This window comes from Flagellimonas olearia (assembly GCF_004150225.1).
GTDB lineage: Bacteria > Bacteroidota > Bacteroidia > Flavobacteriales > Flavobacteriaceae > Flagellimonas > Flagellimonas olearia.
This window is the reverse complement of sequence record NZ_ML142911.1, coordinates 115,344-173,014: the sequence shown is the minus strand read 5'-3', so window position 1 is coordinate 173,014 and position 57,671 is coordinate 115,344. Positions and strand designations below refer to the sequence as shown.

General features: G+C 43.8%; 58 protein-coding genes and 1 tRNA gene (2 of these 59 cut by a window edge). 40 read left to right on the top strand and 19 right to left on the bottom strand.

All coding sequences use genetic code 11. The annotated features are described in order from the left end of the window. The 9 genes from dtd to DN53_RS12755 form a co-directional block, all read left to right on the top strand. Positions 1-430 carry the 3' portion of a D-aminoacyl-tRNA deacylase gene (gene dtd, locus DN53_RS12795; protein ID WP_129654684.1) on the top strand. It extends 23 nt beyond the left edge of the window, so the window shows 430 of its 453 coding nt (coding positions 24-453); the start codon falls outside the window, past its left edge; the stop codon is at positions 428-430. 81 nt (positions 431-511) lie between these two features. Further along, entirely contained in the window at positions 512-2,419 is a 1,908-nt protein-coding gene (locus tag DN53_RS12790) for a DUF3857 domain-containing transglutaminase family protein (RefSeq protein ID WP_129654681.1), read from the top strand. After that, entirely contained in the window at positions 2,416-4,356 is a 1,941-nt protein-coding gene (locus DN53_RS12785; RefSeq protein ID WP_129654678.1) for a transglutaminase family protein, read from the top strand. The genes DN53_RS12790 and DN53_RS12785 overlap by 4 nt, the downstream gene beginning before the upstream one ends. A gap of 8 nt (positions 4,357-4,364) precedes the next feature. Continuing rightward, positions 4,365-6,329, top strand: a complete 1,965-nt coding sequence (locus tag DN53_RS12780) for a DUF3857 domain-containing protein (RefSeq protein ID WP_129654677.1) — start codon at positions 4,365-4,367, stop codon at positions 6,327-6,329. 60 nt (positions 6,330-6,389) lie between these two features. Beyond that, positions 6,390-6,716, top strand: coding sequence for a nucleotide pyrophosphohydrolase (locus DN53_RS12775; RefSeq protein ID WP_129654675.1), 327 nt, complete (start codon positions 6,390-6,392; stop codon positions 6,714-6,716). Between the two features lie 70 nt (positions 6,717-6,786). Continuing rightward, a complete protein-coding gene (locus DN53_RS12770) occupies positions 6,787-8,016 on the top strand; it encodes a 3-phosphoshikimate 1-carboxyvinyltransferase (RefSeq protein WP_129654673.1) in 1,230 nt (409 codons plus the stop codon). A gap of 86 nt (positions 8,017-8,102) precedes the next feature. Next, complete coding sequence (gene queA / locus DN53_RS12765) at positions 8,103-9,152, top strand: tRNA preQ1(34) S-adenosylmethionine ribosyltransferase-isomerase QueA (RefSeq protein ID WP_116217355.1); 1,050 nt, start codon at positions 8,103-8,105, stop codon at positions 9,150-9,152. A 76-nt stretch (positions 9,153-9,228) separates the two neighbouring features. Continuing rightward, on the top strand, positions 9,229-10,269 hold the full coding sequence (rlmN, locus tag DN53_RS12760) for a dual-specificity RNA methyltransferase RlmN (RefSeq protein WP_129654671.1): 1,041 nt from the start codon (positions 9,229-9,231) through the stop codon (positions 10,267-10,269). A gap of 199 nt (positions 10,270-10,468) precedes the next feature. Then, positions 10,469-11,443, top strand: a complete 975-nt coding sequence (locus DN53_RS12755) for a polyprenyl synthetase family protein (RefSeq protein WP_129654669.1) — start codon at positions 10,469-10,471, stop codon at positions 11,441-11,443. A gap of 109 nt (positions 11,444-11,552) precedes the next feature. Here the strand turns inward: DN53_RS12755 and DN53_RS12750 are convergent, their stop codons facing one another. Both DN53_RS12750 and DN53_RS12745 read right to left on the bottom strand, forming a co-directional pair. Next, positions 11,553-11,801 (bottom strand): zinc-ribbon domain-containing protein, encoded by a 249-nt coding sequence (locus DN53_RS12750; protein ID WP_129654668.1) that lies wholly within the window; start codon positions 11,799-11,801, stop codon positions 11,553-11,555. A 37-nt stretch (positions 11,802-11,838) separates the two neighbouring features. After that, complete coding sequence (locus DN53_RS12745) at positions 11,839-12,189, bottom strand: 7(1) septoil knot domain-containing protein (RefSeq protein WP_207211122.1); 351 nt, start codon at positions 12,187-12,189, stop codon at positions 11,839-11,841. 105 nt (positions 12,190-12,294) lie between these two features. Between DN53_RS12745 and DN53_RS12740 the strand changes: the two genes are divergently transcribed. Continuing rightward, the gene (locus DN53_RS12740; protein WP_242502137.1) at positions 12,295-12,924 is read left to right on the top strand and encodes a 2OG-Fe(II) oxygenase; all 630 of its coding nucleotides are present in this window, start codon (positions 12,295-12,297) and stop codon (positions 12,922-12,924) included. A gap of 5 nt (positions 12,925-12,929) precedes the next feature. Here DN53_RS12740 and DN53_RS12735 read toward each other — a convergent pair whose 3' ends face one another. Both DN53_RS12735 and DN53_RS12730 read right to left on the bottom strand, forming a co-directional pair. Then, the gene (locus DN53_RS12735; protein WP_129654666.1) at positions 12,930-13,238 is read right to left on the bottom strand and encodes a phosphoribosylpyrophosphate synthetase; all 309 of its coding nucleotides are present in this window, start codon (positions 13,236-13,238) and stop codon (positions 12,930-12,932) included. A 9-nt stretch (positions 13,239-13,247) separates the two neighbouring features. Further along, on the bottom strand, positions 13,248-13,778 hold the full coding sequence (locus DN53_RS12730; RefSeq protein WP_129654664.1) for a flavodoxin domain-containing protein: 531 nt from the start codon (positions 13,776-13,778) through the stop codon (positions 13,248-13,250). 168 nt (positions 13,779-13,946) lie between these two features. Between DN53_RS12730 and dnaG the strand changes: the two genes are divergently transcribed. Then, positions 13,947-15,920, top strand: a complete 1,974-nt coding sequence (gene dnaG / locus DN53_RS12725; RefSeq protein WP_129654662.1) for a DNA primase — start codon at positions 13,947-13,949, stop codon at positions 15,918-15,920. 61 nt (positions 15,921-15,981) lie between these two features. On the opposite strand, the gene DN53_RS12720 is transcribed toward dnaG, so the two are convergent. Further along, the gene (locus DN53_RS12720) at positions 15,982-16,611 is read right to left on the bottom strand and encodes a response regulator (RefSeq protein ID WP_129654660.1); all 630 of its coding nucleotides are present in this window, start codon (positions 16,609-16,611) and stop codon (positions 15,982-15,984) included. Between the two features lie 166 nt (positions 16,612-16,777). After that, positions 16,778-17,566 carry an NAD(+) synthase gene (gene nadE, locus DN53_RS12715; RefSeq protein ID WP_129654658.1) on the bottom strand — a complete coding sequence of 263 codons (789 nt, stop codon included), beginning with the start codon at positions 17,564-17,566 and terminating at the stop codon, positions 16,778-16,780. A gap of 65 nt (positions 17,567-17,631) precedes the next feature. Between nadE and gldB the strand changes: the two genes are divergently transcribed. Beyond that, a complete protein-coding gene (gldB, locus tag DN53_RS12710) occupies positions 17,632-18,609 on the top strand; it encodes a gliding motility lipoprotein GldB (protein WP_129654657.1) in 978 nt (325 codons plus the stop codon). Next, on the top strand, positions 18,610-18,942 hold the full coding sequence (gldC, locus tag DN53_RS12705; RefSeq protein ID WP_129654656.1) for a gliding motility protein GldC: 333 nt from the start codon (positions 18,610-18,612) through the stop codon (positions 18,940-18,942). Positions 18,943-18,945: 3 nt separating this feature from the next. Here gldC and DN53_RS12700 read toward each other — a convergent pair whose 3' ends face one another. After that, positions 18,946-19,446 (bottom strand): hypothetical protein, encoded by a 501-nt coding sequence (locus DN53_RS12700; RefSeq protein WP_129654655.1) that lies wholly within the window; start codon positions 19,444-19,446, stop codon positions 18,946-18,948. 83 nt (positions 19,447-19,529) lie between these two features. Here DN53_RS12700 and DN53_RS12695 point away from each other — a divergent pair, with 83 nt between their 5' ends. After that, complete coding sequence (locus DN53_RS12695; protein ID WP_129654654.1) at positions 19,530-19,916, top strand: GTPase; 387 nt, start codon at positions 19,530-19,532, stop codon at positions 19,914-19,916. Positions 19,917-19,943: 27 nt separating this feature from the next. On the opposite strand, the gene DN53_RS12690 is transcribed toward DN53_RS12695, so the two are convergent. The 3 genes from DN53_RS12690 to DN53_RS12680 form a co-directional block, all read right to left on the bottom strand. Continuing rightward, positions 19,944-20,669: a pirin family protein gene (locus DN53_RS12690; protein WP_129654653.1), complete on the bottom strand. Its 726-nt coding sequence runs from the start codon at positions 20,667-20,669 to the stop codon at positions 19,944-19,946. A gap of 103 nt (positions 20,670-20,772) precedes the next feature. Beyond that, positions 20,773-21,387 carry a ribosome biogenesis GTP-binding protein YihA/YsxC gene (yihA, locus tag DN53_RS12685; protein WP_129654652.1) on the bottom strand — a complete coding sequence of 205 codons (615 nt, stop codon included), beginning with the start codon at positions 21,385-21,387 and terminating at the stop codon, positions 20,773-20,775. Positions 21,388-21,389: 2 nt separating this feature from the next. Further along, on the bottom strand, positions 21,390-22,154 hold the full coding sequence (locus DN53_RS12680) for an alpha/beta fold hydrolase (protein WP_129654651.1): 765 nt from the start codon (positions 22,152-22,154) through the stop codon (positions 21,390-21,392). A gap of 261 nt (positions 22,155-22,415) precedes the next feature. Between DN53_RS12680 and mraZ the strand changes: the two genes are divergently transcribed. The 15 genes from mraZ to DN53_RS12605 all read left to right on the top strand — a co-directional run bounded on the left by mraZ (position 22,416) and on the right by DN53_RS12605 (position 38,531). Further along, positions 22,416-22,871, top strand: a complete 456-nt coding sequence (gene mraZ, locus DN53_RS12675; RefSeq protein ID WP_129654650.1) for a division/cell wall cluster transcriptional repressor MraZ — start codon at positions 22,416-22,418, stop codon at positions 22,869-22,871. Next, positions 22,864-23,766 (top strand): 16S rRNA (cytosine(1402)-N(4))-methyltransferase RsmH, encoded by a 903-nt coding sequence (rsmH, locus tag DN53_RS12670; protein ID WP_129654649.1) that lies wholly within the window; start codon positions 22,864-22,866, stop codon positions 23,764-23,766. Before mraZ ends, rsmH begins: the two co-directional genes overlap by 8 nt. Positions 23,767-23,774: 8 nt before the next feature. Further along, positions 23,775-24,092 (top strand): FtsL-like putative cell division protein, encoded by a 318-nt coding sequence (locus tag DN53_RS12665; RefSeq protein ID WP_116217374.1) that lies wholly within the window; start codon positions 23,775-23,777, stop codon positions 24,090-24,092. Positions 24,093-24,096: 4 nt separating this feature from the next. Next, on the top strand, positions 24,097-26,106 hold the full coding sequence (locus tag DN53_RS12660) for a penicillin-binding protein (RefSeq protein WP_129654648.1): 2,010 nt from the start codon (positions 24,097-24,099) through the stop codon (positions 26,104-26,106). After that, the gene (locus DN53_RS12655; protein ID WP_129654647.1) at positions 26,103-27,563 is read left to right on the top strand and encodes a UDP-N-acetylmuramoyl-L-alanyl-D-glutamate--2,6-diaminopimelate ligase; all 1,461 of its coding nucleotides are present in this window, start codon (positions 26,103-26,105) and stop codon (positions 27,561-27,563) included. Before DN53_RS12660 ends, DN53_RS12655 begins: the two co-directional genes overlap by 4 nt. A gap of 10 nt (positions 27,564-27,573) precedes the next feature. After that, entirely contained in the window at positions 27,574-28,794 is a 1,221-nt protein-coding gene (mraY, locus tag DN53_RS12650; protein WP_116217377.1) for a phospho-N-acetylmuramoyl-pentapeptide-transferase, read from the top strand. Continuing rightward, positions 28,795-30,129: a UDP-N-acetylmuramoyl-L-alanine--D-glutamate ligase gene (murD, locus tag DN53_RS12645; RefSeq protein WP_129654646.1), complete on the top strand. Its 1,335-nt coding sequence runs from the start codon at positions 28,795-28,797 to the stop codon at positions 30,127-30,129. 3 nt (positions 30,130-30,132) lie between these two features. Then, on the top strand, positions 30,133-31,338 hold the full coding sequence (locus DN53_RS12640; protein ID WP_116217379.1) for an FtsW/RodA/SpoVE family cell cycle protein: 1,206 nt from the start codon (positions 30,133-30,135) through the stop codon (positions 31,336-31,338). After that, on the top strand, positions 31,325-32,416 hold the full coding sequence (gene murG, locus DN53_RS12635) for an undecaprenyldiphospho-muramoylpentapeptide beta-N-acetylglucosaminyltransferase (RefSeq protein WP_129654645.1): 1,092 nt from the start codon (positions 31,325-31,327) through the stop codon (positions 32,414-32,416). The genes DN53_RS12640 and murG overlap by 14 nt, the downstream gene beginning before the upstream one ends. A gap of 100 nt (positions 32,417-32,516) precedes the next feature. Beyond that, positions 32,517-33,866 carry a UDP-N-acetylmuramate--L-alanine ligase gene (murC, locus tag DN53_RS12630; RefSeq protein WP_129654644.1) on the top strand — a complete coding sequence of 450 codons (1,350 nt, stop codon included), beginning with the start codon at positions 32,517-32,519 and terminating at the stop codon, positions 33,864-33,866. Further along, positions 33,856-34,575 (top strand): cell division protein FtsQ/DivIB, encoded by a 720-nt coding sequence (locus DN53_RS12625; RefSeq protein WP_129654643.1) that lies wholly within the window; start codon positions 33,856-33,858, stop codon positions 34,573-34,575. Before murC ends, DN53_RS12625 begins: the two co-directional genes overlap by 11 nt. A gap of 3 nt (positions 34,576-34,578) precedes the next feature. Next, entirely contained in the window at positions 34,579-35,904 is a 1,326-nt protein-coding gene (ftsA, locus tag DN53_RS12620) for a cell division protein FtsA (RefSeq protein ID WP_129654642.1), read from the top strand. Positions 35,905-35,930: 26 nt separating this feature from the next. After that, a complete protein-coding gene (gene ftsZ, locus DN53_RS12615; RefSeq protein WP_129654641.1) occupies positions 35,931-37,895 on the top strand; it encodes a cell division protein FtsZ in 1,965 nt (654 codons plus the stop codon). Between the two features lie 102 nt (positions 37,896-37,997). Then, positions 37,998-38,450: a GatB/YqeY domain-containing protein gene (locus tag DN53_RS12610; protein ID WP_129654640.1), complete on the top strand. Its 453-nt coding sequence runs from the start codon at positions 37,998-38,000 to the stop codon at positions 38,448-38,450. Between the two features lie 7 nt (positions 38,451-38,457). Continuing rightward, positions 38,458-38,531: transfer RNA gene (locus DN53_RS12605), tRNA-Arg, on the top strand. Here DN53_RS12605 and DN53_RS12600 read toward each other — a convergent pair. The 9 genes from DN53_RS12600 to DN53_RS12560 all read right to left on the bottom strand — a co-directional run bounded on the left by DN53_RS12600 (position 38,485) and on the right by DN53_RS12560 (position 44,150). Continuing rightward, positions 38,485-40,101: a recombinase family protein gene (locus DN53_RS12600; RefSeq protein ID WP_129654904.1), complete on the bottom strand. Its 1,617-nt coding sequence runs from the start codon at positions 40,099-40,101 to the stop codon at positions 38,485-38,487. The genes DN53_RS12605 and DN53_RS12600 overlap by 47 nt on opposite strands. 111 nt (positions 40,102-40,212) lie before the next feature. Next, positions 40,213-41,043 carry a Fic family protein gene (locus tag DN53_RS12595; RefSeq protein ID WP_129654639.1) on the bottom strand — a complete coding sequence of 277 codons (831 nt, stop codon included), beginning with the start codon at positions 41,041-41,043 and terminating at the stop codon, positions 40,213-40,215. Between the two features lie 27 nt (positions 41,044-41,070). Further along, positions 41,071-41,343 carry a hypothetical protein gene (locus DN53_RS12590; RefSeq protein ID WP_129654638.1) on the bottom strand — a complete coding sequence of 91 codons (273 nt, stop codon included), beginning with the start codon at positions 41,341-41,343 and terminating at the stop codon, positions 41,071-41,073. A 150-nt stretch (positions 41,344-41,493) separates the two neighbouring features. Next, complete coding sequence (locus DN53_RS12585) at positions 41,494-41,847, bottom strand: type II toxin-antitoxin system HicB family antitoxin (protein WP_129654637.1); 354 nt, start codon at positions 41,845-41,847, stop codon at positions 41,494-41,496. After that, positions 41,832-42,089, bottom strand: a complete 258-nt coding sequence (locus tag DN53_RS12580; RefSeq protein ID WP_129654636.1) for a type II toxin-antitoxin system HicA family toxin — start codon at positions 42,087-42,089, stop codon at positions 41,832-41,834. Before DN53_RS12580 ends, DN53_RS12585 begins: the two co-directional genes overlap by 16 nt. A 23-nt stretch (positions 42,090-42,112) precedes the next feature. Then, positions 42,113-42,367 (bottom strand): hypothetical protein, encoded by a 255-nt coding sequence (locus tag DN53_RS12575; RefSeq protein WP_129654635.1) that lies wholly within the window; start codon positions 42,365-42,367, stop codon positions 42,113-42,115. A gap of 94 nt (positions 42,368-42,461) precedes the next feature. After that, complete coding sequence (locus DN53_RS12570; protein WP_129654634.1) at positions 42,462-42,752, bottom strand: hypothetical protein; 291 nt, start codon at positions 42,750-42,752, stop codon at positions 42,462-42,464. 11 nt (positions 42,753-42,763) lie between these two features. Further along, a complete protein-coding gene (locus tag DN53_RS12565) occupies positions 42,764-43,813 on the bottom strand; it encodes a relaxase/mobilization nuclease domain-containing protein (RefSeq protein WP_129654633.1) in 1,050 nt (349 codons plus the stop codon). Further along, complete coding sequence (locus DN53_RS12560; RefSeq protein WP_129654632.1) at positions 43,803-44,150, bottom strand: plasmid mobilization protein; 348 nt, start codon at positions 44,148-44,150, stop codon at positions 43,803-43,805. The genes DN53_RS12565 and DN53_RS12560 overlap by 11 nt, the downstream gene beginning before the upstream one ends. A gap of 1,343 nt (positions 44,151-45,493) precedes the next feature. Between DN53_RS12560 and DN53_RS12555 the strand changes: the two genes are divergently transcribed. From DN53_RS12555 to DN53_RS12505, 11 genes are all read left to right on the top strand, one after another. After that, positions 45,494-45,964 carry a (2Fe-2S)-binding protein gene (locus tag DN53_RS12555; protein WP_129654631.1) on the top strand — a complete coding sequence of 157 codons (471 nt, stop codon included), beginning with the start codon at positions 45,494-45,496 and terminating at the stop codon, positions 45,962-45,964. A gap of 11 nt (positions 45,965-45,975) precedes the next feature. Further along, positions 45,976-48,162, top strand: a complete 2,187-nt coding sequence (locus DN53_RS12550) for a xanthine dehydrogenase family protein molybdopterin-binding subunit (protein WP_129654630.1) — start codon at positions 45,976-45,978, stop codon at positions 48,160-48,162. A gap of 191 nt (positions 48,163-48,353) precedes the next feature. After that, entirely contained in the window at positions 48,354-49,253 is a 900-nt protein-coding gene (locus tag DN53_RS12545; RefSeq protein WP_129654629.1) for an NmrA family NAD(P)-binding protein, read from the top strand. An 11-nt stretch (positions 49,254-49,264) separates the two neighbouring features. Further along, positions 49,265-49,759, top strand: coding sequence for a DUF1097 domain-containing protein (locus DN53_RS12540; protein ID WP_129654628.1), 495 nt, complete (start codon positions 49,265-49,267; stop codon positions 49,757-49,759). Positions 49,760-49,775: 16 nt separating this feature from the next. After that, positions 49,776-50,495 carry an SDR family NAD(P)-dependent oxidoreductase gene (locus DN53_RS12535; protein WP_129654627.1) on the top strand — a complete coding sequence of 240 codons (720 nt, stop codon included), beginning with the start codon at positions 49,776-49,778 and terminating at the stop codon, positions 50,493-50,495. 23 nt (positions 50,496-50,518) lie between these two features. After that, positions 50,519-51,244 carry an SDR family oxidoreductase gene (locus DN53_RS12530; protein WP_129654626.1) on the top strand — a complete coding sequence of 242 codons (726 nt, stop codon included), beginning with the start codon at positions 50,519-50,521 and terminating at the stop codon, positions 51,242-51,244. 69 nt (positions 51,245-51,313) lie between these two features. Beyond that, complete coding sequence (locus DN53_RS12525; protein WP_207211121.1) at positions 51,314-52,237, top strand: helix-turn-helix domain-containing protein; 924 nt, start codon at positions 51,314-51,316, stop codon at positions 52,235-52,237. A 272-nt stretch (positions 52,238-52,509) separates the two neighbouring features. Continuing rightward, complete coding sequence (locus DN53_RS12520) at positions 52,510-54,909, top strand: TonB-dependent receptor (protein ID WP_242502136.1); 2,400 nt, start codon at positions 52,510-52,512, stop codon at positions 54,907-54,909. Between the two features lie 9 nt (positions 54,910-54,918). Further along, complete coding sequence (locus DN53_RS12515; RefSeq protein ID WP_129654625.1) at positions 54,919-55,791, top strand: DUF4249 domain-containing protein; 873 nt, start codon at positions 54,919-54,921, stop codon at positions 55,789-55,791. 569 nt (positions 55,792-56,360) lie between these two features. After that, positions 56,361-57,245: a DUF2306 domain-containing protein gene (locus tag DN53_RS12510; protein ID WP_207211120.1), complete on the top strand. Its 885-nt coding sequence runs from the start codon at positions 56,361-56,363 to the stop codon at positions 57,243-57,245. A gap of 57 nt (positions 57,246-57,302) precedes the next feature. Next, a protein-coding gene (locus tag DN53_RS12505) for a VPS10 domain-containing protein (protein WP_129654624.1) crosses the window boundary here: on the top strand, positions 57,303-57,671 show its 5' portion. Its footprint extends 2,700 nt past the window's final position; only the first 369 of its 3,069 coding nucleotides appear in the window; its start codon is at positions 57,303-57,305; its stop codon lies beyond the right edge, outside the window.

Sequence of the window (57,671 nt, the reverse complement as noted above, 5' to 3'; positions counted from 1 at the left end):
GTCCAGCGCAAGTGTCACGGTAGATGGAGAAAAAACAGCAAACATAGGCCAAGGTCTTCTGGTGCTGTTGGGGATAGAAGATGCCGATGGCAAGGAGGACATTGAATGGCTATCCAAGAAAATGGTCAATCTCCGGATTTTCAATGACGATGATCAAGTCATGAACCGCTCCGTTCTGGATCTTGGGGGAGAGGTCATTGTGGTAAGTCAGTTTACCTTGCACGCCTTGACCAAAAAAGGCAACAGACCCTCTTATATCAAAGCCTCCAAGCCTGATGTGGCCATTCCCATCTACGAAGCTTTTGTGAAAAGACTGGAGCAGGACCTTGGGAAAGAGGTAGGTACGGGTATTTTTGGCGCGGACATGAAGGTGGAGCTTCTAAACGATGGTCCCGTGACCATCCTTATCGATACAAAGAACAGGGAATAACGATCTTTTGTCGATTTAGGTTTCCATTTTTGTAAGAAATTGGTCATATTGCTATAGTAATATAACCGATCAACCTCATCAATGCGTGTTCTTTTCCAATGCCTTCTGCTCCTTAGTGTCCATTTTTCGTTTTCCCAAAACTATAGCTATCATACTATTCCGCCAGAGCTGATGGAGAATGCTGATGCGGTGGCCCGGCTTGATGAGATTGACATCCGAATTGAGGCCATGGATAAGATGACGTATACAGAGAAAAAAGTGGTCACGGTGCTTAACAAATCTGGCGATGCTTTTGCCAGAACACGGGCATTTTATGATAAGGAGAAAAAGATCAAGAAGATTGAAGCCGTGGTCTACGATGCTTCTGGAAATGAGATTCAACGGATTAAGCGTAGGGATTTTAATGATATAGCCGCAGTGGACGGCTTTTCCCTTTATTTGGACGATAGATTGCTATATTATCGATATGTGCCCGTTCAATACCCATATACATTGGAATTTAGTTATGAGGTTGAAACCTCGGATACGGGCATTTTGCCCCCATGGTATTTTTTGTCGGGATATGATATCAGTGTGGAGGAAAGTAGATATGCGATCAGTTACGTTTCCAATGGTTTGAAGCCGATCATTGAGGAATCAAATCTTTCTGATATCGCTGTTGAGAAGGATGAAAGCCAGGGAAAAATAAGTTATACGGCCAAAAACATTCCGGCCATGGTTGCGGAAAGTCTTAGCCCGTCTTTCACTGCCATATGTCCAAAATTATCGGTAAGGTTACCCAATTTTCATTATAAAGGTTTCGACGCCAAGGTGGATAATTGGAATGATTTGGGACTCTGGATTCAAACGGAGCTTTTGTCCGGTCGTACAACCCTGGAAGATGCCACGATACAAAAGGTAAGAGGGCTTGTGGAAGGGGTGGATGACGATATCGAAAAGGCCAAGATTGTCTACCAATACATGCAGGACAATACGAGATATATCAGTGTGCAGATAGGAATAGGAGGCTTTCAACCTATTAGCGCCATTGAGGTGGATAGGGTAAAATATGGCGATTGTAAAGGGCTTTCCAATTATACCATGGCCCTGCTGAAGGCTGTTGGGGTGGAATCGTACTATGCCGTAGTGGAGGCAGGGGGCACCAAAGTGGATTTCAAGGAAGATTTTGCGGATCTTTCCCAAGGCAACCATGCCATTGTTGCCATTCCCTACCAGGGAGAATATTATTGGATAGATTGTACATCCCAGGTACATCCTTTCGGATTTATCGGGGACTTTACGGATGATAGAAAAGTTTTGATCGTAAAGCCCGGTGGTGGGGAAATTGTTACCACTACTTCCTATGTAAATGAGGAAAACCTGATGCGGATGAATTCCACCTATACAATTCAGGAGGACCTTTCCCTTGAGGCCGATGTCACCATTGAAACCACGGGAGTTCGTTACGATAACCATTTTGGATTGGAGGGGAATAAGAAAGAGGATGTCATGGAACACTACAAAAACTTTTGGGGCAACATCAATGGGCTGTCCATCACTGATTTTAGTTTCGAAAACAATAAGGATGATGTGGTCTTTACGGAAAAAGTACAGTTAAAGGCCCACGATTTTGTGTCCAAGAACGGAGATGATTATTTATTGACTCTGAACGTGTTGGATAACAATTCTTTTATACCTCCCAGATATCGGAACAGAAAACATTCATTTGTGATCCAACGGGGATATTTGGATGAGGATGAGTTTACCATCCAATTACCCAAGAACTTTGCATTCACTTTTTTGCCGGAGAAACACAAAGAGGAAACAAAGTTTGGAACCTATGAAGTTGAGGTCGTGAAAAAGAGCGATACGGAATTACTGTACAAGAGAAAACTTCTCATAAAAAAAGGCAATTATCCCAAAGAGGAGTATAACAAGTATAGATCCTTTAGAAGGACCATTGCCAAAATGGACAACCAAAAAATTGTTTTAAAACGTCAAGACCTATGATACGAAAAGTCGCTTTATTGATTGCTCTGGTTTCAGTCTGTGTGCAAGGACAGGAACTGAAATTTGGGAAAATTTCCAAGGAAGAACTTATGGAAGCTACCCATCCCAAGGATACATCGGCAGCTGCCGCTTATCTGTTAAAGAAGAGGGAATCTTACTATACCTATAACAGTGCGGTGGGGCTTAATTTGGTAACGGAGGTGCATGAGCGAATAAAAATCTATAACACGGATGGGTTTGATTACGCTACAAAGACCATTGATCTTTACGAAAGTGGGGCGTCGGATGAAAAGGCTACTTCCATCAAGGGGTATACCTATACCTTGGAAGGGGGTAAGGTGGTTGAGACCAAGCTGGACAAAGGCAGCATCTTTAAATCCCAACAATCAAAAAATAGGAACCAGGTTAAGTTTACCATGCCCAATGTAAAAGCGGGTTCTGTTGTGGAATATCAATATAGGATAACATCACCCTTTGTTCAGAATATAGATGAGTTCGTGTTTCAACATTCCATTCCCATTAAAAAATTGGAGGCCGAAATGAGGATCTTGGAATATTTTAAGTTCAACCAAAGACAGAAGGGCTTCCTTCCCCTTGTTCCAAAAGTGGATAAAATCAGGGATGCCGGGTTGGGCATGGAAGTGACAAAGGTTACCTATGGCTTGCAGGATGTTCCGGCTCTAAAAGATGAAAAGTTTGTTCCCAACATTACCAATTTTAGGTCTGGAGTCACCTTTGAGATCATGTCCTTGGAAATACCCGGGTCTACCTACGATGTATATTCCAAAACATGGGATGATGTGGCCAGGACGGTGTATGAAAACAGTTCTTTTGGCGATGAGATGAAACGAAGCAACTATTTTGAGGAAGAGCTCAATATGGTCCTTCAAGGCGCCAGTGAACCTCTGGAAAAGGCCAAAAGGATATTGGCATTCGTCAAGGAAAAAGTAAAATGGAACTCCTTTGTGGGGTACACTTCCGATGAAGGAACCAGAAAGGCATACAAGGAGGGAACGGGAAACAGTGCAGACATTAACCTGATGCTGGTATCCATGCTCAACCATGCCAATATTCCGGCATACCCCGTTTTGGTGAGCACGCGTGACAATGGGATTCCCCTGTTTCCAACCCTTCAGGGGTACAACTATGTAGTGGCAGTGGGCAAAATAGATGGGGAATATCATTTGTTCGATGCCACCAATGTTTTCACCACCATGGACGTATTGCCCACCAGGACACTGAACTGGTTTGGACGAATTATTTCGGAAAATGGAAACTCTGAAGAAATTGACCTTATGCCCAGAAAAAGCTCCATGGATGCCATAATGATGACCGTTGACCTTAACGATGACGGTTCCATGGATGCCAAGTGCAGACAGCAGTATACCAATCACAATGCGTTGCTGTTCAGAAATTTGTACAATGGAGGTACAGAGGAGACATTTCTTGGGAATCTGGAAAAGGAATTGGGAGATATAGAGATTTCCGACTATGATTTGCAGAACAATCTGGATTTGGAAAAGCCCGTGGTTCAGAATTTCAACTTTTTTAAGGAAGATGCCTTTGAATCCATTTCAGGAAAATTGTATCTCTCGCCAATGTTTCATTTGGCGGTAAATGAGAACCCTTTTAAGTCCGAGCAGAGGGAGTATCCAATAGATTATGGGTTTCCTTGGCAAGACCGATACATGATCACCATTAACATTCCTGAAGGATATAAGGTGGAGCACTTGCCTGAACCCATGGCGATGTCGTTGCCCGATAATTTGGGACAATTCAAGTACAATATATCCTCAAACCAGGATTTTATCAATGTTCGTGTTGAACTGAGCATGAATACGGCCGTTTTTCCGCCAAATTATTATTTGGGACTTAAAGAGTTTTATCGTCAAGTGGTTGAAAAGGAATCGGAAAAAGTGGTTCTCTCAAGGATTTGATCTGTCCAATGTTGTATAAGAGGTTGGCTTTATGGGTGGTACTTAGCCTTCCAGGGCTGCTCTTTGCCCAGCAGACAAATGAGTTTGGGATATTGGACCAGTTCGAAAAAGACTTTAAGTCTTATGTGAAGGATACCACCGCCGCTGCCATCTATCTCTATGAAAAAGGTGAAAACTATTTTGAGGCGAGGCAAGGGTATATTTGGTTGATCACAACCTACCATGCAAAAAAGAAGATACTCAAGAAACAAGGTTTTGATGAGGCTGAGATCATTATTCCGTACTACCGCGCCAAGGCGGGGAGGGAAAGAGTCAATGCGATAAAGGCAATCACCCACAACGGGAACAGAAAACAAGTGGTTGCCAGCGACAAGATTTTCGATGTGGATGTGAACGAACGGCTGTCCCAAATAAAATTCACTTTTCCGAGTGTAGAGGTGGGTTCGGTTTTGGAGTATAGCTATGAAATCCAATCTCCTTTTTTCTATAATCTTTCGGGATGGGAATTCCAAAGTGCGATTCCAAAGCTGTACTCGGAGTATAATGCCAAAATCCCCGGAAACTTTAAATACAATAGATCCTTGATTGGCGAAATAGGTCTGGATGTAAACGATGCCAGTATCAAGAAGAGTTGCTTTAGTGTGCCGGGTATTTCCCAAAGGGCGGATTGTGAGGTGTTGAAGTATGTGATGAAAGATGTACCCGCTTTTAAGGAAGATGAAGAATATATGCTTTCTTCGGACAACTATAGGTCCACGCTGGAGTTTGAGCTGTCGGAATACGTATCATTGGATGGCATCAAACAAAAATTTACCAAGACTTGGAGGGATGTGGATAAGGAGTTCAGGACCGATAAGGATATTGGCGGACAATTAAGGAAGAAGAATTTCTTTGAAAAAAATGTTTCACTGGATCTGATCACTGGAGGTGAAAGTGATTTGGAAAAGGCCAAAAACATCTATGGGTTCGTTAAGGAGCACTATACCTGGAACAACAAATACAGCATTTTTAGGAACAATAATGTAAAGGATGCCTTTGATAGAAGAACAGGAAATGTGGCGGAAATCAACATCACCCTTATCAATCTGCTCAATGCTGCCGATATAAAGACAGACCTCATGGTACTTTCTACCCGATCTCATGGGTTGCCCAAACGTAACCATCCGGTACTGTCCAATTTCAACTATGTAGTGGCCAAGACCACCATTGATGGAAAGGAATACCTGTTGGACGCCACCGAGAAGGAAATGCCCTTTGGGATGCTGCCCTATCGCTGTTTAAACTATTATGGAAGGGTCATGGATCTGGATGGGGAAAGTTATTGGTACGACATCCTTCCGGAAAAAAACAACAGCCGAAGCATACAGGTCAAGGCGGAACTGAAAGATGATAAGGCTGTGGGGACATTGGATGATATCACCATGGGTTATGAGGCCTTTTTCAAACGGGACCAGGTAGCCAAGACCTCTGAAGAAAAATATCTGGGAGAAATGGAAAGGGAGTTGGATGATGATTTTGTCATTCAAACCTATGAAACCAATTCCGAAAAATCGAATGAGAGAACTTTAGTGGAACATTTTGAGTTTGAGTTGCGGAACATCAACATGGATGCCACTGTTTTTTTTAACCCGTTTTTGGTCCGTTTTTTTGCCGTCAATCCTTTCAAATCGGAACAGCGGTACTACCCAATTGATTTTGGTTTCCTAAGAAATTATAGGTACATGGCAAACATAAAGATTCCTGAAGGGTACAGGGTTAAGGAGTTTCCAGAGGTGGTTAACTTGGCCTTGCCGGACCAAAGTGCCTTGCTTCGGTTTGAGTGCAAGGAATATCAAGGGGTAATCAACGTATATTTCAACTTTAAGCTCAATTCAACACAGTACAACAGTGAAGGATATGCTTACATAAAAAAGTTTTTCGAAAGGGCGGTAAATGTGCAGAACCAAAGCTACTTGGTGTTGGAAAAACTATAGGATTAGCCCAGAGCGTATTAAATTTGTACCAGAATTTTTGGTAACCTAAATAACATCAACGTGGATATACAAAATGCACAATTGGCCGTAGACGAATGGATCAAGAACCATGGAGTGCGTTATTTTAACGAGCTCACCAATATGGCCCAGCTCACGGAAGAGGTAGGGGAAGTGGCCCGGATCATAGCCCGGCGCTATGGGGAACAAAGTGAAAAAGAATCCGACAAGGCCAAGGACCTTGGGGAAGAATTGGCCGATGTACTTTTTGTGGTCCTTTGCCTGGCCAACCAAACGGGCATTGATCTTCAGGAGGCTTTTGATAAAAAATTGGAGATAAAGACCAAACGGGACCACGATCGTCACCAAAACAACAAAAAGCTTAAATAAAGTTGTTCTGCTAAACGGCCATTAGGTGCGTTTTTTCTAGTTTTGGACTTTCTATCAAACCACAATCATCTTGAGACTCCAACTTTCCGCTCCGCAAGACAAAAAACTGCAAAAAACCATTCAGATAACGGGTTCCAAAAGTGAGACCAACCGATCACTATTGCTACAGGCCCTGTTCCCCAATGTAAGGATTGAAAACCTTTCCAATTCCGATGATGGCCAGGTCATGCAAGAAGGACTGAAAAAGACGAGCGGGGAGGTCGACATTCACCACGCAGGCACCGCCATGCGTTTTTTAACAGGTTATTTTGCTTCGCAAGAAGGCAAAGAGGTGATTTTGACAGGTTCCCAACGTATGCAGGAGCGTCCCATCAAGGTTTTGGTGGAAGCCCTCAGAAATTTGGGCGCCCGTATTGAATATGTGAAAGAAGAAGGGTATCCGCCCATAAAAATTTCTGGAAAAAAATTGGACAAAGACAAGGTTTCCTTGCCGGCCAATATTAGTAGCCAGTATATTTCATCCCTACTTTTAATTGCCCCCAGTCTTAAAAATGGACTGGAGTTGGAGCTTGTAGGAAAGATCACTTCCGTACCTTATATCAAAATGACGCTGTCCCTTTTGGAGCAGATAGGTGTCAGCACGTCCTTTGAGGGAAATACCATCAAGGTGGAGCCCAAAGAAGCCGTCCGGGATACCACCCTTGTAGTGGAATCGGATTGGAGCTCGGCCAGCTATTTTTACAGTATTGTGGCCCTTTGTGAAGTGGGTACAACCATCCAATTGTCATCCTACAAAAAGAATTCTTTGCAGGGCGATAGTGTCATGGCGGAAGTTTATAAAGATTTTGGGGTGGAGACCACTTTTGGTGACCATACCATCACCTTGACAAAAACTACCGATGAGATTCCTGAAAAGGTGGAGTATAATCTATCCAATGCCCCGGATACCGCCCAAACCATCTCTGTTACCTGTTTGGGATTGGGAATGGGGTGCCATCTTACAGGATTGCATACCCTCCCCATAAAAGAAACCGATCGTTTGGCGGCCATGCAAACCGAGTTGACCAAATTTGGGGCAAAAGTGGAGATTGATGCCGAGAGCCTTACGTTGGAAGCCACATCGAATTTGACTTCCGGTGTTGCGGTAGATACGTACAACGATCACAGAATGGCCATGGCCTTTGGTCCCTTGGCGGTTAAAACTTCCTTTAGGGTCAATGATGCCGAGGTGGTTTCTAAATCCTATCCCGACTTTTGGAACGACCTGACCACCTTAGGTTTTGGTGTAGCTGAAATGTAATGGGCATTTAATCACCAAATTACTTGACATCCCCCTACACGAGGTTGTATATTTGCCCCTCTTAAAAAAATCGAAAAAAAGCTTAGATGAAATTATCAAACTTCAACTTTGAATTACCCAAGGAATTATTGGCCGAGTATCCTGCTGAAAACAGGGATGAATCCAAACTTATGGTAGTTCATAGGGACACTGGAAAAATTGAACACAAAATGTTTAAGGACCTTATCGATTATTTTGATGAAGGTGATGTAATGGTCTTGAACAATACCAAGGTGTTTCCAGCACGACTTTATGGAAACAAGGAGAAGACCGGTGCCCGTATTGAAGTTTTCTTGCTGAGGGAGCTTAACCAAGAACAACGGTTGTGGGATGTTTTGGTAGATCCGGCCAGAAAGATCAGAATTGGTAACAAGCTTTATTTTGGTGAAGATGAAAGTTTGGTGGCAGAGGTCATCGACAATACAACTTCCAGAGGTAGAACGTTACGCTTCCTTTATGATGGTTCATATACGGATTTTAGGAGAAAACTCCGTGAGTTGGGTGAAACACCACTTCCCAAATACATCAAAAGAAATGTTGAGCCGGAGGACGAGGAGCGATATCAGACCATCTATGCCAAATATGAAGGAGCGGTTGCGGCACCTACTGCTGGATTGCACTTTTCCAAGCACTTGTTGAAGCGTTTGGAGATCAAGGGAATCGATTTTGCCGAAGTAACCCTTCATGTTGGTTTGGGAACCTTCAACCCGGTTGAGGTAGAGGATTTATCCAAGCACAAAATGGACAGCGAGGAGTTGGTCATCGATGAAAAAGCCACAGAAGTGGTAAATTCGGCCAAGGATGACAAGAAGAAAGTATGTGCTGTGGGTACTACGGTAATGCGGGCCTTGGAGAGTGCCGTTTCCTCTGAGCACACCCTGAATACTTTTGAGGGATGGACCAACAAGTTCATTTTCCCCCCTTACGATTTTAGTATTGCCAATTGCATGATCACCAACTTCCATTTACCCAAGTCAACCTTGTTGATGATGGTATCTGCATTTGCCGGTCATGACCTGATAAAGAAAGCATACAAGCAGGCCATTTTGGAAGGGTATCGTTTTTACTCTTACGGGGATGCCATGCTTATCCTTTAGGATAAAACTTTAAATAGATAAGAATCCCGTTCGGTTCAACGACCAGCGGGATTTTTTTCTTGATTATCTTTAAACTGTGGAAACAAAGAAGAAAGACATACGGGCCTTGACCAAGGAACAACTACGGAATTTTTTCGTGGAGCGCGGCGATAAGGCTTTCCGGGGCAATCAGGTGTATGAGTGGCTCTGGCAGAAATCGGCCCACACCTTTGATGCCATGACCAATGTTTCCAAGGAGACCCGGCAAATGTTGGAGGAGCACTTTGTGATCAATCACATTAGGGTGGACCAAATGCAGCGAAGTTCGGACGGGACCATAAAAAATGCTGTACGCCTTCATGATGGTTTGGTGGTGGAATCCGTGCTTATTCCCACGGAGACCCGTACCACGGCCTGTGTGTCCAGCCAGGTGGGATGTAGTTTGGACTGTAGGTTCTGCGCCACGGCACGGATGAAGCGTATGCGAAACCTCAATCCGGATGAAATCTACGATCAAGTGGTGGCCATAGACAATGAAAGCCGATTGTATTTTGATCGCCCCTTGAGCAATATTGTTTTCATGGGAATGGGGGAACCCCTCATGAACTACAACAATGTGTTGAAGGCCATTGATATGATCACTTCACCAGAAGGATTGGGCATGTCCCCCAAAAGAATTACGGTTTCCACATCGGGGGTTCCCAAGATGATCAAGAAAATGGCCGATGAGGAGGTGAAGTTTGGTCTGGCGGTTTCCCTACATTCCGCCATTGATGAAGTTAGAACCTCCATAATGCCTTTCAATGCCACATTTTCTTTGGCCGATTTAAGGGAGGCTTTGGAATATTGGTACGGTAAGACTAAAAGCAGGATTACTTACGAATATGTGGTGTGGGAGGGTATCAATGATACCCAAGAAGCCGCTGAAGCCTTGGTCAAGTTTTGCAGGTTCGCACCATCTAAAGTCAACCTGATTGAATACAACCCCATAGATGATGGTGAATTCCAACAAGCATCAAGTGCTGCGGTGGATATGTACCAACGCACTTTGGAAAAAAATGGAATTACCGTTACCGTGCGCAGATCAAGAGGCAAGGATATTGATGCTGCCTGCGGACAGTTGGCCAATAAAGCGTAGTTTTGTCTGATGTCTGATGTCTGATGTCTGATGTCTGATGTCTGATTTCTGATGTCTGATTTCTGATTTCTGACGATTAACTATCATCCAATCATCGAGCATTTGGTCCATCTGTCCTAAAACTTACTCCTTCCTATGACCAACTCTGGCATTTTCGCTACTTTTAGGGTTTTAAATCAAATTAGCCAAACCCAACGCGTTGAAAATCGTTTCTCAGATTAGGGAACCCATTGAAGATGAGATGGAACTTTTCGAGGAAAAGTTTCTGAAATCCATGTCATCCAAGGTGGCTTTGTTCAATAGGATCACCTATTACATTGTTAACCGAAAGGGCAAGCAAATGCGGCCCATGTTTGTCTTCCTTACCGCAAAGTTGCTCAATGGTGAAGTCAATGAAAGAACCTATTGCGGAGCATCTATCATTGAGTTGATCCACACGGCCAGTTTGGTCCATGATGATGTAGTGGACGATAGCAACAAAAGGCGTGGTTTTTTCTCCATAAATGCCTTGTGGAAAAACAAGATTGCTGTTTTGGTGGGCGATTTTCTATTTTCCAAAGGACTTTTGGTAGCCTTGGAAAACAAGGATTACGATTTACTTCATATTATTTCCAATGCGGTTCGGGATATGAGCGAAGGAGAGCTCCTTCAAATTGAGAAAGCTCGACTTTTGGATATCACCGAGGAGGTCTACTACGATATCATTCGCCAAAAAACAGCCACCTTGATCGCAGCCTGCTGCAGTATGGGAGCCTGTTCCGTCCGCCCAGATTCTGAAGAAGTGGAAACTTTCCGGAAGTTTGGAGAGTTATGTGGTATGGCGTTCCAAATTAAAGACGACCTCTTTGATTACGGTGCGGAAAAGATCGGAAAACCCACAGGGATTGACATCAAGGAACAAAAAATGACCCTACCCTTGATTTATGCCCTTAACCAAAGCGATAAGGAAAAGAGAAGTTGGCTCATCAACTCCATCAAAAAACATAACAAGGATAAGAAAAGGGTAAAAGAGGTCATTGCCTACGTGAAGGAAATGGGTGGGTTGGAATATGCCGTGGAGAAAATGTTGGAGTTTAAGGACCAAGCCCTTGCTTTGCTGGACAATTATCCTGATTCAGATTACAAAGCATCTCTTACCTTGATGGTGAACTACGTTGTGGACCGTAAAAAGTAGTGTTCGTATCAGGGGACGAGTTCAAGCTCAAATTCAAGTTCATTCAGTTGTCAGTTCGAGCGCGGTCGAGAACGATAAAAATAAGCTTTACAAGATTTTCCGAGAGTCTTTATTTTGAAGAAATCAATGCCTGTTCCATTTCAGGGGTAAACTCTTCTTTATAATAGACCCGCTTGCAATGCGAACACTCTGCATAGCTGGTATTGTTTATGGTAAAAACGGGAATCCAGAATACATGGGCCTGATTGGCCTGGCGTACAGCGGTCAAAGTACCGGTTTGATGGCAGTGTGGACAAGCCACGTTATGTAGGGTCTTGGCTTCCTTTTTTCCTGACTTTGTTCCAAAGAAAAGAATCATACAGTACATTTTGTATTGCAAAGATACCGTGTTTGGTTTACTGTTGTATCAATAGGTCAATTTCATTTTTTAAGGAGTTCTGGCGCCAACCGGCCCTATAATCTGAGCCAACAAAGAACACCTTCAAATCGGCTTGATATTCCCTGTCGACCATGAAAATAGTAAAATCAGCCTGATACTCCCTATCGGTAAAATACCAAAGCCCCTCGTTACCGCGTACTTTGTAGTCCCGATCCACTTTATAAACCAAAAGATCGGCTTTGTAGTCTCGGTCCACTTCAAAAACATTGTAGTCAGCTTGATAATCTGCATTGGTTTGGAAAACCCTTTGAGACATAAGGCTTTGTGATAGAAATAGTAGGGCAAGAAGAGCTAGGGTATTTTTCATAATCACCTTTTTTTAATGGAATGATTTGTTTTAAATCAAATACCTTACCAATAATTGATTTTCCGTTTTTAAATATTTTCTACATTCGCGGACAGTTTTGAAAAATTGGAAGCCTATCACAGCGTAGAGAATTGGTTGTCCTGGATGGATGATATCTCTGATAAGGATTATGTGATTATTGATCGTTTTCTTCGGGATGAGCTTTATTCCGGGATTCGGTCATTTTTTCTCTCCAAGTTGCCCAATTTTAAGGAAGCGGGGATTGGAACCGACACCGATAACCAGATAGATAGTTCCGTACGGGGTGATTTTACCTATTGGTTGGATCGAAAAAGGGATGTGCAACTTGAACCTTTTTGGAATGTAGTGGATGAGGTATTGCATATGTTCAACCGCTACTGTTTTTTGAGTCTTTCCGGATACGAATTCCATTTGGCCCATTACCCATCTGGTGGGCATTACGATAAACATTTAGATCAGTTTGAAAACCGAAACAACCGTATGATCTCGGTGGTGATTTATCTCAATGAAGGTTGGCAAAACGGGGATGGGGGAGAATTGGAGATTTTTGATAAAGATGGGTCTAGCTTTTTGGTGGAACCTGTGGCTGGCCGTTGCGTAATGTTCAAGAGCGCCGAGGTTCCCCATGCGGTGCTCCAATCCCACAAAAGCAGATTTAGCTTAACCGGATGGCTATTGTACCAGCCTTCGGCCTTGGGACAGTTTTTTGGGTAGATTGATTACTTTTCTTGACAGGGTATTTTCTGGATCAAGTCCACATTTTGGTTATGATCTGCACTATTGGACATGACCAAGGTACCATGGGTGCCATCCTTTGCCCTTATGGCAAAAACCGTGGCTTGGTCACTGGGGTTGGTCATACCCTCAAAACGATACGATGCCAAAATGATCAGTTCGTTGGGCTGATATTCCTTTTTGGAATATAGGGCCTTGATGCAATCGTCCTTGGCTTCAAAGTCTTCTTTATATCCCTGTTGGGTCAAGGTATTCACGGCTTCGGATAGGGTGTCAAAATTATAGTTGTCCATAAGGTTAAGTTAATCAATATCATTGATAAATCCCAAAATGGTCGTTTTCGCCTTGCCCCAATCCGTATACTCGTGATCTTTGTCGGTATCAGTGGCACCGCCCTGTTTCTTGGCGATCATGCGCATGATCAATTTTTTGAAATAATCATATTGGGTATAGCGCAATGCCCCTGCCATCTGCCAAACGGTGCTGGTTTGCCAACCGGTCTCTTTCAAAAAATCCTTGGAAATCTTTTTGGCTTCCTCAAGCTCTTCCGGAATGTTGGAAGCCACGGCCATGCTTACCGAGAAAAAGGCACTTGGTTTACTGTTCAGTGTGTCCACATGGTTCATGATGTATTGTTTGGTGGCATTGTTGTACTTGTGCATATGGATGGAACTGCCCACAAAAACCACATCAAAATTGGAAGGAGCAGGTGGTTCTTCCATGGCATTGGAAATGGTAACTTGGTGCCTGGCTTCTTGGAGGACTTCTTCCATGAATCGAGCAATCTTTCGGGTCTGCCCTTCAATGGTCCCGTAAATGATCAAGATTTTCATGACTGTGTTGTTTTTTATTGTGATGCCCCAAAGTCACGAAAATAATCCGATGTAGTCTATGATAATGATCAGGATGGGAATGATATCCTTAAGATGTGAAATCTTAGAGTGCAATTGGCCAAAATTTCGTTTTTTAGCTACCTTTAAAGGCTGCAAAGAAGAATTCCATTGATTTCAAAAACCACCATAGATCAGGTATACGAAACGTCTCGGCTAGAGGAAGTAATCGGGGATTTTGTACAGTTGAAAAAATCAGGATCCAATTTTAAGGGATTGAGCCCCTTTACCGATGAGCGTACCCCCAGTTTTATGGTGAGTCCCGTAAAACAGATATGGAAAGACTTTAGTAGTGGCAAAGGGGGCAATGTGGTGGCCTTTCTCATGGAGCACGAACACTTTACCTACCCTGAGGCCATTAAATACCTGGCCAAGAAATACAACATTGAAATAGAGGAAACCGAGCAGACCGATGAGCAAAAAGAACAGGCCAATGAGCGGGAAAGTATGTATCTGGTCTCGGAATATGCCCAAAAGTATTTTTCCCAGACCCTGTGGGATAGTGAACCGGGAAAAGCCATAGGTCTCAGCTATTTTAAGGAGCGCGGTTTTACCGATGATACCATTCAAAAATTCGGATTGGGCTATAGCTTGGACGAGTGGGAGGCGTTTACCCAATCGGCCTTGGAAGAAGGGTATCAACTGGAGTTTCTGGAAAAAACTGGACTCACCATTGTTAAGGAGCAAACTGGGGGCGAGACCAAAAAGTTCGATCGGTTCAAAGGAAGGGTCATGTTTCCCATCCATTCCATGAGTGGCAGGGTGCTGGGATTTGGCGGTCGTATCCTTACCAATGATAAAAAGGCGGCCAAATACCTTAATTCCCCAGAAAGTGAAATCTATCACAAGAGCAAGGTGCTTTATGGGATTTATTTTGCCAAGCAGGCGATAGCCAAGGAAGACAATTGTTTTTTGGTGGAAGGTTATACCGATGTCATCCAGATGCACCAACGTGGGGTGGAAAATGTGGTGTCTTCCAGTGGAACGGCCCTTACACCGGAACAGATTCGGTTGATCAATAGGCTTACCAAGAACATCACCGTACTTTTTGATGGCGATGCGGCAGGGTTGCGCGCTTCGCTTCGCGGAATAGACTTGATCTTGGAGCAAGGCATGGACGTTAAGGTCTGCACCTTCCCGGATGGGGAAGACCCTGATAGTTTTGCCAAGAACAATACGTATGAGGATTTGGTACTCTATCTGGAAGAGAATGCCAAGGATTTTATACAGTTCAAAACTTCGATTTTGACCAAGGAAGCGGCCAACGACCCCATAAAGCGGGCCGATACGGTCAGGGATATTGTGAACAGTATCAGTAAGATACCCGATCGTATTAAAAAGGAGATCTACATTCAGGAATGTGCCAAGATGATGGAGATTTCGGAGGCTGTCCTTTACAACACCTTGGCCCAGATTGATAAAAAAGAGGCGACCGACGTCAATAAAAAACTCAAACAAGAGCAAAAAGCCTTCCAAGTGGTCAAAAATGACCCTGTAGTGGAAAAGGTGGATGTGCAATATGAGCTGGAGCGAAAAATCATCGAGATGCTATTGCTTTACGGAAACCAGAAGCAAGAGTTTGAGGACTTGGTGTTGAAAGAAAACGATGAGGGGGAGTTGGTCTTGGAACCCGAAGTCGTTGAGGCCAAAGTGTATGAAAAGGTCTATTTGGACCTTCAAGAGGACGAGATTGAACTCACCAATGCACAGTTTAGGGCCATCTATTACAAGCTTATTGAAAGCCTGAACGAGAATGATGATTTTGCGGTCAACACCTTTTTGTCCGAGTTGGATCAGGAAATCATTTCTGAAGTGTCTTCCATTTTAATGGAAGAAGAACAATATGTCCTGCACGATTGGGAGCGAAAGGACATCTATCCAAAAGAAAAGCAATCCGGAGTTGCACAGCTGGTGGGGGAGACCATCTTGACCTTACGCTGCAACCTTATAAAAAACCGGATACAGAAATTGCAGGAACACACCCAGGACAACAATGGGGATAACAGCGAAGTTCTGGAAGAAATCATGAACTACCTGCAATTGAACAAACTTCTGAACGCCAAACTGAATAGGGTGCTGTCCTAAAAAAGAAATCCCGGGCAAAATGCCCAGGATTTACCAGCTTTAGTTTGTTTGGGTTGGTTATTTAATAAAGTTCTAAAGCTTTTGCTTGTTGTAGTAGATCCACCAAGTTGTCCACATTTAACTTCTTCATTAAACGGGCCTTATAGGTGCTTACCGTTTTTTCATTGAGGTTGAGCCCTTCAGCTACCTCTTTGTTGCGTTTTCCACTGGCCAAAAGCTTTAATACCTCAACTTCCCTGGATGATAGTTTCCTAAAGAACCTTCTTGGTTTTTGGGTGCCCTCATCAAAGGCAAGGCGCTGGGCAAGTTCATTGGTGATGAACATATTGCCTTCACTCACCTTTTTTACAGCTGAGATGATGTAGTCCAAATCGGCAGTTTTGGACAAATAACCAAATGCACCGGCACGGATGGTGCTCAGGGCGTAGACATCCTCAGATTGTCCACTGTACATTAGGGTCTTAATGTCGGGGAACTCCAATTTCATTTTTCTTAGGGTGGCAATTCCATTGATTTCAGGAATATCCATTTCCAGCATGACCACATCGGGGGTAACTTTGGCAAGTGTCTCAAATAATTCAGAGGTTGTGGAAACGTCTGCAATGATCTCTATATCTTGACTGGATTCAAGCACTTGCTTAATGCCAAGTCTGACAATCGGGTGATTATCAGCAATCAATACTTTTATCATTTGGTTTGAGTTTAGTATAATTAATTAGTTGGTTAGTGACTAATTTACCTACATGGTATGGCAGGCAAGATAACAATTTGATGACGTAAAACTGTAATTTTTTTCTTAAAACCATAGAATTTCTATGGTTTTTTTCGTCTTAATTTGGGATTTTATGGTCAAAAGGTCATTTCAGGTCGCTTGGAATCTCACAAATGGGTATAGGAATCATCTTATGTTTGTTTGCTGTATTGAACCTTTTATAAATGGTGAAAACCTCTTTTTCCCTACCAGAGAAATCAGCTGCTGTTTTTCCTTGGTCATCCATTTTCATGGCCCATTCCAATTGGGGATATGACGCGCCTATTTGGTCCTCATCGGTTCGGCTATCGCCCCAAAGACCATCGGTAGGGGCTGCTTCCATAATATCTTGGTTCACCCCAAGTACCCGTCCCAATTCATAGACTTCGGTCTTTACCAAATCGGCAATAGGGCTCAAATCTACCCCTCCGTCACCGTATTTGGTGTAAAAACCTACTCCAAAATCCTCTACTTTGTTTCCGGTGCCAGCAACCAAGTAGCCTTCCAGTGCCGCAAAATAGTATAAGGTGGTCATCCGAAGTCGCGCACGGGTATTGGCAAGCGACATAAAGCGCTTTTCTTCATTTTCAACTTTTGGGAATGCATTGACGAGGCTATCAAAGACAGGGGTCAGGTTTACCGGTTGGCGGGATACATTGGAGAAATTCTCCATAAGCCAGTCAATATGCCGATCCGCACGGGTAACTTGGTTTTCACCTTGGTGGATGGGCATTTCCAAACATAAAAGATCAAGACCTGTTTTGGCACATAGGGTAGAGGTGACCGCTGAGTCTATTCCTCCAGAAACCCCGATCACAAAACCTTTGCATTTGGCATTTATGGCATATTCTCTAAGCCAATCTACTATATGGTCTATTACCTTTTCTGTTTGCATATCCTATTTTAAAATTCTATAAATTACCTTTGTGCCCTGTAAATTTAAACGCTGTTGCCTTAAAAATGAAGCGCTTGCCTAAATACTTTCTTTTTTACATTTTGTGTGGTTCCCTTTTTTTAATGTTGGGGTGCGAGGAAACTGATAAACGGGAGGAGGAAATTGCCCAAATTCCTGTTGATCTTGAGGTATTTCGGTTTGATCGCGAATTTGCCGAAGCGAAGCCCCAAGATATACCGGGGTTAAAATCCAAATATCCGTACTTGTTCCCTGAACAGTTTCCGGATAGCATATGGGTGGCCAAGTTGACCGATACCCTTCAGGTTGAACTTTCAAGGGAAGTGGATAAGGCATTTGGGGATTTTGGGCAGGAAGCGGAGGACTTGGAAGGACTTTTTAAGCACATCAAATATTATTTTCCCAATGTTGTGGTACCCAAAGTAGTGACCCTTACCTCGGATGTTCGGTACAATGATCGTATCATTCTCACAGATACCCTTTTGCTGATTGGTTTGGACAATTATTTGGGGGAGGACCATCATTTTTATGGAGGTATTCAACGGTATATAGCAGAAGGACTCGACAAAAAATTCCTGACTTCGGATGTGGCCAGTGCCTTTGCCAAGAAGGTGCTCAACTATCCCAGAAACCGAAGTTTTCTGTCGCGAATGGTGTATTATGGGAAGGAGCTATATCTGAAGGATAGATTATTGCCTTCCATTACCGATGCACAAAAAATAGGATATTCCCCAGAAGAAATGGATTGGGCCAAGGCCAATGAGGAACAAATGTGGAAGTATTTTGTGGAGCGCGAACTGCTTTACAGTACCGATTCACAATTGGATAGAAAGTTTTTGGACCCGGCGCCCTTTTCCAAATTCGGTCTGGAGCTGGACAATGAGTCGCCAGGTCGTTTGGGGCGGTATATGGGATGGCAGATTGTGAGAGCGTTTATGGAGAAGAATCCTGTCGGTCTGCAACAACTTTTGGATATGCCGGCCGATGAAATATTGAAAAAATCAAATTACAAACCCAGAAAATAAATGGCAGTAGAACATACTTCGGAAATAAAATTGACGGTAGGATTGGATGAGAACAGGGTTCCCGAGGAGCTCAGATGGTCGGCGCAGGATGGCGGTGTGGAAAATGAGGAAGCCAAGGCCATGATGTTATCCGTTTGGGATAGTAAAAACCAAGAATCGTTAAAGATCGATCTTTGGACCAAGGATATGCCGGTGGATGAGATGAAACTGTTTTTCCATCAAACTTTGGTGACCATGGCGGATACTTTCATGAAAGCTACGCAAGATGAAAAAATGACGGCGACCATGAAGGATTTTTGCGATTACTTCGCTGAAAAAATGGAGCTGAAATAAGCACTATTCCCCCAAAGGTTGGTCATACCGGTTGAATTTTGATTTTTCTTCGCCCCGAAGATCGAGGTGACGCTCAACTTTGTCTCTTGTAGGTCTTTGGAGAAAAAGATAGAAAATCAAAAAGGCTGCAATGATCAAGTAAGCAAGGTTTTGGGTGTTGTGGAAAATCACGATGCCAAATAAGGCCGGGCCCTCCAAAAAAGCATACTTAATGATACTGGCGGTTTGAAACCGAGCCAGTTTTTGGCGTAGATCAAGATCTTTGGGAATGCTTCCGATCATTTTATTGAAAATAAAGCCTCCAAGAAAAATTCCGGTGATAGCTATGAGGGGAATGATAGCCAAAAAAGCATCTCCCGAATCTGAAAAATCCAAATGGGAATTTTGCACCTGGGTGTAAAAGAAAATACCCAAAATCACGGGACCGGCCATGATGCCCATGTGTAAAAAGGATAGGGTTTTAATAAAACTATTGGGAGTGATCGGGGTGGTGGCGTTTTTCATAATTTGGTTTGTTGTATAAAGAAACACAAAATATCGACAAATGTGAAGACCTGCAATTTTTCAGGTGTATTGGAATCTAAACTATGAAAAGCGAAATACCACGACTTTTGTTGGTCTATAATGCCGATTCAGGCACCCGAAATGCCATTTTGGACAGCATGCATAAAGTGTTCAGTCCATCTACTTATGCGTGCAATCTCTGTGATATTACCCACGGCTTGGTTTCAGAGAACAGGGTCTGGAAAAAATTCCGAAAGGAGAGAGGTGGGCAATTGGAGTTTTTGCACAGGGATGAGTTCAAAAAGCAATATGCCAGTAAGTTTGGGGCCAAGTTCACATTTCCCATTGTCTTGGTGGAAACCCAAATGGATTTGGAGGTGTTCATCTCTACAAATGAGTTGAATCAACTTCAAACGGCCGATGAGCTGATTAACCTGGTTGAAAAGCGCTTGAAAAAAACGCCCCTTTAAAGGGGCGTGGTTAAGAGGTCTTGTGAATTATCCTATGGCTTCAAGAGCCATGGGTACTTCCATCAATAGAACCCTACTATCTGTTAGGGCGGTAAGGTCAAAAGAATTGGTTTCCCATAGACCAAAGCCATCGCGTTTCTCCAACCGCTGTCCGTTGATTTCAACTTCACCTTCCAAAACAAAGACATAAACACCATTCCCCTCCTTTTTTAAAGTATAGGTGTCCGAGGCATTGGGTTCAAATTTGCCCAAATGGAACCAAGCGTCTTGATGTGCCCAAACGCCATCATCTTCTGGGTTGGGTGAAAGCACTTGATAGAAAGCATTTTCCTTGGCGATATCCCGAATGGAAATTTGGTCGTATCGGGGCTCCACATTTCGTTGGTTGGGAAATACCCAGATTTGGAGAAACTTCACGTCCCTGTCATCATTTTTATTGTATTCGCTATGGAAAATCCCGGTTCCGGCACTCATTATCTGTACATCACCCTCTTTGATGGTGGTGGTGTTCCCCATACTGTCCTTGTGTTCCAAATCGCCTTCCAAAGGAATGGAAATGATTTCCATATTGTCGTGGGGGTGGGTGCCGAAGCCCTTTCCGGCCGCGACCTGATCATCGTTCAAGACACGGAGTACCCCAAAGTGCATCCGCTCTGGATTTTGGTAGCCTGCAAAGCTAAAGGTATGGTGACTGTTGAGCCACCCGTGGTCGGCGTGGCCTCTTGTAGCTGCTTTGTGCAATACGGTTTTCATGGTGTTAACCTTCTTGATTTATTAAATACTCAGTTATCCAGGGTAAGTCGTAAAAAGCAAGGTTGACTTACAGAACTTGCATAATGGGAATGGATGGAAACGGCTAAGAATTGTTGCTGAAAAAATCCTGATTGATTTGATCAATGAACCCCAACAGTTCTTCACGTCCCATTCGGTTGGAAGATGAAGTGGTAAAATGTGGAGGGACTTCTTCCCATGCGCTGTCCAGTAACTTTTGGAGATAGGCATTGGCCTGTTTCTCTATCACATTGGGTTTAAGCTTGTCCGCTTTGGTGAAAATTATGGCGAAGGGAATCTGATTGGTTCCCAGCCATTCCATAAACTCAAGGTCAATGGGTTGGGGGTCGTGCCGAATGTCCACCAATACAAAACCGCAGACCAGCTGCTTTCTTTTCTGAAAATATTCGGTAATATACTTTTGAAAGGTTTTTTTGTCCTTTTTGGAGACCCGCGCGTAGCCATACCCGGGCAAATCCACCAAAAACCAATTGTTGTTGATCTTAAAGTGGTTGATGAGTTGCGTCTTTCCGGGTTTCCCTGAGGTTTTAGCGAGGCTTTTGCGGTCTACCAACATATTGATCAAGGACGATTTTCCAACATTGGATCGTCCAATAAAGGCATATTCTGGCAACGGTTCATTGGGGCACTTGGCCACACTGGAGTTGCTCATGATAAAGTCCGCAGAAGTGATTTTCATGCTTAGAAGTTACGCTTTTTCAGCCAAGCCTCAAGGATGCGATTAAAGTCCTCGGGATGCTCCATCATGGGAGCGTGCCCACATTTTTCAATCCAAAACAGGTCGGAGTCGGGGAGCAGCTCGTGGAATTCCTTGGCCACATTGGGAGGGGTTACCGTATCATTTTCTCCCCAGATGATGCAAGTGGGCGTGTCCATATGCGGAAGGTCCTTGGACATATTGTGCCTAATGGCGCTTTTGGCAATGGCCAGGGTCTTTACCAATTTCATACGGTCGTTCACCGTGGCGAACACTTCATCCACAATTTCCTTGGTGGCCACTTCAGGGTCATAGAAGACATCTTGGGCCTTCTTTTTTATAAACTCGTAATCGCCACGTTTCGGGTAACCATCGCCCATGGCACTCTCATAGAGACCGGAGCTGCCTGTGATGACCAGCGCCTTGACCATATCCGGATACATTTTGGTGTGCAATAAACCAATATGTCCCCCAAGTGAATTCCCTAATAAAATGACATCCTTAAGTCCTTTATATTCAATAAACTCCTCCAAGAACTTGGCAAAGTTCTTCACGGTGGTTTTGAGTAGGGGCATTTCGTAAATGGGAAGTTCGGGAATCAGTATCTGATAGCCCTTTGATGGGAAAAATTCGGATACGCCTTGGAAGTTGCTCAATCCTCCCATAAGCCCATGCAAGATAATCATAGGGGTTCCTTCACCCATCTCTATATATCGGTACTTGCCGTCCTTGATTATATGCTCTTCCATCAATAGTCAGTTGGTCGAGGGGCAAATATAGGCATTTCATATAACACAAAATCCAGCTTATGTTATCTCTAAATCATGTTTTTTCAATTCAACCGTATATGTGTGCCCATGGCTGGAATTTTTTGCAGGATGTATTTAAGGTCAAATCATGGGCTTTTTATCGAAAAGTGGGGAATTTATTAACAAAAGTGTCTTTAAGTGGAGAAATGTGGAAATAAAATCAATATATTTGAGTTGTATTAAGTAACCAATTGATTTCTAGTGACCCATATCATCGGACAACATGATTGTAAGGCAGATTCAAAAGGAAGGGTTTTGTTGCCCATTTCCTTGAAGAATCAGCTTTTGCCTGTTTTGAAGGATGGGTTTGTGATAAAACGATCGGTTTTTCAGCAATGTTTGGAGTTGTATCCCAAGCAGGAGTTTGATGTCTTGATGCAGAAAGTCATGAAGAAGAGCAAGATCAACCGTAAGTACGATGCCTTTGTCAGGAACTTTGTGGCCGGTATGAAAGAAGTGGCCATTGATGGGGATTCAGGAAGGCTTCAGATACCAAAAAATCTGGTGGATTTTGCGGGAATTGAGAAAGAAGTAGTACTCAATGCGGTTTTCGACAAGATAGAGATCTGGGATAAGGACAAGTATGAAAAAGTCTTGGCCGAAGGAGAAAAAGATTATGCCGATCTAGCGGAAGAGATTTTTGCAGACGATGAGTAGTCCGTACCATAATCCGGTGCTTTTGCACGAGTCTGTGGACGGATTGAACATAAAACATGATGGAGTGTATGTGGATGTCACCTTTGGTGGTGGCGGGCACTCCAGGGAAATATTGAAAAGGCTTGGCGATGAGGGAAGGTTGTTTGCATTTGATCAAGATGAGGATGCCCTGCAGAACGCAATCGACGATGGACGGTTTCAATTGATCAATCAGAACTTTCGCTATCTCAAGCAGTTTCTAAAGTTCTATGGCATTCGGAAAGTTGATGGAATCTTGGCGGATTTTGGGGTTTCTTCCCATCAGTTCGATGAGGCCGAACGTGGCTTCTCCATCCGTTTCAATGCGGATCTGGACATGCGGATGAACCGCAACAATGAATTGTCGGCCTACGAGGTGGTCAATACCTATTCCCAGGAAGATTTGGCGTCGGTTTTATATCAATATGGTGAGTTGCGAAATGCGAGGGCCATGGCAAAGACCATTGAAGCCTCCCGTTCTGATGCACCGATCAGGACCACGGACGAACTTAAGGCGGTGCTGGCCGGTTTTCTGCCCAAGATGAAAGAGAACAAGATCCTGGCCCAGATCTATCAGGCTATCCGCATTGAGGTCAACCAAGAAATAGAGGTGCTCAAGGAGTTTTTGTTGCAAGTGCCCGATATGTTGGAAAAAGGAGGAAGGCTGAGTATGATCAGTTACCACTCCTTGGAAGATCGATTGGTGAAGCGCTTTATCCGGGCCGGAAGATTTGAGGGGGAACCCGAAAAGGATTTTTATGGGAATATAGATGTTCCCTTGAAAAAAGTTGGGGGTCTCATTGTGCCATCAGCAGAAGAAATAGCAAGGAACAATAGGGCGAGAAGCGCAAAACTCCGCATAGCGGAAAGAATATAGGGAACACTATGAGAAAAGGATTGTTGGACATATTAAAAGGAAAGTTTTTGGTGAGTGGGGATGCTCCCAAGAACTGGATGTTTTTGTTGTTTGCCTCTTTTCTGGCCGCCTTGATGATTTCCAGTAGCCATAATGCCGATAAAAAAGTACTCGAAATAGCAGCCTTGAACGAAGAAGTCCGGGAGTTGCGAAGCGAGTTTGTGGAAGGGCGTTCCCATGTGCAACAATTAAAATTGGAATCCACTTTAAGAAAGACGGTGGCGGAAAAAGGGCTTTTGCCCTCAGAAAACCCGCCCAGAAAAATCGTAGTTAAATCAGCGGAATAAGATAGTGGCGATCACCGAAAAAAATATCATGAACAGACTGTACCTCGTTGCCGGGGGACTTTGTGTATTGGCCATAGCGGTAGTGGTGAAGCTGGTGGATATCCAAATGGTACGCGCAGAGGAGTACAAAGAACTGGCTCTGAGCAAAACCGAAAAGATGTTCACTATTGAGCCCAATCGGGGAAACCTGTATTCGGAAGACGGGAGTTTATTGGCTGCATCGGTGCCCAAATATGAGATTCGGTTTGATGCCAAAACAGTTTCCGAGAAAAATTTCCAGAACAACGTGGCCGCACTTTCCGATTCATTGGGAATAATGTTCAATAGGCCATCATCCTACTACAGGCAACTCTTCAGAAAGGCAAGGGCCAATGGCAACCGCTACAAATTGGTGGCCCGCAATGTGGATTATCTGGATTATGTGCGCATAAAGCAGTTCCCTTTGTTCAAATTAGGGCCTTATAAAGGCGGTTTTATAGAGACCCATCGTGTGGTGAGGGAATACCCCTTGGGAAAAATGGCGGCAAGAAGCATTGGCTATGAGAGAGTGGATGAAAATGGGTACTACACCCGAGTGGGTCTGGACGGTGCCTTTGGGGAGTCTTACTTGAGAGGCAAGGAAGGAAAACGTTTAAAACAAAGAATAGCAAAAGGACAGTGGAAGCCCGTAGGGCTGGACAATATAGTGGAGCCTCAGGATGGATTGGATGTGGTTTCCACGATTGACATCAATATTCAGGACATTGCACATCACGAACTTTTGGCCCAACTGGAAAAATACAAGGCAGATCATGGCTGTGTGGTGGTCATGGAAACCAAGACCGGGGAGGTAAAGGCCATTTCCAATCTAGGTCGTACATCCGAAGGAAAATATTACGAAAAGTTGAACTATGCAATTGGCGAATCCCATGAGCCCGGTTCCACTTTTAAATTGATGTCTTTGGTGGCAGCCCTTGAAGACAAGGTGGTCGATACCAGTACCGTAATCGATACCGAGAAAGGAAGATACCGTATTTATGACGGGGTGGTCAGGGATTCCAAATGGGGTGGCTATGGCAAGATTTCAACGGCGAGGGCCTTTGCCGTTTCCTCCAATACGGCATTTGCCAAGATCATCAATGAAAATTACAAAGAGCAACCCGAAAAGTTTGTCAACAGGTTGATGAACATGGGGCTGCATAAAAGATTGGGGATACCTATTAAAGGAGAGGGTGCTCCAGTAATCCGATATCCCGGCGACAAAGGCTGGTCCGGGATTTCCTTGGGATGGATGTCCTACGGATATGAAGTGTCCTTGACCCCCATGCAGACTTTGGCTTTTTACAATGCCATTGCGAATGATGGTGAGTTGGTAAAGCCCAGGTTGATAAAAGAAGTAAGGGAAGGAAGCAAAATCATTAAAAAGTTTGATAAGCAGGTGCTGAATCCGTCCATCTGTTCTGAAGAGACTGTTCTGAAGATGCAGCAATTGATGAAGGACGTGGTGGAAAAGGATTATGGAACCGGACATAAACTGTATTCCAAAAACTTTTCCATGGCAGGAAAAACAGGAACCTGTCAGAAAAACTATGAAACCAAGGATCCGGATAAGCTGGCTTATATCTCAACTTTTGCGGGTTATTTCCCAGCGGACAATCCCAAGTATTCCTGTATCGTGATCATTCATGAGCCGGATAAAAGTGTGGGATATTATGGTGCTGATGTTTCTGGTCCGGTTTTCAAGTCCATGGCGCAGAAAATCCATGCCATCTCACCTTTGGTGGATGAAGTGGAAGAAAGAATGCCAGAGTACAATGTCTTGGACGAAGAGTACCAGCACTACTTCGCACAGGCCCAGAAAAAATACAACACCATTCCCAATGTAAAGGGAATGAGTGGGATGGATGCCGTTTCCCTTTTGGAAAATTTGGGATTGGAAGTGGAGGTGCATGGCAATGGAAAGGTAAAGGGACAGTCCATTAAGCAAGGAACGGATATCAAACAAGTTAAAAAAATAGTACTGGAACTTTCATGAAGTTGTTGAAGGACATATTATATGGAGTAAGCCTTTCAGCGGTAAGTGGCGACACCAATGTGTTGGTGAACCAAATCCATTTCGATTCCAGAAAGGTAGAGATGGATGATGTCTTTGTGGCCGTTCGGGGAACCATTACGGATGGTCATGAGTACATCCAAAAAGCGGTGGAATCAGGTGCAAAGGCTATCGTATGTGAGGAGCTTCCAGAATTGTTGATCAATGGGGTCACCTATATTAAGGTATCCGATTGTAACAGTGCGTTGGCCATTATGGCGGCCAATTTTTTCGATAATCCATCGAAGAACCTAAAGTTGGTCGGGGTAACGGGAACCAATGGAAAAACTACGGTCACCACCTTGTTGTACAATCTGTTCAAAAAGGCGGGATATAAGGTTGGGCTTATCTCTACAATCAAGGTAATGGTAGATGATACGGACCATCCTACCAGCCATACCACACCAGATGTCATTACGATCAACACGTATCTCTCCCAGATGAATCAGATTGGTGTGGAGTTCTGTTTTATGGAGGTCAGTTCCCATGGTATCCACCAGAAAAGGGCAGAAGGTCTTCATTTTGCAGGGGCTATTTTTACCAACCTTTCGCACGATCACTTGGATTACCACAAAACCTTTGCGGAGTATCGGGATACCAAGAAAAGACTGTTCGATGGCTTGCCCAAGAGCGCCTTCGCCTTGGTGAACATAGACGACAAGAACGGATTGGTCATGTTGCAAAATACCAAGGCCAAAAAATATACCTATGCCTTAAAATCCTATGCAGATTATAGGGCCCAGATTTTGGAAAAGCAGTTCAATGGACAGTTGTTGAAACTGGATGATAATGAGCTGTGGTCCAAATTGATTGGGGATTTCAATGCCTATAACCTATTGGCCATTTATGCCACGGCGGATATTTTGGGCTTGGAAAAAATGGAGACCCTACGGTTGATGAGCGAGTTGGAGAATGTGGATGGTAGGTTTCAATACTATATATCAAAAGATAAAATAACGGCTATTGTTGATTATGCCCATACGCCGGATGCACTAAAAAATGTGTTGGTTACGATCAATGCATTGAGGACTGGAAATGAAAACGTCATCACCGTAGTGGGGTGTGGTGGTGACCGTGATAAGTCTAAGCGTCCGGTTATGGGTCATATCGCATCCGAAATGAGCAATCAGGCCATTTTCACCTCGGACAATCCGAGAACGGAATCCCCAGAGGCCATCATTGCCGACATGGAAGCTGGGGTAGAAGCCCAGAATACCAAAAAAGTATTGTCCATAGAAAACCGGAGACAGGCTATAAGAACAGCTTGTAAACTAGCGATGACCAACGATATCATCCTAGTGGCCGGAAAAGGACACGAAACCTATCAGGAAACCAATGGGGTCCGTGTGGATTTTGATGATTTTAAAGAAGTTAAAGAGGCTTTGGATAGCCAAAATTGATTTGTAGCCCATGCTATATTATTTGTTCGAATACTTAGAGAAACAATACCAACTGCCAGGGGCGGGACTTTTTCAGTTCTATACCTTCCGTGCCGCCATGTCGGTGCTGCTTTCTCTGTTGATTGCCATGGTCTACGGAAAACGTATCATCCAATACCTGCAGAAGAAACAGATTGGGGAGACCGTACGTGATTTGGGATTGGAAGGACAAAAACAAAAAGCAGGAACCCCTACCATGGGAGGGCTTATCATTATTTGGTCCACTCTTTTGCCAGTTCTGTTGTTTGCAGACGTGCAAAATATTTACATCATCCTCTTGATCATTACCACGGTATGGATGGGTACCATTGGATTTGTGGACGATTACATCAAAATATTCAAAAAAGACAAGAAGGGGCTCAAAGGCAGGTTCAAGGTTTTAGGACAAGTAGTTTTGGGATTGATTGTTGGCGCTGTGCTCTATTTTCATCCCGAAGTGACCATCAAAGAAAAGGATACCACCCAAATCAATGAAAATTTTAGGGTAGAGAGGGTATTTGGTGAAGAGACCAAGGCGGTCCGTACCAATGTTCCCTTTTTTAAGGACAACGAATTGGATTATGCAGATTTGATTGCATGGACCGGCGAAGGAATGGAACAATATGCTTGGATAATTTTCATCCCGGTGGTCATTCTTATTGTTACAGCGGTGTCCAATGGGGCCAACCTCACGGATGGAATAGATGGGTTGGCCGCAGGCTCTTCGGCTATCATTGTGTTGACCTTGGGGATTTTCGCCTGGGTTTCTGGCAATGTGCAATTCTCCAATTACTTGGATATTTTTTATCTGCCAAGGGCAGGGGAGTTGGTAGTGTTCATCGCGGCATTCGTAGGGGCCTTGGTAGGATTTTTATGGTACAACGCCTATCCGGCCCAAGTGTTTATGGGAGATACAGGAAGCCTTACCATTGGTGGGGTCATTGCCGTAATTGCCATCATCGTAAGAAAGGAACTGTTGATTCCCATTTTGTGCGGAATCTTCTTTGCCGAATCCCTATCGGTCATGTTGCAGGTAGGATATTTCAAACATACGAAGCGGAAATATGGAGAAGGAAAACGCATATTCTTGATGGCGCCATTGCACCATCATTATCAGAAAAAAATGTATCACGAGAGCAAAATAGTCACCCGGTTTTGGATCATAGGGATTTTGCTCGCCATCGTGACCATTGTCACCTTGAAGATTCGATAAATGGGTCGCTTGGTGATATTGGGAGGAGGAGAAAGTGGCGTGGGAACCGCCATTTTGGGAAAACAAAAAGGATTTGAAGTCTTTGTTTCGGATAAAGGCGAAATAAAGGAAACGTATAAAAAAGTTCTTGAACATTTTGAGATTGAATGGGAGTCGGGCCAACACACCGAAGCCAAAATCCTGAATGCTGATGTGGTCATGAAAAGCCCTGGCATTCCGGACAAGGTGCCCTTGGTGAAACAATTGGTGGCAAAAGGTATTCCGGTGATTTCGGAAATTGAATTCGCTTCAAACTATACAGATGCGACATTGATCGGCATTACGGGAAGCAATGGCAAGACCACTACCACCATGATGACCTACCATCTGTTGAAAGAAGGAGGGTTGAACGTGGGTATGGCCGGAAATATTGGCGATAGCTATGCCAAAATGGTGGCGGAAAAGGATTATGATCAGTATGTGTTGGAAATCAGCAGTTTTCAACTGGATGGAATCGTGGACTTTAAACCCCACATTGCCGTAATCACCAATATAACCCCCGACCATTTGGACCGATATGATTATCAATTTGAAAATTATATCGCTTCCAAATTTCGTATAGCGATGAATCAGGATGAAAAAGATTATCTGATTTATGATGCAGATGATGAAGTGATTGTGAATTGGCTAAAAAAGAACCCCGTTCGATCCAAATTGGTTCCATTTTCCTTAAAAGTGAAGGTGGACGAAGGAGCTTGGTTGGAAGACAAAACGATACATATAAAATTAGAACATAAAACCTTGGAGATGAGTACAGATATTTTGGCCTTGGAAGGGCAACACAATGTAAAGAACACCATGGCCGCCAGCATGGCTGCCCTATTGGTGAAAGTGAGGAAGGAGACCATACGTCAGAGTATCCAGTCGTTTCAAGGGGTGCCCCACCGATTGGAGAAGGTGTTGAAGATCAACCATGTGGAATATATCAATGATTCCAAGGCCACCAATGTGAATGCTACCTACTATGCCCTTGATGGCATAAAGCGACCCATAGTTTGGATCGTAGGCGGAGTGGACAAAGGCAACGATTATTCCGAATTGATGCCATTGGTTCGGGAAAAAGTCAAGGCCATTGTCTGCTTGGGAATGGACAATTCCAAGCTGAAGTCGGCTTTTGGCAATGTCATTGATCTTATGGTGGAGACCTATTCCATGGAAGAGGCCGTAAAGGTAGCCTACAAGATTGCTGAGCGCGGAGATGCCGTGTTGTTGTCTCCGGCCTGTGCCAGTTTCGACTTGTTTGAGAACTATGAGGACCGAGGAAATCAATTCAAGGAAACCGTAAAAAATCTATAAAGCGTGAAAACCGTGTTCAAAAATTTGAAAGGAGATAAAGCCATTTGGGGCGTAGTGGCCCTGTTGGCCCTTTTCTCATTTTTGCCGGTCTATAGTGCCAGTACCAATCTGGTCTACGTAAATGGCGATGGAACCACCTTGGGTCATTTGGTAAAGCATGCCGTACTCTTGTTTTTGGGATTTGGGATCATTTATGCAGTGCATCGCATACCAACCCATTATTTTAAGGGACTTTCCATAATTGCGTTGCCCATTGTGTTGATTTTGCTGGGTTATACGCTTACCGTGGAGACAGAGATTGGAGGGGTTACTGCAAATCGCTGGATCAAGATTCCGTTTGTTGGGGTCAACTTCCAGACATCGACCTTGGCATCGGTGGTCCTTATGATCTGGATTGCGAGGTATTTGACCAAGATCAAGGATACCCAAATTACCTTTAAGGAAAGTATTCTGCCCTTGTGGTTACCCACCGCTCTGGTGGTATTGTTGATATTGCCCGAAAACTTTTCAACCGCGGCCATCATCTGTTTTTTGGTGTTGGTGCTGTGTTTTTTGGGCGGATATCCCCTAAAATATTTGTTTGCGATGGTAGGCACGGGAATCGTACTGGCAGGAATGTTCCTTTTTGTACTGTTCAAGGCCCCCGAAGCGTTACCGCAACGAGCGGGTACCTGGAAATCCAGGATAGAGACTTTTATCCACCCTGAACAGGCGGATAAAGACGACCTGCACCAATTGACCTTGGCCCAGATTGCCATTGCAGAAGGTGGTGTTGTGGGTAAAGGCGCAGGGAAGAGTGTCATGAAGAACATGCTGTCCCAAAGTACTTCGGATTTCATTTTTGCCATCATTATCGAGGAATATGGATTGTTGGGTGGTGGTGCTTTGTTGTTTTTCTATTTGCTGCTATTGTTCAGGATTGTGGTGGTGGCCCATTCGGCCAAGACCGTGTTTTCAAAATTACTGGTGATAGGCGTTGGACTGCCCATTGTTTTTCAGGCCTTCATCAATATGGCAGTAGTGGTACAGTTGTTTCCGGTTACGGGGCAACCCTTGCCACTCATCAGTATGGGAGGTACCTCCATTTGGATGACCTGTATGGCGATTGGCATAGTGTTGAGTGCAAGCAACAAGAAAGAGAACTTAGAGGAGCAATCCTATGATATAGATGAGACCAACCCTTTAGAAGTATTGAGTGGACAGATATAGGTTTATACTTTCTGGAGGAGGAACGGGCGGCCACATTTATCCGGCCATAGCCATAGCCAATGAGCTGAAAAAAAGGCATCCCAATGCGGAATTTTTGTTCGTGGGCGCCAAGGATAAAATGGAAATGGAAAAAGTGCCACAGGCCGGATACGAAATTAAAGGCTTGTGGATTAGTGGAATACAACGGAAACTGACATTGAAGAATCTCATGTTTCCCTTTAAACTGATAAGTAGTTTGTTGGCAGCGCGCAAAATAGTGAAGCAATTTCAACCCCATGTGGCCATTGGTACTGGAGGGTTTGCGAGCGGACCATTGTTGCGGATGGCCGAAAGCTATGGCGTTCCCTGCGTGTTGCAAGAGCAGAATTCCTTCGCGGGGATCACCAACAAACTATTGGCAGGGAAGGCCAAAAAAATATGTGTGGCCTATGACGGTATGGAGCGGTTTTTTCCAAAGGATAAGATTGTGAAGACCGGGAATCCCATCCGCATGGATTTGGTGGATTTAAAATCAACCAAAGATGGAGCCAGTGCATTTTTTGGGCTGGACGCCACGAAAAAAACGGTTTTGGTGTTGGGAGGCAGTTTAGGCGCACGTCGCATCAACCAATTGATTGAAAAGGAACTCGGTTTCTTTGAAAAAAGAGGATTGCAGGTGCTATGGCAATGTGGGAAACTGTACTATGAGGAGTATAAAAAATATGATTCGGATACGGTGAAAGTGTTGGCCTTTGTAAATCGGATGGATTTGGCCTATACCCTAGGCGATATAATAATTTCCAGAGCCGGTGCCGGTTCGGTATCGGAACTGTGTTTGGTGGGAAAACCAGTGATCTTTATCCCATCGCCCAATGTGGCAGAGGACCATCAAACCCAAAATGCAAAGGCATTGGCTGTAAAGGATGCGGCCATCATGCTCAAGGAAGATGAACTGGACGGCACATTTGAAAACACATTCTCGGGTCTGTTGGATTCGGAAGAAATGCAGCAAAAATTGGGAACGAACATTAAGAAATTGGCCATGCCCAAGGCTACGGAACATATTGTTGATGAAATTGAAAAATTGTTGAAGAAGTGAGATTGCAATTGAAAGAACAAATAAATAAAGTATGTCACCTCGAGCGGAGTCGAGAGGTAATTGCTGTTCTCGACTGCGCTCGAACTGACAAATTTGAAAAATGAATGTAAAGGATATCCATAGCGTTTATTTTATCGGAATCGGAGGTATAGGTATGTCCGCCCTGGCTCGGTATTTCCATTTTATTGGGAAAGATGTAGCCGGATACGATCGTACATCGACCCCTATTACCGACGGATTGGTGGAAAAGGGTATTGCCGTACATTTTGAGGACAACGTGGGGGTCATCCCGGAAAACTTCAAGCAGGAAGGAACCCTTGTGGTGTATACCCCTGCGGTGCCTAAAAGTCACTCGGAGCTGCAGTTTTACCAAAACAATGGCTTTGAGATCAAGAAGCGCTCCGAGGTGTTGGGAATCATTACCAAGGATACTTTTTGCCTAGCGGTCGCCGGGACACACGGAAAGACAACCACATCTTGCATTTTAGCGCATTTGCTACGAGAATGCGGCTTGCCCTTCACGGCATTTTTGGGGGGCGTTTCGGAAGACTTTAACAGCAATTTTGTGTTGGACGGAACAGAGTATTCTGTGGTGGAGGCCGATGAATTTGACCGTTCCTTTTTGCAATTGTTCCCCAATGTGGCCTGCATAACCTCCATGGATGCTGATCATCTGGATATTTATGGGACCAAGGAGCAATTGGAAGATTCTTTTCGGGCATTTGCAGGGCAGATTAAACCGGGGGGCACTCTTTTTGTGCGTAACGGCTTGCCCATGGAAGGCATTACGTATGGCATAGAGGATGACTCGGCCTATTGTATAGAAAATATCAAAACAGAACAGGGGACTTACATATTTGATTTGGTCACCCCTTCCGGAACAATTTCGGATGTGAAGTTCAATAAACCGGGAAGGCACAATTTGCTCAACGGATTGGTGGCTTTTGCCATGGCGGAACAAACAGGCTGTTCGCCACAACAGTTGGCCAAGGCATTGGAAAGTTTCAAGGGGGTACAGCGCAGGTTCTCCTATCAAATCAAGGAAAAGGATTTTGCCTTTATAGATGATTACGCACACCATCCCACCGAAATTGAAGCGGTACATCAAGCCATACGGGAAATGCATCCGGGCGAAAAGGTCACGGCCATATTTCAGCCCCATCTTTTCTCAAGGACCAAGGATTTTGTGGATGATTTTGCCACGAGCCTATCCAAGTTTGATGAGATCTTGTTATTGGAAATCTACCCAGCGCGGGAAGAACCCGTTCCAGGGGTAAATTCGACTTGGTTGTTGGAGAAAATCAGCAATCCAAACAAGAGACTGGTTTCCAAATCGGATTTGATTGATGAAATAAAAAAATATAGAACAGGGGTCTTGGTCGCCATTGGCGCGGGGGACATAGGATTGGAAGTGTCCAAGATCAAAAAAGAACTGACCTATGCGAGTTAATTGGAATTACATAAAATTGGCATTCTTGTCCATTTCACTGGTTGCCCTTTATGGTTTTGCCGATATGCGGAGCAAAAAGAGGGAGGTGAGTGATATATCCATTAAGTTTCTGGGAGACAATAGTTTATATATTACAGAGGACGCAGTTAATAAATTGTTAATACAAAATTACGGACCTGTAAAAAATAGGCCTAAAGAACAGTTAGTTTTGAATACCATAGAGGAGGTAATTCTGTCCAACGATATGGTGAAAAGCGCCCAGGTCTATCTTACTGTGAACGGAGAACTTATCTCTAAGATTGTTCAGCGTAAACCCATTGGAAGAGTGGAGGGAATCTCTAAATTTTATTTGGATGATTTAGGGAAGCGCATGCCGCTTTCCAAACATCATTCGGCAAGGGTGCCTATAATCACAGGTGAGATTACAGGTAAGACCCTTGAAGATGCTTATGAGATATTGAACTATATCAACGAGGACGATTTTCTACGGAAAAACGTCATCGGGATACATATTGAAGAAGAAGGAAAGTACCAGTTAAGGTTCCGAATGGAAAACTTTGTGGTGAATTTGGGAGGGGTGGACAATCTCAACGGGAAGTTCAAGAATTTCATGGCCTTTTATGTGAAGGCGACCAAGGACAATTCCTTGGAGAGTTATGCAATAGTGAGTTTGGAATATAGCAATCAAGTGGTTTGTACCAAAATTTAAGATATGGCACAGGGTAATTATTCAGTTGGTTTGGACATTGGAACTACCAAGATCGTAGCAATCATTGGAAGGGAAAATGAGTATGGTAAAATTGAGATTTTGGGTTCAGGGAAAGCCAAAAGCTTAGGAGTGCATAGAGGTGTGGTCAACAATATTACGCAGACCATTTCCTCCATTCAGCAGGCCGTGGAACAGGCAGAGGTCAACTCTGGTCTAAAGATTGGTTCTGTAGTGGCAGGTATTGCCGGACAGCATATCCGCAGTCTACAGCACAGTGATTATATCACCAGGCCAAATTCCGAAGAAGTCATCAACAATGATGATCTGGACAAACTTTGCAACCAAGTGTACAAATTGGTCATGCTTCCGGGTGAGGAGATCATCCACGTATTGCCACAGGAGTACAAAGTGGACGGTCAGGCCGAAATCAAAGAGCCCAGGGGAATGTATGGCGGCCGATTGGAGGCCAACTTCCATGTGGTGGTAGGGCAGGTTTCCTCCATCAAGAACATTGGAAGATGTATCAAAAGCTCAGGATTGGAACTGGGCAATATTACCTTGGAACCCTTGGCATCCGCAGAAGCGGTTTTGAGCCAAGAGGAAAAAGAAGCCGGTGTGGCACTTCTCGATATAGGGGGCGGAACCACCGACCTTGCCATTTTTAAGGACGGCATCATTCGCCATACCTCCGTGATTCCTTTTGGTGGGAATGTTATCACTGAGGATATCAAGGAAGGATGCTCCATTATAGAAAAACAAGCCGAACTGCTTAAAATGAAGTTTGGCTCCGCTTGGCCAGGGGAGAACAAAGACAATGAAATTGTTTCCATTCCCGGATTGCGCGGTCGTGAACCCAAAGAAATCACCCTAAAGAACCTCTCCAAGATCATCCATGCCCGAGTAGTGGAAATCATTGAGCAGGTATATGTGGAGATCAAAAACTACGGGCACGAGGAACAAAAGAAAAAACTGATTGCAGGCATCGTCCTTACCGGAGGGGGAAGCCAATTAAAGCATTTGAAACAATTGGTGGAATACATTACCGGAATGGACACCCGAATTGGATACCCCAACGAGCATTTGGCTGGCGATTCCGATGAGGAAGTGGCAAGCCCATTGTATGCCACCGCAGTTGGACTGTTGATGAAAGCATTGGAAACCAAGACAATTCCTGTTGAGGCAGACATGGATGGAATGGACGAGGAAGAAAAAGTCTTGGTGGGACAAGAACAAATGGCGGGCACCAATACGGTGTCGCACAAGGAACGAAAATCCATTTTTGACAAATGGTCCGAAAAGTTGAAGGATTTTTTGGACAACGCAGAATAATAACCCCATAAAGAAACACAACTGTCATGAGTAAGAACACTGAATTTGACAACATCGCTTTTGATTTGCCCAAGAACAAAAGCAACGTAATCAAGGTAATTGGAGTTGGTGGAGGAGGTAGCAATGCCATCAACCACATGTTCCAAGCAGGGATCAACGGAGTGGATTTTGTAATCTGTAATACCGATTCCCAAGCTTTGCAGAACAGTTCCGTTCCCAATAAAATTCAATTGGGGGTATCCCTTACCGAAGGACTGGGAGCTGGGGCCAACCCTGAAGTTGGGGAACAGGCCGCCTTGGAAAGCATGGAAGACATCAAAGGTATGCTGGAGCGTACCACCAAAATGGCCTTTATCACTGCGGGTATGGGAGGTGGAACCGGTACAGGGGCCGCTCCTGTCATTGCCAAATTGGCCAAGGAGATGGATATTCTTACCGTGGGTATCGTTACCATTCCCTTTCAGTTTGAAGGGGCCATGCGTAACAAACAAGCGCAATTGGGGATTGAAAAACTGCGCTCCAATGTAGACTCGTTGATCGTGATCAACAATAACAAACTTCGTGAGGTGTACGGCAATCTTGGGTTTAAGGCCGGCTTCTCCAAAGCGGATGAAGTATTGGCCACTGCGGCAAGGGGTATCGCAGAGGTAATTACGCACCACTACACACAGAACATTGACCTTAGGGATGCCAAGACAGTGCTTTCCAACAGTGGAACCGCCATTATGGGTTCTGCAACGGCATCAGGCTCTGCAAGGGCAAGTGAGGCCATCATGAAAGCATTGGATTCTCCTTTGTTGAATGATAACAAGATCAACGGGGCCAAAAATGTATTGCTGCTCATTGTTTCGGGCTCACAAGAAATCACTATTGATGAAATTGGGGAAATCAATGACCACATCCAGATTGAGGCCGGTCACGGAGCCAACATCATCATGGGGGTTGGTGAAGACGAGAACTTGGGTGATTCCATTGCCGTAACCGTTATTGCTACGGGATTTAACGTGGATCAGCAGGATGATATCGTAAACACAGAGTCCAAAAAGGTATTCTACACGTTGGAAGATGAGCAAACTGCACAACAAGAGTTGAGGCCAGAAGCCACATCCGTACAGGAGGTGCCCGTTAAAAAGGCACCTGTTCAACCTGAACCTGAACCAGAGATTGTAAAGCACACTTTGGAGGTGGAAGAAGAAGAGGTGAAGCCCAAGATTCAAGAGATGGACCTTATCCCGACCACAAGCTATATCCGAAACTTCAATGTATTCTATGAGGAAGTAGTCCCTGAAAACGTGGATGATGATTTTATCATCATTGAAGCCAAGAATATCATCAACGAAATAGAAGTGGTGGATCCTGAAGTGGTCTCACCCAAAAACAAGGATAACGAAGATCAGTTTGCCTTGAGTTTTGATATGCCCCTCAACAATACCATAGAAGAGGAAGAAGATGAAAAGGAGCATACCATTACATTCAATCTGGATGATGATGTCAAAGACATTGATGTGAATCACTACGTAGAGGTAAAACCTGTTCTGGAATATAAGAACCAAGGTGAGACCCGATACAATTTGGAAGAGTACATGGAGTTGGAAACCAAATTGACAGGGGCAACATCCAAAGCGGAGACCCATGAGCCCAAGTTGGTGGAAAACGAGTTGGTTTTTGAAAAGAAAACCGTAAAGGTCGAATCCAAGTTGGAAGAGGAGAGTACCGCCAGCATGGATCCCTTTAACAGTTCCATAAGCGATATTTTAAAAGATCGGGCTGATGAGCGAAGAAGAAAGCTTAAAAACTTCAACTATAAATTCCAGAACAATAGGAACAGTATAGATGAAATAGAAAAGCAGCCCGCCTATAAAAGACAAGGAGTGGACCTGAACGATGTTCCCAAGGAGCAGAAAGTATCCAGGACCACATTGAGTGAGGATAGCAATGACGATTTGCAATTGCGTTCCAACAACTCATTTTTGCACGATAATGTTGATTAGTAGTGTTTAAAATCGATATCCATTTTTAATGGAAATCATGAACCCGGAAGTTAATAGACTTTCGGGTTTATTTTTTATCTTCGCAGCCCAAAATAAGTTCAAATGGATTTGCAAGAAAAGGTGATGACAGAAATGAAGGCTGCAATGAAGGCCAAGGACACTGTTGCCCTGGAATCATTGCGAGCCATTAAATCGGCAATTTTGTTGGCGAAAACCGATAAAGGAGCTGGTTCCGAGCTTTCCGAGGAAGAGGAAGTGAAGTTGGTTCAAAAGCTGGTAAAGCAGCGTAAGGACAGTGCTGCCATTTTTCAGGAGCAAGGCCGTGAAGATTTGGCCGGACCCGAATTGGCACAGGTAGCCATTATTGAAAGGTTCTTGCCGGAACAACTTACGGAAGAGGAAATAGAAAAAGTGGTGGTACAGACCATTGATTCTGTTGGAGCTTCAGGAATGCAGGATATGGGTAAGGTAATGGGCATCGTTTCCAAAGAATTGGCCGGTCAGGCAGACGGAAAGACCATTTCAAATATTGTAAAGGCAAAATTAAGTTCATAAATACCAAGGCCGCGTAGTTCAACTGGATAGAATATCAGATTTCGGCTCTGAGGGTTGGGGGTTCGAATCCTCCCGCGGTCACTAAACGGGAGTTTTCACACATCGAGTGGAAATTCCCGTTTTTTATTTCCTTCAAATTACCTGAAAATGAGCGGATAGCACCAAAAATTTCATTGACCCGAAAAGTTCGAACTTGCTTGTTTTTGAAGTCATACCCAATCCCGTCGGGGAAGACCATATATTGTATGGCTCTTTTTGTTTCCAAATCCCCTAACTTCCACAATTTAGGTAGGTTACAGGCATATTGAAGTGCCAATTTTACGGACTTTTTGAGGTTCGAACTATTTATTCCCCCATTTTCCAATTTCATCTCCAGCTCCCTTTGTTCGGCTTTCAGTTCCGGCATGAAAAGGTCGTACTGGGACTTTGTGATCTCGTTCAGCACGACATATCTTCTCTCCAATGTGTCCATCCTTTCTTTAAGTTGGCCGAGTTCTTTGGTCAACCGCTTTTGGTCTTCAAGTGCCTCTTGGTTATTATCGATCAAGGTGTCGTGTATGATATGGGTCAAAGGTTCGATATACTTTTTGTCGGCCATTGTAAACCTGCCCAATACATCCAGAAACTCTTTATGGAGCTTATTGGCACTTCTGTTCTCCCTGCTGCCCTTGCGCCTGTTCTTGTAATAGTACAGCCCTTTTTTCTTCACGATATATCCAGTGTAGGGTGTTCCACAGGCCGAAGATCTGACAAACATTTTCAGTGGCAGGTTTTCGTCATCGAACGAATATTTCTTCGGCGGTTCGCCTGAGTGGAGCAGATTATGGATCTTTAAAAAGTTTTTTTTCGATATAAGGGCCTCGTGTTTCCCTTCGATCACTTCGCCGGGAATAAGACTGTTCACGATAAGTCCACAATAGAACGGGTTTCTAAAAAGGTCCGTCAATCTTTTTGCATGTATGTCCAGGCCCTTGTCTTTAAGTCGTTTTGCAATCTCGACATGGGACATATTAGAATTTGCCTTCCATAAAAAAGCCTGCTTGAGCAATCTTCCTTCCCCTGAGATCACAAAATTCGGGATCTTCCCTTTCCCGGGATTCGTATTGGTGTATCCAAAAGGGTAAGAACCCGTCCAATGGCCCCTTCGCAGCTTCTCCCGCATTCCCGTAATGGATTTGTCCCTACGGATCTGGTTATCGAAGTGGGAGAATATATGGTACAGATTTTCCTGGAACGTACCGGCACTTGTGGTCACATCGATTTCCTGGGTGGCTGATATAACGGCCACTCCCTGCTTTTTCAATTGCTCGCTGATATAGGCACCGTTCGCACCCGTTCTGGAAAACCTGTCATAGGAATAGACAATGATATAGCCGATGTTCTTTCTCCTTTTGACATAGCTGAGCATCCTTTGGAATTCCCTGCGTTCATCGCTCTTGGCCGATTCATAGGTTCCCCCGAAATATTCCAATACTTCCAATTCCTTTCGAATTGCATATTCTTGGCAATATTTGAGTTGGGTCGTCAGGCTGGCATTGTTGTCAAATTGCTCTTTACTGGAAACACGGGTGTAGATCACGGCCGTATTGTTCTTCCCTATTGTCCTTCCCTTTTCTTTTTTCGCGAATTGATCGAATACCTCTAAGTCCATGTGCTATCTTTTTGAACTATGTTACCAGTCTTTAATGTTGTCCCAAGATGTCCTCGGTATTGCCCATGCCATGGACAATCTAACAAGCAAAATCTGTTCATTTTCCTTACTTCAATAAGAAATGCCCCTATTTCTTTTCTCTCCCTTTTCAATACCAAGGTTGAAATTCTTCGAAAGGTTTTTTTTTTGACCTATTTCCTTTTGCATCCTCTTGATGGAGGTATCATAAAAAAAGTTGACTATCGGCAACATATTGTTGTGCTTATCGGAAGCTTTGAGCGCATCGATATAGTTTTGCCTTTCCTCTTTCAAGATGATTATATGGGGGTGGCCGAACCTTCCCAATATGAAATTGGACAATAAACGCCCCAGCCTGCCATTGCCATCGGGAAAGGGATGCGAGTAAATGAACATTTGGTGGAAAATCGCGCTCAGCTCCAAGGGGTGCGTCCTGTCCTCCTTGATGGCCCTATTGAAACTTTCCAACATTTTGGGCATATTGGCCACGGCCTTTTTGGTGTCCCTGAAGATAGTGTCCCCAGCGGCCATCTGGGTCTTCGAGTATTCACCGGGCCTATATCCCTTATAGGAAATGGTGTTCTTGGTCAAAAGAACGTGCAGATGCTTCACAAGTCTTTCATCGAGTTCCGCTCCGGGGTGCTTCAGGACATAATCATAGGCCTTGAAGTGGTCCAGGATCTCAAAAGCTTCCAATAGGGTTTTGTTCACCAGGTTAAGGGCATAGCCCTTTTCCCTTAGCTCCCTTGTATCATCGACGCTAAAGCTATTGCCCTCAATGCCACAGCTATGTGCGGAAAAAAGTATCTCATTATACCTTTTAAAATCGGTCTCGCTGAATGAGGAAACGATTATATCGGAGTACTTGCCCCTTAGGGATTCATATTTTTTCCGAATATCTATGAATGGATCCGTATTTCCCATTGTTTGTTCAGACTTTGACATTGTCACTTAGTTGTTTAAAATGTTTTCGATGTTATCAATAAAGTATTGATCAAAAATCTGCATGAACAATTCCTCTTTGATCTGGACTCCCTTTTTCGTTGGGAAATAAATTTCATCGCCGGAATCATCAAAGCCACGTTGGTAAAACCTGATGTCCACAAAATTGTGGTCGTTTCCAAAGTATTTTATTCGGGTCAACCGGACCACTTCGTAGGACTTTGTCCGCACTTCTTTGAGCAATTTTTGGTACTCGATCTTATATTTTTGGTCTGGTTTCATCGTTTATCCGGATTTTGAATCAATCTTTATTTTCTTTTGGCCCCTTCTTTCTCCCTTCCAGAACATTCTTTTTCGAAATGCCTTGAATGTTTGACCCGTTCACCACTTGTGGTCAACATTTTTCTTGTTCCCCCATTGTCCCACTATGTTTTAGTTCAAGACCTTGTCCTCGTTCTTTACCAAAAAATCAAAGGCCTTGTTGACCAGTTCGTTCAATTTCATTTTTTTCTTTTCGGCCATGATCGAAAGCTCCCGGTGTATCTCGGTGGATGTGCGGACATTGAACACTCCCTTGAAAAACTTATCGGGCTCTTTGCCCAGTTCCCTGCAAGTCTCAAGATAATCGTCGACAGACCCTTCAAAGGCCTCTTTCAGCTCTTTGACCGAACCGCCTTCATAGGTCACCAGATCGCTTATCCCGATGATCTTTCCGTGCAGCACACCGTCCCCTGAGCTATACTCCACGGAACCGAAATAACCTTTATGTTCTAAATTATCTGCCATTGCTTCAATTTTTCCTTGATCTGCTTTGTTACATATTGTTTTACAATATTGCCGGGATGTGGTCTGTGAAGGTTTATAATATTGTTTCGGTCGTTCACAAACTTGACCCTAGATCCACCCGTCTTGCCCTTCTTGGTAATTTCATGAAAACCGTAATGGGCCAATATCTTCATCAGTTCCTCCCAGGTCAAATCCTTGGGATTGCCCATGAACTTGACAAGAAGCTTTTCTATTCTACTCATTATCAAAGATACTGAAAAAGCAACTATTTTTCAGTTACATTATAGTTTTTTAACACGGAACGTTCATTTATGCTCCCTTTTTGGACATGGCCGCAGACTATGTTGGCGAGTTCCCGGAGTTGTTCCACGATCTTTTCCGCTTCTTCCTCCGGACAATCCTCAAAACCTTTATAAGTTCTGAGCCATGTACTGTTGAATGTTCTGTTTTTCCGCTTTAGCTCGATTATCGGGTTGGACATTTCCTTTAAATAGCAATAGCTCCTATGTTTTGAGGTCACTACCGTATTTGTAAAGTAGGCTTTAATTTACCTTTTTTAATCGATTTGACCCCTAATGGGATCATTGTTTTATTCCATACTTATGGGTTGTCGGTCAACAACTTTTGGTCTTTGCGACAGGGTCGATCTTTTTCCTGAAAATCCTGTTCACACAGACGATCTTGCCATTGCTCTGTTTGATCTCCAGATTCTGGAAATCATGCTGTTTCAACATATCGATGATGCGCTCTCCCGTGTCCAACCGTTCCAGACCTTCAATGGCATCGACCTTCCCGTTCTTGATGATCACTTTGATGGACAGGAACCTCTTGCTGCGTATCATTTCCAATACTTGGGTTTCGGAGGGGGACAGTCCCAAAGGTTCTTGCTTGTTGTTGTTTTCCATAAGTTCAAGTTCTACAGGCCCAGCCCTTTTCTTTTCTTCTTTCTTTTGGACTTTTTCTTGGCACCATGGTCATTGAGTTCCAGCTTGAAGGGGGTCCAGTCCGTTTCATTTGCCAAAGGTTGGACTACTCCATTTCCTTTAATTTCTCCCAGATGACCTTTTGATTGTTCAGAAGGATCTTCAATGCCTTTTGCAACTCCCTTACTTCTTGGTACAGACCCGATTGTCGCTCCATGGTTTCCTTCACCAGCTTTATCAGTTCCCCATTCTTTTCCATTAGCCGATAGTATAACTGTACGGTCTCTGTCTTGCACATAATCGATTTTTTTTACGATACTGTTCCATGAATATTTTTTGCCCAGAGAGCTTCCTTTATAAATGACACCCTCATATTTGAATGATATTCCCGAGACCCTTCCCGTGGTTTTGCTTACATTGAATTTTGGGGAGATGTTATGTTCTTTGAGAAGCTTGATGAACCCTGCCGTGTCCTTTGCTTTTGAGATAGCGCACCCAATTTTATTCTGTAGGATAAGCTTTGTTGGAACTGTACCTGTCCTCAGCGTTTTTTCTATTTCCTTTTGGGTCAGCGGTTTCTTGGCACTGGTCTTTGCAGGAATTTGGGTCAGTCCGTATTTCCTTTCCAGATCATTGATCACTTCCCGGCTCCTTCTCTTGATGTTGCTGTCACTCGTTATCCTGCCCGAATACCTGACCCTATTGGCCACTATATGGATGTGTTCGTGTTCCGTATCCGTATGACGGTACATGATGAACTGGTTGTTATCCAAACCCATGTTCATTAGATAATCACATCCCAATGAAGCGAATTCTTTATCGTCCAGTTGATCCGAGTAGGGCAGGTTCAAGGAAACATGAAATACCGCATTGCCCAATCCTGGCCGTAATTGCCTGACCAAATTGAATTCCTGTGTCATTTTTACGGAAGTGGAATGTTCGATATTGGTATCGATAACATGGCCTACACCTTCGCTTACCTTTTTTTCATTGTAGGCCAGGACACCGTAAAAATCCTTTCCTATGGTTATCTTACCTATCATTGTCCACGATATTTGATTTGAACTGTTGCAATAGCATTTTCACCTCCTCCAATTGTTTAGATATACTGAACGGGTCATGGATACCTGAGTTCGAGACCCTAGCAAGTTGGTTCAGGTTGTTTCCCACCCGGCTCAGCTCGACAAAAAGTTTCCGGTCCAACGGATTCACCTTTTTCTTTGGCAGGGATTTTCCTGTACATTTTCTTCGGATATATTCGGCCGTGGACAATCCGATTGTCTCCGCATTATTGGCAATGATCACGTATTCGCTTTTTGAAACCCTAAATGCGATGACAATCGTCCTTTGTTTTGATATGTCCTTTTTAGGTCTTGCCATTTTTATGGATTTTGTGTGGATCACAAAGCCGCCTGCAAACAGAGTGCGCAGTTTTTGTTTACAAAAACACAACTTGCTTCGTGACCTCCGATCAACTATATCACAAACCTATGGCCTATGGATTACTTGGAAAGGCTTTGTCGTACATGGACTTTTGTACGGTAAATCTATCTAGTATTGAAAATCAAGAATTGGAGGAAATCGCAGAGTTGGGTTTCTATGGAAAGGGAAAGAAAAAATGGCCAATGGTTACCTATCCGCATGGTTCTTGGTATATTTGGTCCATTGGGTCATACATTAATTTTAAACCTACCAAGTGAGGGATATCTTGGACATTGGCCATAATGGAAAGCCCAGACCCTAATTTGGGTTATGGACGTTGATCAAACCAATTCGGAAGGTTTACTCTCCAATCAATTAAATCCGTCTCTTAGGTCCGGACTTTTATGACTTAACAAAATTTGTTTTGCAATATCTGATTTTAATGACGGTACGAACCAAAGCTTGAAGGGAGAAAAGTGCCATTCCTTCAATATATCATTGTCCTTGATTGTTAACATACATTTTACTGTGGTCTGTCCATTTTTCCTATACAGATTTATTTATACAGCTGATTATTTTAATATATAAATGTATGATCGTATAATTGTGTAAATCTTTAAATATAGGATTACCCAGCCTTGTGGACATTTTTGAAAAGACCTGTTGGCTTTCAACATGTTAATTAATGGTTCAAAATAGGAATTAAGGGCAGGGCGGTCCAAAATACCGGGGGCAACATTGTCCTCTAGATTGGTAGTGTTACTGTATCGACTCGGCACCCACCCCAGACCATTGTACCCCGGCCTTTTCAAGGGGTAAAAATGGGAGATGAATAGTGGGGCCACGTTCTTTTCCAATGGTGGCATAGGCGAATCCAAGGAAACATCTGACCCTTTCTTCTTTCTCCCTTTCCATAAGAATAGCACCCGAAGGGTGCTTATTCCATTGACAAAAATAAAATATGTCCTTGTTTAGTATCGGACAATTTGATTGAATGGGTGCGGAGTTTTTTGGAAGTATAGAAAATGAAATTGATACCTTTCCCAAATTAGGACATATTTTTTAATAGGTGTATACTACAAATTAATCTTTATCTATTTTTCCAATCGTTGTTGGTCAACTCCTGTGAATATATCAATAAAATTGGGCAATAGACTTTGCAGGGTTTAACTACAAAAAGGTTGGTTCTGACTACAATTTTATTGAAGGAGAGAGGTATTTTAGGCGAACAGAAGCCTTTGGATGTACATGTGGAACGGAGATTTTATATGTATCTTTTAAGGGGTCAATAAATTTAATCCATGAAAGAAACCTTTAAGATCAAAGTAAATGGTAGTTACCATAGAGTGGAGATAAATCCAGAGACCCCTTTATTATATGTGCTAAGGAACAACCTAAGGCTCAATGGTCCCAAGTTTGGTTGTGGCCTGGGCCAATGTGGGGCGTGCATGGTGCTGTTCGATGGTAACGCAGTGTCCTCTTGCCAATTGAGAATGGAAAACATAGGGGATCGCGCTATTGTGACCCTGGAAGGGCTTTCGGGCCGGGAAGGGGAATTGCATAAAGTACAAAAAGCATTTGTGGAGGAACAAGCTGCACAATGTGGGTATTGCCTTAACGGAATGGTCATTTCATCTGTATCGCTACTTGCACGGAACAATACCCCTTCCGACGAGGAAATAAAGAGCGGACTGCAGCAAAATATCTGCCGATGTGGCGTTCATGCCCGTGTGATCAAAGCCGTGAAAAAGGCCTCAAATCCAGAACTATAAATTTAGCGATGATGGCTGTCGAAACTAGAAGACATTTTTTGAAGACCACCGGGGTATTGAGCATAGGGTTCTCGTTGTTGGGGGTCAGCTGCCTCCAACGTACCGAAAAAGAGGGCGGGAACACTTTTCCTTTTCACCCAGTGGATGATTCGCAAATCAATGCATGGTTACAGGTGTTGTCCGATGGAAGGGTCAAAATACTGTCCGGTAAAATGGAACTGGGCCAAGGGATCAAAACAGCGATAGTGCAGGTGGCGGCGGAGGAATTGAACACCAGCATGCATTTGATCGATATCCACATCGCAGAAACCGATGTCACCCCCAATGAAGGGTACACAGTGGGGAGCATGTCCATAGAGACCAGTGCCATGGCCGTACGAAATGCGGCCGCTTCGGCCAGGGAAATCCTGGTCAGGATGGCCGCTGAGAGATTCATTGTGCCCGAAAATAGCCTTACCCTAAAGGATTTGATCATTACAGGGGACAATGTACGGATATCCATCGGTGACCTCTTGGAAGGAAAACAGGTCCAGGGAAAGGTTACCACGCCCGCTACCATTTTAGCGAAAACAGAACGAAAGATCGTGGGGCAGCCCGTCCCTAGAAAGGATATCGAGAACATGGTAGTAGGAAAGCAGCATTTTATCCATGACCTGAGATTTGAAGGAATGGTTCATGCCCGGATCATTCGGCCACCATCCTATACCGCTGAACTTCTTTCTATGGACAACACGGACTATTCAGCCAACGGTTTACTCAAATTGGTCTGGATTGGTAACTTTCTCGGAGTCATTTCAGAAGAGGAATATCAAGCCATCCATTTAGCAAGGGCTATTGGTAAAGTGGCAAATTGGAAAGTTGGGGATGCCCTGCCAACAGGGCAAGGGATGGAGGAGCACATCTTATCACTGCCCTCTGAGCCGGACCCTGCCGTGGAGAAAGGACTGGGAAAAAATGGGATCAATGGTGCCAACATTATCCATGAGGCTTCTTATTTTAAACCCTATCTCATGCATGCGGCCAATGGACCATCCTGCTCTTTGGCCATTTTTCAAAATGGCAAATTGACCATTTGGTCACATAGCCAAGGGATTCATCCTCTTCGCAGTGCCATCTCACAGCTCGTTGAAATTCCAGAAAGTGATATACACATCATTGGGGTTCCAGGTTCTGCCTGTTATGGTCACAATGGTGCGGACGATGTGGCTGCGGAGGCGGCCCTCCTAGCCATAAACTATCCAGGTAGACATGTTCGGTTACAATGGATGAGGGAAGAAGAACACGGTTGGGAACCCTATGGTACCGCCATGCGGATGGCCTTGAAGGCCGGGGTCGACCAAAAGGGCAAGATACAGGGCTGGGATTTTAATCTATGGTCCGATGTCCATGGGACCAGACCCTTCGGTAGCGCTGAAAACTTGCTTCCGGCCCGATATCTTGGGAAAGGATATCAAAGACCGGTCAATGGGTTTAAGGGCGGCGCGCCAAGAAACGCCGAACCCTATTACGAGATCCAAAATATGAGGATGCAGACCCACTTTTTCAAAGGTCCCTTGAGAAGATCGGCCCTAAGGGCGTTAGGTGCTTATGCCAATGTCTTTGCCATTGAATCCTTTATGGACGAATTGGCCCTAAAGGCAGGGATAAAACCCATGGAGTTTAGAACGAACCATTTGAAGGATCCAAGGGCCATACGTTGTTTGGAAAGACTTGAGGATAAGATCAACAAGATTCAAAAAGGTGACCATGAGGGTCTTGGCCATGCCTTTGCACGATATAAGAATTCCTCTTCCTATTGTGCAGTGGCTGTGTGGGTATTGGTAGACCGGAAATCAGGGGCAATCCACTTAAAAAAGATGTGGGCCGTCGTTGACTCAGGGGAAATCATCAATCCAGATGGCCTAAAAAACCAGATAGAAGGGGGCATGATCCAGTCAGCTAGCTGGGCCCTAAAAGAAGAAGTAAAATTTGACCAAAAGCATATTATTAGTTTGGATTGGATCACGTATCCCATTTTGAGATATAATGAGATTCCAGAAATTGAGGTGGAATTGATCGAACAGTCGGACCAACCCCCATTAGGTGCAGGGGAAGCTTCCCAGGGCCCTGCTACCGCGGCAATCGTCAATGCCATTTATGATGCGACACAGGTACGCATACGGCAGTTGCCCATCCAACGACAACTTCTGTTAGCCTAGGAAAATTTACAATGCCCATAAGGTCCAATAGGACCTTTTCTAACCATTTATTTTCCGGCCCGGATTTCCATTTGTCCAATGACTCATTTGTCTTGATTGCCCAGTGTTACTTTTGACTACGACATGGCAGGGTATGCCTACATCCACTTGGATTTGATCCTGCAACTTTGTATGCTATAAATCAGTATTGGATGAGAATAGTCGTATCAGGGTCATTGGGTCATATAGGAAGACCACTTACCCGAGCATTGGTTAAAAATGGTCATCACGTCACCGTCATCAGTAGCCGTTCGGAACGTTTGGATGAAATCATTGGGTTGGGGGCAATACCGGCCTTCGGCACCTTGGAAGATGCCGATTTTTTGGTAGAAACTTTTGAAGGGGCCGATGCCGTATTTTGTATGGAACCTCCTGTGGATTTTTTCGACAAAAACTTGGATATCATCCGATACTACAAGGAGATCGGAGAGAACTTTGTGCAAGCCATAGGTTTGAACAATATTGAAAAGGTGGTGCATCTGAGTAGTATAGGGGCACACATGCCGAATGGCAATGGGGTCATACAGTTCCATTATCATGTGGAGCAAATTTTAAGGTCCTTGCCTGAACAAATCCATATCAAGTTTGTTCGACCTGTCGGTTTTTATTATAACCTTCTGGCGTTTGCCCAATCGGTTAAAGCTGTTGGGAAAATGGCATCCGTTTATGGAGAGGATGATATCGTTCCTTGGGTATCTCCCTTGGATATCGCAGCGGTTATTGCAAGAGAATTTGAACTTCCTTTCGACCAACCGAGCAAGGTGCGATATGTTGCGAGCGATGAACTTTCATGCAAGGAAGTGGCCCAAATTTTTGGAAAGGCCATCGGTAGGCCAGAATTGCAATGGATCCGTATCACGGAACAGCAACAGTTGGATATTTTATTGAATGCAGGGATGAGCGAGGCCGCAGCTAGAGGGCTGGTGGAAATGAACAAAGCGACCCATGACGGGACCTTATATGAAGACTACTATAAAAACAGGCCGGAACTGGGGAGCCACAAATTGGCTGATTTTGCTCCAATCTTCGCAGAAACGTATCAAAACCTTTAAAATAAATAGTTATGAAAACAATAATTTTTGGCGCCTTGATGGGGCTGTTCGGAGGGTTGGCAGTGTTCCTCTCCATATCCCTACATTGGCCGGGTTGGGTGCTCTTTTTGGCATGGGTATGTTTTTATCTTTATGGAAAATCAGCCAAAAAAGCACTGAACATTTACCTACAGATTACCTTGGGTATCGTTCTGGCCGTTCTAATTGAGTTGGTAGGCGGTTTTCTAATTGGGGCCATAGGCGGCCTAGGCTTGTATGTGGCCATTTTTTTCTTCATAGGTTCCTTGGCATTCTTGATAAAGATCAAAGGACTCCATGATCTCACCGCCTGGTTTATTGGCCTTGTAGTATTTTTTGGCGTGGAACCCGAATCAACACCAATTGAGATTGCACACCAACTATTGTTACCCATGGCCGCAGGATTTGCCTTCGGTATTGTAGTGGACATGATCGTAATGAAATATGTTTTTGGAACAGGAAACACACAAGGTTCACATCATGGATAACACCAATACAAATGCTATGAAAACGGTCTTGGTAACAGGGGCCAACAAAGGAATAGGTTTTGAAACTGCCCGACAAATGGCACGGAAGGGATACTTCGTTTTCTTGGGATGTCGTGATCGGGACAGGGGCCTTGATGCGGTAAACACACTGAAACAATCTGGACTTTTGAATGTGGAGCTGATAGTGATCGATGTGTGTGATCAGGGTTCCATAGAACATGCCAGGATCGTATTGGGGTCCTTTGTCAGCTCACTGGACATTCTGATTAACAATGCCGCAATAACGGGAGGACAGCCCCAAAAAGTATCCACATGTGAACCCATGACCCTACGACAGGTCTTTGAGACCAATTACTTTGGAGTGGTTCAGACAACACAGCAGTTCATCCCCCTTCTGCGGAAATCTGGCGGCCCCGTTATCGTTAATGTATCCAGTGAGGTCGGTTCATTGAGCATGCAGACATCACCCGAAAGAAATCCGAACTGGGATCTTTTCAGTCTATATGGATCCTCCAAGGTGGCCTTAAATTCCTTTACAGTGACCTTGTCCAATGAATTAAGGGATACCAACTTTAGGGTGTTCAGTGTCACTCCAGGTTATACGGCCACCGATCTCAATCAGCATCAGGGGATAAAAACCGTGGAAGAAGGGGCCAGTACCATCGTAAAGTATGCCACTTCACAAAATTCAGCCAACGGAGGTTTTTATAGAGAGGAAGGTTTGGTGTCCTGGTAATTCAACAATCTTAAATCTAAACAATGAAACTATCCCATAAGAAAATAATGATAACAGGCGGAGCCAGTGGTATCGGATTGGGCTTGACCGAACGCTTTGTGCAGGACCATAACACGGTTATTATTTGTGGAAGGCGAAAGGAGAAACTGGATGACGTTGCCGCAAAATTTCCTTCCAGAGTGATTCCAAAGGTATGTGATGTCTCAGATGAGGCAGAAATTGAAACATTGTACCAATGGGTGCAAAAAGAGCATAAGGATGTGAACGTGTTGGTGAACAACGCCGGGATACAGAACTGGATGGACCTGTCACAAAAGGATTTTTATCAAAGGGCCAAAAAGGAAGTGGACACCAATGTTATGGCGCCTATCCATCTGACCACAAAGTTTATGGGACTCGAATCGTTGGAAACCATCATGATGGTCACCTCGGGCCTTGCATTCGTCCCTGCTGCCAAAATGCCAATTTATTGTGCAACGAAAGCCTTTATGCGTTCCTTTACGCTTTCATTGAGATATTTGATGGAACCAAATGGTGTCCATGTGATTGAGATTATCCCCCCAGCATTGAATACGGATCTTGGAGGTAAGGGTAAACATGACCGTTATCCGCAGGTTTCGGAATTTATTGAAGCCATATTCACCCAAATGCACGATGGTAAAAAAGAACTGACCTTTGGCTTTAGCAAGGATAGGACTGAACAGAACAATGCTACCATCTTGGAATATTTCAAATTGCTGAACCCTTGATTGTTGGGAAGTGGAAAATGGATATGTGCCGAAGATTTGGTACATTGAGAACGCTTGAAATCTTTGCCCATGGAAAAAATTCATCGACTTAAAACCATAAAGGATTTTCACCGCTCAAGAGGGTTGCCAGATCCGGAACACCCCTTGGTCAGTGTGGTGGACTATGGCTCTATCAGCCATCATAAGATCTCTGAGCAAAAAGTAAATTGGGTATTTGACTTTTATTCCATTGGATTGAAGCGGATATCCAGTGCCAAGGTAAAGATGAAGTATGGACAACAAGAGTATGACTTTGATGCAGGTACCATGTTCTTTATAGCACCCAACCAAGTGTTCAATATTCTGGTGGATGCGGACCAAAGCAGCACCTATACAGGTACCATATTGCTCATCCATCCAGATTTTCTATATGGAACCCCCTTATCGAAAAACATGCGCCAATATGATTTTTTCGATTATGCCACCAATGAGGCCTTGTTCCTATCCAATAAGGAAGAAAGCATCATGAATAATATTTTTCAACATATCCAAGTGGAATACCATACCAATATCGATCGGTACAGTCAACATATAATTATCTCACAAATTGAGACCCTACTCAACTATTCCGAACGTTTCTACAATCGACAATTTATAACCCGTAAAGGGAACTCACACCATTTGCTCAGTAAATTGGAGACCGTTCTCGATATTTTTTTTACGGATGATCATTTGTTGGGGAATGGATTGCCCACAGTACAGCAGGTTTCGGAAGATATGAGTCTGTCGGTTAATTATCTAACACGTATGCTCAAAGTATTGACGGGAAAAACCACGCAACAACATATCCATGATCGATTGATTGAGAAGGCCAAAGAGAAACTCTCCACATCCGAGCTATCTGTTAGTGAAATTGCATATGGATTGGGTTTTGAGCATTCCCAATCCTTCAGTAAACTGTTTAAAAACAAAACAAATCAATCTCCACTGGAATTTAGACATTCCTTTAATTGATTGCTATTCAAAAAGATCTTTCCTTTCTCTGAACAAAAGTTGTAATCCCAATATTTTGTGCTCCAATACCTATGTGCTACCCTATTGGATACTGCCATTTACTGGTATTTGTGAGTTGTGGCTACAACAAAGCTACTTTTGCCTACAAGGTACTGTTTTAAACAGTCCAAATTTACATCCTATGGAAAATAAGGTCAATCGAGGGTAGGTTGAAGGGAATTCATGCGTCCCACGCCCAGATTCAATTGTCCCCAAAATAAAAGGGAAAGTAAATGATAAAAACAGTTCATGTACATGTAAAAAGGAATGGAGCCATACTACTGATGTGTTTGACCCATTGGATTTCAGTGGCCCAAGATGTCACGATCAGTGGTACCATTGCAAGCCAGACGGATGGTGAAACACTACTGGGTGCCACCATTTTATTACAAGGTACAACCTATGGGACAACGACCAATGAATATGGCTACTATTCCCTTTCGGCACCAAAAGGTGACTATATCATCGTTATTTCATATCTAGGTTTTCAACCATATACCGAGAACATATCTTTGGTACAGGACATGACATTGAACATTGAACTCCCAGAGGAGGCCAATTCACTTGATGAGGTCGTTCTTATCGCTGGACAAGATCGAAAAATTGATTTGAAAAGCCCCCAAACGGGACTCAATACCATGACCGCCAAAGAAATCAAACAGGTTCCGGTGGTTTTGGGGGAAGTGGATGTTTTAAAGTCCATACAGGCCTTGCCCGGTGTCACCAGTAATGGTGAGGGTGCGGTAGGATTTAACGTGAGGGGTGGGGCAGTGGATCAAAACCTGGTATTGTTGGATGAGGCCATCATCTATAACACGTCTCACGTTTTTGGTTTTTTTTCCGTATTCAATGCGGATGTCCTGAAGGATGTCAATCTCTATAAAGGGGATATCCCCGCCCAATATGGTGGAAGGGTATCTTCCGTTTTGGATGTCAGGCAAAAGGACGGGAACAGCAAAAATATAGCTGTGACCGGAGGGGTGGGCCTAATATCAAGCCGCTTGGCCGTGGAAGGTCCCTTGGTGAAGGATAAAGGATCCTTCATCATTGCGGGAAGAACCTCCTATGCCCACCTCTTTATGGGCGCACTCGAGGATTTTGAGGATGACCATCTTTCATTTTACGACCTGAACCTGAAGACCAACTATAAATTCAGTGATTCGGACAAAATCTATTTTTCCGGGTATTTGGGAAGGGACAAGATGACCTTGGATGGGATCATAGAGAACAATTATGGTAACGTTGGTGCAAATCTTCGTTGGAACCATGTGTTCAATAATAAGATTTTCTCTAACCTTTCCCTGATCTATAGTAGATACGATTACCAATTCATTTTTGATTTTGTGGACATGGACTGGGTCTCCGATATCACCAACTATAACCTGAAGTATGACCTTTCTTATTTTGCTTCAGATTCCCTGACCCTAAAATTTGGTTTGGGCACCATTGCCCATAGACTCAATCCCGGAGCAATTGAGCCCCTATCCGAGACTTCGGCCATCAATCCAAGGCAATTGGATATTAACCGTGCCCTGGAATCGGGGGTATATCTCAGTGCAGAACATAAAATATCAGAAAAACTGACCGCCTCTTATGGTCTTAGATTAAGTCATTTCAACCGTTTTGGCGGGCAAGAGCTTGCTACATACGAAAATGACCTCCCTGTGGTCTATAATCCAGAGTTGAGCATTTATGAAAATGGGGTGACTTCAAGTGTGCGTTATGTGGAAAGAGGGGAAACGATCCAATCGTACACCAATTTGGAGCCTAGGATCGGCCTGGCATGGCAATGGAACGATGCGACCACAATCAAGGCAAGTTACAATCGCAATGCGCAATACATGCATTTATTGTCCAATACCTCGAATGTCACTCCTGTGGATGTTTGGACACCCAGTGGAGAGTTCATCAAACCACAGTTGTCCGACCAATACAGTTTAGGTCTTTTTAAAACCTTTGGCAATCGAACCTTCAGCATGGAGTTGGAAGGGTACTACAAGACCGTTGACAATCGGTTGGACTATATAGATGGAGCCGATTTAATAGGGAACAACACCATCGAAAATGAAATCCTAAACGGGGAATCCAGGTCCTATGGTCTGGAACTTTTACTCAGAAAGGATAAGGGCAATTATACCGGCTGGCTTTCCTATACGCTGTCCAAATCCGAACAGCGTACCCTCGGAGGGGAGGCAGGGGGACCGGGCATCAACAACGGACAGTGGTATAATACCCCTTACGATCGTACCCATGATATTTCCTTTACCTCGATGTACCAACTCAGTGATAAATGGTCCTTAAGCATCAATAGGGTATTCCAGACCGGAAGGCCCGTTACCTATCCAAGTGCACAATATGAATACGAAGGTAGGTCCGTTGCCCACTATGAGGGCCGTAATCAAGATCGTTTGCCCGTCTACCACAGAATGGACATAGCGGCAACATTTGTGCCCAATCCTGAAAGTACCAAACGTTGGAAGGGAGAATGGACCTTTAGTATTTATAATATCTACAATAGAAGAAACGCGGCATCGATCTCTTTTGGACAAGATCAACTTACCGGGCTCAATGAAGCGACACGACTTTCCATTTTTGGAATTGTCCCCTCCATCTCCTACAATTTTAAATTTTAACCAATTGCTATGAAGATCTTAAAAGTCCCATATACTGGAAATATCAAGAGAATTTTTAAGCTGATTTCTCTTGTACCTTTATTTTTTGGGTGTGAGGATACCGTGGATGTGGATGTTCCGGAAAGTGAGCCCCGATTGGCCATCGAGGCCTCCTTGGATTGGGAAAAAGGGACCCAGGGGAACGAACAGCAGATACGCTTGAGTATGACGACCCCATATTTTGACAACGACCAAAGTACTCCTGTTGTGGGAGCTTCGATCCAGGTCATAAATGTCGACACCGAAGAACTTTTTGTTTTTGGCCATCAGGGAAATGGCATTTATGCAACCGATGAATTTGTGCCCAGGTTGAACAATTCCTATCGCTTGGAAGTGACTTACGACAATGAAATCTACCTTGCGGAAGAAAGACTCCATTCGGTGGTGGACATTGATGAGTTGGCACAATCCAGGGAAAATGGTTTTGACGATGACCTATTGGAATTGAACATCTACTTTACAGATCCTGAGGATGAGGTTAATTTTTATATCATCTGGTGCCAATCCAATTCGGACCTATTTCCATTTTTGTTCGATTTTGACGATGAATTTGTCAATGGAAACCAAATACATTTTACCTATGAGAAAAGTGATGACCCTGACAATGGGCAATTTCCATTTGAACCAGGTGAAACGGCATGGGTAAGACTTCTAGGTGTTTCCGAAAGATACCATGATTACATGGGACTTTTGATTTCCCAATCCGGTACGGGAGGCAATCCCTTTGGTGCCGTTCCGGCCACTTTAAGGGGGAATATTGTCAACACTACCGATCAGGACCATTACGCACTGGGGTATTTCAGGGTGGCCCAGGTTGCTACAGGTCTTTACACTTTTGAATGATGATCACTTCATTTTTTTAATGTTCAGACAGGCAAAACTTGTATTGGCTTTTGCAAAATGGCCTTTTAAGCATCAGTGCTCCATGGCAGGTGGTCCCAGGTTTTAAAGATGGTTGATGTTTATATTTCAAAACGATTTTTAAGATAACCCTAACCATGGGTAACTATGGAGGAAATAAATCCATTTGGCTACAACAATGGCAAATTCGGCTACATCTTTACGGTGATTTTTGACAACATTTGTACTTGTAAAAGTTACTAAGACTTTTTTGATTTTTACCCTAAATGTTGAGAGTGTTCCTTCAGCCCAAAGAAGCTCCTTTTATTTTGTTGTTTGGAAGTGGTTTTTTGATTGATGGTAACCCTGGGCTGGAGGTCCTCTCATTAAAGTGCTATGATTCAAGTTGGACTTGAGTCCATTTGTCCCTTTTGGCTTCAATAAAGGGAATTTTGACTACATCTCTTTTTGAGAGCTTGATAATTTTGGGAACCAGAACAAATTCTATAAATATCTGGAGTAAGCTACTTGCCCAATAGGATATTTTTAATTAAAACTTAGCACTAAATCCAATGAATGACAACAACCACACCAAGCCTAACTTTACCGAAAACATTTCTTTAACTGTACTGGAGAACCCATCCCGTATGGAGAAAATTGGTTCAGATGCCCTTCGCTGGTCAGGAACTATTTTGGTGGCGTCCGTTTGGCTCAGTGCAGCCCTTTTTGGACTGTACATCCTTGCTTTCTATGCCTCTTCCTTGTATCGCGGGGATATGATGAATTGGAACCATATACTTCCTAACCTATACCAAGAAAATGCCGGTGTGGCCACAACTGGAATTGGGATGCACTTTTTTGCAGGAGGAATCATATTGTTATTGGGAAGTATCCAATTAGTGGATAGGGTACGTTTGAAGTATCCGGCAGTGCACCGTTGGATCGGTAGGTTATACTTGGTATCAAGCCTATTGGCATCCATTGGAGGACTGGCCTTTATAGCCATGAGGGGAACGGTAGGGGGAACAATGATGGACATCGGTTTTTCCCTATATGGAATTTTGATGTTGTTGGCCACAGTCCTGACCTATCGGTATGCGGTTACTGGACAATTTGAAAGGCATTATGCATGGGCCCTGCGTCTATATGCCCTGGCCATTGGTTCATGGTTGTACCGAATGGATTATGGCTTCTGGACATTATTGACCGGTGGACTGGGACGAGCCGGTAATTTTAGCGGACCATTCGATCAAATTATGGACTTTTTCTTCTATGTGCCCAATTTATTGGTGGCAGAGATTTTTATCAGGGTCAAGAAATTCAAAGCCAGTCCGCTGTTGAAAATTGCTGCCTCATCGATTCTTTTGACCGCCACCGGATTTATATTGATGGGTACTTTTTTCATGACCAGATTTTCATGGGGCCCAGCAATTTTAAAATGGTTCCAGCCTTCCTAAAGAGGTACGGGACCATCTGATTTCTAGTACTAATTCATTACAACTAATAACCACTAAATGAAAACCAAAATCAAACTTCTTCTATTGTCCAACCTGCTCATGGTATTTGCGTTTGGACAAAATTTCAATGACAAAGTCTTACAGGACATGAATTTCCGAAGCATCGGACCAGCGGGGATGAGCGGAAGGGTCACCGCCATTGACGTGGACCTGTCCAATAAAAGTACCATCTATGTCGGGACCTCCGCGGGGGGATTGTGGAAATCTGAAAATGCAGGAAATACCTTTACACCCATTTTTGAACATCAGAAAACCGCATCAATTGGAGATATTGCCATATACCAAGATAATCCGGATATCCTTTATCTCGGGACAGGGGAAGGAAACCCTCGAAATAGCCAAAGCTATGGCTTCGGAATGTACAAA

Coding starts and splice junctions, on each gene's coding strand:
- DN53_RS12790 (WP_129654681.1), top strand. CDS start 512: ATGCGTGTTCTTTTCCAATGCCTTCTGCTCCTTAGTGTCCATTTTTCG.
- DN53_RS12785 (WP_129654678.1), top strand. CDS start 2,416: ATGATACGAAAAGTCGCTTTATTGATTGCTCTGGTTTCAGTCTGTGTG.
- DN53_RS12780 (WP_129654677.1), top strand. CDS start 4,365: ATGTTGTATAAGAGGTTGGCTTTATGGGTGGTACTTAGCCTTCCAGGG.
- queA (WP_116217355.1), top strand. CDS start 8,103: ATGAAATTATCAAACTTCAACTTTGAATTACCCAAGGAATTATTGGCC.
- DN53_RS12750 (WP_129654668.1), bottom strand. CDS start 11,801: ATGATTCTTTTCTTTGGAACAAAGTCAGGAAAAAAGGAAGCCAAGACC.
- DN53_RS12745 (WP_207211122.1), bottom strand. CDS start 12,189: ATGAAAAATACCCTAGCTCTTCTTGCCCTACTATTTCTATCACAAAGC.
- DN53_RS12735 (WP_129654666.1), bottom strand. CDS start 13,238: ATGGACAACTATAATTTTGACACCCTATCCGAAGCCGTGAATACCTTG.
- DN53_RS12730 (WP_129654664.1), bottom strand. CDS start 13,778: ATGAAAATCTTGATCATTTACGGGACCATTGAAGGGCAGACCCGAAAG.
- DN53_RS12720 (WP_129654660.1), bottom strand. CDS start 16,611: ATGATAAAAGTATTGATTGCTGATAATCACCCGATTGTCAGACTTGGC.
- nadE (WP_129654658.1), bottom strand. CDS start 17,566: ATGCAAACAGAAAAGGTAATAGACCATATAGTAGATTGGCTTAGAGAA.
- gldB (WP_129654657.1), top strand. CDS start 17,632: ATGAAGCGCTTGCCTAAATACTTTCTTTTTTACATTTTGTGTGGTTCC.
- gldC (WP_129654656.1), top strand. CDS start 18,610: ATGGCAGTAGAACATACTTCGGAAATAAAATTGACGGTAGGATTGGAT.
- DN53_RS12700 (WP_129654655.1), bottom strand. CDS start 19,446: ATGAAAAACGCCACCACCCCGATCACTCCCAATAGTTTTATTAAAACC.
- DN53_RS12695 (WP_129654654.1), top strand. CDS start 19,530: ATGAAAAGCGAAATACCACGACTTTTGTTGGTCTATAATGCCGATTCA.
- DN53_RS12690 (WP_129654653.1), bottom strand. CDS start 20,669: ATGAAAACCGTATTGCACAAAGCAGCTACAAGAGGCCACGCCGACCAC.
- yihA (WP_129654652.1), bottom strand. CDS start 21,387: ATGAAAATCACTTCTGCGGACTTTATCATGAGCAACTCCAGTGTGGCC.
- DN53_RS12680 (WP_129654651.1), bottom strand. CDS start 22,154: ATGGAAGAGCATATAATCAAGGACGGCAAGTACCGATATATAGAGATG.
- rsmH (WP_129654649.1), top strand. CDS start 22,864: ATGAGTAGTCCGTACCATAATCCGGTGCTTTTGCACGAGTCTGTGGAC.
- DN53_RS12665 (WP_116217374.1), top strand. CDS start 23,775: ATGAGAAAAGGATTGTTGGACATATTAAAAGGAAAGTTTTTGGTGAGT.
- DN53_RS12655 (WP_129654647.1), top strand. CDS start 26,103: ATGAAGTTGTTGAAGGACATATTATATGGAGTAAGCCTTTCAGCGGTA.
- mraY (WP_116217377.1), top strand. CDS start 27,574: ATGCTATATTATTTGTTCGAATACTTAGAGAAACAATACCAACTGCCA.
- murD (WP_129654646.1), top strand. CDS start 28,795: ATGGGTCGCTTGGTGATATTGGGAGGAGGAGAAAGTGGCGTGGGAACC.
- murC (WP_129654644.1), top strand. CDS start 32,517: ATGAATGTAAAGGATATCCATAGCGTTTATTTTATCGGAATCGGAGGT.
- DN53_RS12625 (WP_129654643.1), top strand. CDS start 33,856: ATGCGAGTTAATTGGAATTACATAAAATTGGCATTCTTGTCCATTTCA.
- ftsA (WP_129654642.1), top strand. CDS start 34,579: ATGGCACAGGGTAATTATTCAGTTGGTTTGGACATTGGAACTACCAAG.
- ftsZ (WP_129654641.1), top strand. CDS start 35,931: ATGAGTAAGAACACTGAATTTGACAACATCGCTTTTGATTTGCCCAAG.
- DN53_RS12610 (WP_129654640.1), top strand. CDS start 37,998: ATGGATTTGCAAGAAAAGGTGATGACAGAAATGAAGGCTGCAATGAAG.
- DN53_RS12600 (WP_129654904.1), bottom strand. CDS start 40,101: ATGGACTTAGAGGTATTCGATCAATTCGCGAAAAAAGAAAAGGGAAGG.
- DN53_RS12595 (WP_129654639.1), bottom strand. CDS start 41,043: ATGGGAAATACGGATCCATTCATAGATATTCGGAAAAAATATGAATCC.
- DN53_RS12590 (WP_129654638.1), bottom strand. CDS start 41,343: ATGAAACCAGACCAAAAATATAAGATCGAGTACCAAAAATTGCTCAAA.
- DN53_RS12585 (WP_129654637.1), bottom strand. CDS start 41,847: ATGGCAGATAATTTAGAACATAAAGGTTATTTCGGTTCCGTGGAGTAT.
- DN53_RS12580 (WP_129654636.1), bottom strand. CDS start 42,089: ATGAGTAGAATAGAAAAGCTTCTTGTCAAGTTCATGGGCAATCCCAAG.
- DN53_RS12570 (WP_129654634.1), bottom strand. CDS start 42,752: ATGGAAAACAACAACAAGCAAGAACCTTTGGGACTGTCCCCCTCCGAA.
- DN53_RS12565 (WP_129654633.1), bottom strand. CDS start 43,813: ATGATAGGTAAGATAACCATAGGAAAGGATTTTTACGGTGTCCTGGCC.
- DN53_RS12560 (WP_129654632.1), bottom strand. CDS start 44,150: ATGGCAAGACCTAAAAAGGACATATCAAAACAAAGGACGATTGTCATC.
- DN53_RS12555 (WP_129654631.1), top strand. CDS start 45,494: ATGAAAGAAACCTTTAAGATCAAAGTAAATGGTAGTTACCATAGAGTG.
- DN53_RS12550 (WP_129654630.1), top strand. CDS start 45,976: ATGGCTGTCGAAACTAGAAGACATTTTTTGAAGACCACCGGGGTATTG.
- DN53_RS12545 (WP_129654629.1), top strand. CDS start 48,354: ATGAGAATAGTCGTATCAGGGTCATTGGGTCATATAGGAAGACCACTT.
- DN53_RS12540 (WP_129654628.1), top strand. CDS start 49,265: ATGAAAACAATAATTTTTGGCGCCTTGATGGGGCTGTTCGGAGGGTTG.
- DN53_RS12535 (WP_129654627.1), top strand. CDS start 49,776: ATGAAAACGGTCTTGGTAACAGGGGCCAACAAAGGAATAGGTTTTGAA.
- DN53_RS12530 (WP_129654626.1), top strand. CDS start 50,519: ATGAAACTATCCCATAAGAAAATAATGATAACAGGCGGAGCCAGTGGT.
- DN53_RS12525 (WP_207211121.1), top strand. CDS start 51,314: ATGGAAAAAATTCATCGACTTAAAACCATAAAGGATTTTCACCGCTCA.
- DN53_RS12520 (WP_242502136.1), top strand. CDS start 52,510: ATGATAAAAACAGTTCATGTACATGTAAAAAGGAATGGAGCCATACTA.
- DN53_RS12515 (WP_129654625.1), top strand. CDS start 54,919: ATGAAGATCTTAAAAGTCCCATATACTGGAAATATCAAGAGAATTTTT.
- DN53_RS12510 (WP_207211120.1), top strand. CDS start 56,361: ATGAATGACAACAACCACACCAAGCCTAACTTTACCGAAAACATTTCT.